48 protein-coding genes (1 of these 48 running past the window's edge) are annotated in these 57,671 nt (G+C 41.8%); 45 read left to right on the forward strand and 3 right to left on the reverse strand.

From position 1 onward, the window contains the following. The 4 genes from HCJ54_RS11290 to HCJ54_RS11305 form a co-directional block, all read left to right on the forward strand. A partial coding sequence (locus HCJ54_RS11290) for an immunoglobulin-like domain-containing protein (RefSeq protein WP_187137702.1) occupies window positions 1-1,554 on the forward strand: 1,554 nt, incomplete at its 5' end. Window positions 1,555-1,597: 43 nt separating this feature from the next. Continuing rightward, window positions 1,598-2,239 (forward strand): hypothetical protein, encoded by a 642-nt coding sequence (locus HCJ54_RS11295; RefSeq protein WP_036066094.1) that lies wholly within the window; start codon window positions 1,598-1,600, stop codon window positions 2,237-2,239. A 15-nt stretch (window positions 2,240-2,254) separates the two neighbouring features. Next, the gene (locus HCJ54_RS11300) at window positions 2,255-2,890 is read left to right on the forward strand and encodes a hypothetical protein (RefSeq protein ID WP_185411072.1); all 636 of its coding nucleotides are present in this window, start codon (window positions 2,255-2,257) and stop codon (window positions 2,888-2,890) included. Between the two features lie 302 nt (window positions 2,891-3,192). Next, window positions 3,193-5,646 carry a SpaA isopeptide-forming pilin-related protein gene (locus tag HCJ54_RS11305; protein ID WP_187137703.1) on the forward strand — a complete coding sequence of 818 codons (2,454 nt, stop codon included), beginning with the start codon at window positions 3,193-3,195 and terminating at the stop codon, window positions 5,644-5,646. A gap of 111 nt (window positions 5,647-5,757) precedes the next feature. On the opposite strand, the gene HCJ54_RS11310 is transcribed toward HCJ54_RS11305, so the two are convergent. Continuing rightward, complete coding sequence (locus HCJ54_RS11310) at window positions 5,758-7,227, reverse strand: AcpB/EbpR/MafR family transcriptional regulator (protein ID WP_187137704.1); 1,470 nt, start codon at window positions 7,225-7,227, stop codon at window positions 5,758-5,760. Between the two features lie 371 nt (window positions 7,228-7,598). Here HCJ54_RS11310 and HCJ54_RS11315 point away from each other — a divergent pair, with 371 nt between their 5' ends. From HCJ54_RS11315 to HCJ54_RS11390, 16 genes are all read left to right on the forward strand, one after another. After that, on the forward strand, window positions 7,599-8,732 hold the full coding sequence (locus tag HCJ54_RS11315; RefSeq protein ID WP_187137705.1) for a glycosyltransferase: 1,134 nt from the start codon (window positions 7,599-7,601) through the stop codon (window positions 8,730-8,732). Window positions 8,733-8,752: 20 nt separating this feature from the next. Further along, window positions 8,753-9,439, forward strand: coding sequence for a YveK family protein (locus HCJ54_RS11320; RefSeq protein ID WP_187137706.1), 687 nt, complete (start codon window positions 8,753-8,755; stop codon window positions 9,437-9,439). Then, the gene (locus HCJ54_RS11325; protein WP_185526119.1) at window positions 9,420-10,109 is read left to right on the forward strand and encodes a CpsD/CapB family tyrosine-protein kinase; all 690 of its coding nucleotides are present in this window, start codon (window positions 9,420-9,422) and stop codon (window positions 10,107-10,109) included. Before HCJ54_RS11320 ends, HCJ54_RS11325 begins: the two co-directional genes overlap by 20 nt. A gap of 18 nt (window positions 10,110-10,127) precedes the next feature. Continuing rightward, entirely contained in the window at window positions 10,128-11,516 is a 1,389-nt protein-coding gene (locus HCJ54_RS15635) for an O-antigen ligase family protein (protein WP_187137707.1), read from the forward strand. Continuing rightward, window positions 11,504-12,394 (forward strand): hypothetical protein, encoded by an 891-nt coding sequence (locus HCJ54_RS11335; RefSeq protein WP_187137708.1) that lies wholly within the window; start codon window positions 11,504-11,506, stop codon window positions 12,392-12,394. Before HCJ54_RS15635 ends, HCJ54_RS11335 begins: the two co-directional genes overlap by 13 nt. Beyond that, complete coding sequence (locus tag HCJ54_RS11340; RefSeq protein WP_244966945.1) at window positions 12,369-13,136, forward strand: glycosyltransferase family 2 protein; 768 nt, start codon at window positions 12,369-12,371, stop codon at window positions 13,134-13,136. The genes HCJ54_RS11335 and HCJ54_RS11340 overlap by 26 nt, the downstream gene beginning before the upstream one ends. 16 nt (window positions 13,137-13,152) lie before the next feature. Beyond that, window positions 13,153-14,496, forward strand: coding sequence for a UDP-glucose dehydrogenase family protein (locus tag HCJ54_RS11345; RefSeq protein ID WP_187137709.1), 1,344 nt, complete (start codon window positions 13,153-13,155; stop codon window positions 14,494-14,496). Between the two features lie 16 nt (window positions 14,497-14,512). Next, window positions 14,513-15,160 (forward strand): sugar transferase, encoded by a 648-nt coding sequence (locus tag HCJ54_RS11350; RefSeq protein ID WP_187137710.1) that lies wholly within the window; start codon window positions 14,513-14,515, stop codon window positions 15,158-15,160. Next, window positions 15,160-16,332: a glycosyltransferase family 4 protein gene (locus tag HCJ54_RS11355; protein ID WP_187137711.1), complete on the forward strand. Its 1,173-nt coding sequence runs from the start codon at window positions 15,160-15,162 to the stop codon at window positions 16,330-16,332. The genes HCJ54_RS11350 and HCJ54_RS11355 overlap by 1 nt, the downstream gene beginning before the upstream one ends. A 1-nt stretch (window position 16,333) precedes the next feature. Then, entirely contained in the window at window positions 16,334-17,827 is a 1,494-nt protein-coding gene (locus tag HCJ54_RS11360; RefSeq protein ID WP_185411050.1) for an oligosaccharide flippase family protein, read from the forward strand. 260 nt (window positions 17,828-18,087) lie between these two features. After that, the gene (locus tag HCJ54_RS11365; RefSeq protein WP_187137712.1) at window positions 18,088-19,020 is read left to right on the forward strand and encodes an NAD-dependent epimerase/dehydratase family protein; all 933 of its coding nucleotides are present in this window, start codon (window positions 18,088-18,090) and stop codon (window positions 19,018-19,020) included. A gap of 39 nt (window positions 19,021-19,059) precedes the next feature. Next, window positions 19,060-19,461: a hypothetical protein gene (locus HCJ54_RS11370; protein ID WP_187137713.1), complete on the forward strand. Its 402-nt coding sequence runs from the start codon at window positions 19,060-19,062 to the stop codon at window positions 19,459-19,461. Between the two features lie 221 nt (window positions 19,462-19,682). Further along, window positions 19,683-22,415, forward strand: coding sequence for an immunoglobulin-like domain-containing protein (locus tag HCJ54_RS11375; RefSeq protein ID WP_187137714.1), 2,733 nt, complete (start codon window positions 19,683-19,685; stop codon window positions 22,413-22,415). A 64-nt stretch (window positions 22,416-22,479) separates the two neighbouring features. Further along, window positions 22,480-23,025, forward strand: coding sequence for a DUF4352 domain-containing protein (locus HCJ54_RS11380; protein ID WP_187137715.1), 546 nt, complete (start codon window positions 22,480-22,482; stop codon window positions 23,023-23,025). A gap of 351 nt (window positions 23,026-23,376) precedes the next feature. Then, window positions 23,377-24,459, forward strand: coding sequence for a glycosyltransferase family 2 protein (locus HCJ54_RS11385; RefSeq protein WP_187137716.1), 1,083 nt, complete (start codon window positions 23,377-23,379; stop codon window positions 24,457-24,459). A 136-nt stretch (window positions 24,460-24,595) separates the two neighbouring features. Continuing rightward, window positions 24,596-27,145 (forward strand): immunoglobulin-like domain-containing protein, encoded by a 2,550-nt coding sequence (locus HCJ54_RS11390; RefSeq protein ID WP_187137717.1) that lies wholly within the window; start codon window positions 24,596-24,598, stop codon window positions 27,143-27,145. Window positions 27,146-27,221: 76 nt separating this feature from the next. Here the strand turns inward: HCJ54_RS11390 and HCJ54_RS11395 are convergent, their stop codons facing one another. Beyond that, window positions 27,222-28,334, reverse strand: a complete 1,113-nt coding sequence (locus tag HCJ54_RS11395; RefSeq protein ID WP_187137718.1) for an ABC transporter ATP-binding protein — start codon at window positions 28,332-28,334, stop codon at window positions 27,222-27,224. A gap of 118 nt (window positions 28,335-28,452) precedes the next feature. Next, window positions 28,453-28,857 (reverse strand): putative immunity protein, encoded by a 405-nt coding sequence (locus HCJ54_RS11400; protein ID WP_187137719.1) that lies wholly within the window; start codon window positions 28,855-28,857, stop codon window positions 28,453-28,455. A gap of 418 nt (window positions 28,858-29,275) precedes the next feature. On the opposite strand from HCJ54_RS11400, the gene HCJ54_RS11405 reads away from it, so the two are divergent. The 25 genes from HCJ54_RS11405 to HCJ54_RS11525 all read left to right on the forward strand — a co-directional run. Then, complete coding sequence (locus HCJ54_RS11405; protein WP_187137720.1) at window positions 29,276-30,994, forward strand: toxin Cry1Ac domain D-VI-related protein; 1,719 nt, start codon at window positions 29,276-29,278, stop codon at window positions 30,992-30,994. Window positions 30,995-31,131: 137 nt separating this feature from the next. Continuing rightward, window positions 31,132-31,872, forward strand: a complete 741-nt coding sequence (locus tag HCJ54_RS11410; RefSeq protein ID WP_036066072.1) for a WxL domain-containing protein — start codon at window positions 31,132-31,134, stop codon at window positions 31,870-31,872. A gap of 162 nt (window positions 31,873-32,034) precedes the next feature. Next, a complete protein-coding gene (locus HCJ54_RS11415) occupies window positions 32,035-32,652 on the forward strand; it encodes an acetyltransferase (RefSeq protein WP_187137721.1) in 618 nt (205 codons plus the stop codon). Window positions 32,653-33,091: 439 nt separating this feature from the next. After that, window positions 33,092-34,555, forward strand: coding sequence for an FAD-binding oxidoreductase (locus HCJ54_RS11420; RefSeq protein ID WP_187137722.1), 1,464 nt, complete (start codon window positions 33,092-33,094; stop codon window positions 34,553-34,555). A gap of 70 nt (window positions 34,556-34,625) precedes the next feature. Then, complete coding sequence (locus HCJ54_RS11425; RefSeq protein ID WP_036066068.1) at window positions 34,626-35,195, forward strand: glycerol-3-phosphate responsive antiterminator; 570 nt, start codon at window positions 34,626-34,628, stop codon at window positions 35,193-35,195. An 80-nt stretch (window positions 35,196-35,275) separates the two neighbouring features. After that, on the forward strand, window positions 35,276-36,559 hold the full coding sequence (locus HCJ54_RS11430) for an MFS transporter (protein WP_187137723.1): 1,284 nt from the start codon (window positions 35,276-35,278) through the stop codon (window positions 36,557-36,559). Window positions 36,560-36,573: 14 nt separating this feature from the next. Beyond that, window positions 36,574-37,350, forward strand: coding sequence for an SDR family oxidoreductase (locus tag HCJ54_RS11435; protein WP_187137724.1), 777 nt, complete (start codon window positions 36,574-36,576; stop codon window positions 37,348-37,350). A 32-nt stretch (window positions 37,351-37,382) separates the two neighbouring features. Next, window positions 37,383-38,813 (forward strand): FGGY-family carbohydrate kinase, encoded by a 1,431-nt coding sequence (locus HCJ54_RS11440; RefSeq protein ID WP_187137725.1) that lies wholly within the window; start codon window positions 37,383-37,385, stop codon window positions 38,811-38,813. 222 nt (window positions 38,814-39,035) lie between these two features. Continuing rightward, window positions 39,036-40,715, forward strand: coding sequence for an alpha/beta hydrolase (locus HCJ54_RS11445; RefSeq protein ID WP_187137726.1), 1,680 nt, complete (start codon window positions 39,036-39,038; stop codon window positions 40,713-40,715). A gap of 379 nt (window positions 40,716-41,094) precedes the next feature. Then, entirely contained in the window at window positions 41,095-41,553 is a 459-nt protein-coding gene (locus HCJ54_RS11450; protein WP_187137727.1) for a DUF4352 domain-containing protein, read from the forward strand. A gap of 93 nt (window positions 41,554-41,646) precedes the next feature. Further along, window positions 41,647-42,918, forward strand: a complete 1,272-nt coding sequence (locus HCJ54_RS11455) for a nucleotide sugar dehydrogenase (protein ID WP_187137728.1) — start codon at window positions 41,647-41,649, stop codon at window positions 42,916-42,918. 20 nt (window positions 42,919-42,938) lie between these two features. Continuing rightward, on the forward strand, window positions 42,939-43,619 hold the full coding sequence (locus HCJ54_RS11460; protein ID WP_187137729.1) for a sugar transferase: 681 nt from the start codon (window positions 42,939-42,941) through the stop codon (window positions 43,617-43,619). A 114-nt stretch (window positions 43,620-43,733) separates the two neighbouring features. Beyond that, window positions 43,734-44,483, forward strand: coding sequence for a WecB/TagA/CpsF family glycosyltransferase (locus HCJ54_RS11465; RefSeq protein ID WP_185411021.1), 750 nt, complete (start codon window positions 43,734-43,736; stop codon window positions 44,481-44,483). Between the two features lie 14 nt (window positions 44,484-44,497). Continuing rightward, a complete protein-coding gene (locus HCJ54_RS11470; RefSeq protein ID WP_187137730.1) occupies window positions 44,498-45,202 on the forward strand; it encodes a YveK family protein in 705 nt (234 codons plus the stop codon). After that, a complete protein-coding gene (locus tag HCJ54_RS11475) occupies window positions 45,203-45,919 on the forward strand; it encodes a CpsD/CapB family tyrosine-protein kinase (RefSeq protein ID WP_185411017.1) in 717 nt (238 codons plus the stop codon). Further along, complete coding sequence (locus HCJ54_RS11480; protein WP_187137731.1) at window positions 45,909-46,763, forward strand: LicD family protein; 855 nt, start codon at window positions 45,909-45,911, stop codon at window positions 46,761-46,763. Before HCJ54_RS11475 ends, HCJ54_RS11480 begins: the two co-directional genes overlap by 11 nt. Further along, window positions 46,763-47,206, forward strand: coding sequence for an FAD synthase family protein (locus HCJ54_RS11485; RefSeq protein WP_036066056.1), 444 nt, complete (start codon window positions 46,763-46,765; stop codon window positions 47,204-47,206). Before HCJ54_RS11480 ends, HCJ54_RS11485 begins: the two co-directional genes overlap by 1 nt. A gap of 110 nt (window positions 47,207-47,316) precedes the next feature. Continuing rightward, the gene (locus HCJ54_RS11490) at window positions 47,317-48,864 is read left to right on the forward strand and encodes a lipopolysaccharide biosynthesis protein (protein ID WP_187137732.1); all 1,548 of its coding nucleotides are present in this window, start codon (window positions 47,317-47,319) and stop codon (window positions 48,862-48,864) included. A 24-nt stretch (window positions 48,865-48,888) separates the two neighbouring features. After that, window positions 48,889-49,929, forward strand: coding sequence for a glycosyltransferase family 4 protein (locus tag HCJ54_RS11495; protein ID WP_187137733.1), 1,041 nt, complete (start codon window positions 48,889-48,891; stop codon window positions 49,927-49,929). 21 nt (window positions 49,930-49,950) lie between these two features. Next, window positions 49,951-51,171: a hypothetical protein gene (locus tag HCJ54_RS11500; RefSeq protein WP_051998458.1), complete on the forward strand. Its 1,221-nt coding sequence runs from the start codon at window positions 49,951-49,953 to the stop codon at window positions 51,169-51,171. A 20-nt stretch (window positions 51,172-51,191) separates the two neighbouring features. Next, window positions 51,192-52,151, forward strand: a complete 960-nt coding sequence (locus HCJ54_RS11505) for an SDR family NAD(P)-dependent oxidoreductase (protein WP_187137734.1) — start codon at window positions 51,192-51,194, stop codon at window positions 52,149-52,151. Window positions 52,152-52,160: 9 nt separating this feature from the next. After that, window positions 52,161-52,388 (forward strand): helix-turn-helix domain-containing protein, encoded by a 228-nt coding sequence (locus HCJ54_RS11510; protein WP_187137735.1) that lies wholly within the window; start codon window positions 52,161-52,163, stop codon window positions 52,386-52,388. A 263-nt stretch (window positions 52,389-52,651) separates the two neighbouring features. After that, window positions 52,652-54,802 carry an anaerobic ribonucleoside-triphosphate reductase gene (gene nrdD / locus HCJ54_RS11515; RefSeq protein WP_187137736.1) on the forward strand — a complete coding sequence of 717 codons (2,151 nt, stop codon included), beginning with the start codon at window positions 52,652-52,654 and terminating at the stop codon, window positions 54,800-54,802. Continuing rightward, window positions 54,795-55,349 carry an anaerobic ribonucleoside-triphosphate reductase activating protein gene (gene nrdG, locus HCJ54_RS11520; RefSeq protein WP_187137737.1) on the forward strand — a complete coding sequence of 185 codons (555 nt, stop codon included), beginning with the start codon at window positions 54,795-54,797 and terminating at the stop codon, window positions 55,347-55,349. Before nrdD ends, nrdG begins: the two co-directional genes overlap by 8 nt. Before the next feature lie 393 nt (window positions 55,350-55,742). Then, window positions 55,743-57,671, forward strand: partial view of a metallophosphoesterase gene (locus HCJ54_RS11525; protein ID WP_187137738.1) — the 5' portion only. It continues 483 nt past the right edge of the window; 1,929 of the gene's 2,412 nt are visible here — the first part of the coding sequence; its start codon is at window positions 55,743-55,745; the stop codon falls past the right edge of the window.

Raw genomic sequence — 57,671 nt, forward strand, 5'->3', positions numbered from 1 at the left:
TCGGTGACGGACTCAGATGGTAACACCACGAAGAAGACGATCAAAGTGACGGTGACGTCGAATGAGAAGCCGGTAATCCATGCGGAAGACAAGACGATCAAAGCTGGCGCAACGTTCGATCCGATGGAAGGCGTGACGGCGGACGACGCAGAGGATGGAGACTTGACGGCGGACATCAAGATTGTGCGAAACGAAGTTAATCCGAATGTGCCGGGCGTCTATGAAGTGGAATACTCGGTGACGGACTCAGATGGCAACACCACGAAGAAGACGATCAAAGTGACGGTGACGTCGAATGAGAAACCAGTTATTAATGCGGAAGATAAAACCATCGAAGTTGGTGATACGTTTGATCCGAAGGCAGGTGTGACGGCACAAGACGCAGAAGATGGCGATATAACCAAAGACATCAAGATTCTCAAGAATGAGGTTAATCCGAACGTACCGGGTGTATATGAAGTGGAATATTCCGTTACAGATTCAGACGGCAACACCACGACGAAAATCATCAAGGTCACAGTGATTCAAAAGGAAGTATACCTTTTAACCGCGGATGAATACGAAATGTACGAAGACTACATTACGGGAACAAACTCTGCCAACATTGTAAAAGTACAGCTAGTTGTGGACGGCGTAGTTCAAAATACCACAGGAACAAGCGGTGAAAACTACACGATTTGGGCCGGTGAATTCATTACAGATCCGAATCAAAAAGTCGAGATTTACGGCCTTGATGCATCTGGCAAAGTAGTTGCTAAAACAGACGTAATCATCAAGAAAATTGAGACAATACTAACCGCAAATGACTATAATTTTGACAATCATGATGAGTATGTTTTTGGTAAACATTCACAAGATATCGTGAAAGTAAAAGTATTCGTGAATGGCCGAGATCGCATGACAGCATCAACGAACAATGCAGGTAGAGGAAAATATAAAATTTATGCGCGTCAGTACATTACTGATTTTGGTGACGAAGTTGTTATTAAGGGGTTGGACAGGAACGGCAAAGTAATCGCAGAGGCGAAAGTGAACATCGTGAAATCGAAGACAGAGCTAACGGCTAGCACATTTATTATGACGCTTGATGAAAGTATTACAGGAACGGCAAGTAGTGATGTAAAACAAGTCAAATTAAAAGTAAATGGCAAGATTGTCAATCAAATCAACACGAAAGACGGCGAATATTCTCTTTATGCGCAAGGTTTAATTACAAGTGAAAAAGATGTCGTGTCCGTTTGTGCCTACAACGAAGAAGGTGTACTCATTAAAGAAGTTCAAGTAGACGTTAAATACATCATGGATGGGACGGAACTAACCACAGAACCTTATCAAATTGGTGAAGAACTACTCACAGGGACTGCAACGGGTGGCGCGAATAAAGTGAATTTAGTCGTTAACGGTGAAACGGTGAACCATGCGTTCGTAAAAGACGGCAAATATTCCGTTTATGCACTTGGTTTTATCAAAAACAGTAGCGATAAAGTAGAAGTCGTTTCATTTTCAAAATTGGGGTTCGAACTTATGCGAACAACAGTAGACATTACAAAATAAATAAAAAGAAAGTCCGCTAGAGGGCTCAGGAAAGAGGAGACAGATGAAGAAGTATGTATTAGGATTAGGAACATTAGCGATGGTAGGATCATTATTTTTAACACACCCAGGGGAAGTTTCAGCACAAGAAAACCATGCTCCAAGAAGTGAAGTGGGAACGTATGGTATGAGCTTGCTCGCGAGCGGGGAGTTGGAGGGAAGAATGACTCCATACATTCAAGGTGTTCCAAAATCTGGTAATATAGCTCAGCACTACACAGCTAAGTCGACAGTAGCTATCGGCTTATTCGATAAATCAAACCTTGTTGTTAAATTACCAGATGAATTCAAGTATGTAGCATTGCAAGATGAGTTCAAACGAGCAATCAAAGGAAGCATCACTTACCCAACAGGAATGGGCGCGGCAACGCATGAGTATACGGCAGGAGATATTACGATTTATGCTGACCGTATTGTCTTAAAAAATCCGCGAGCAAGCTATATTTTTGGTGCTAAATTTACAGCAGACTTATCTATCGATTACGGTGCGATCTTGGACAAATATCCTAATATTCCAATCGATGAAAATCCTTCAGGTTACTCATTTGTAGCGGTTCTTACAGAAGATGCAATGATTGATTGCAACTTGATTGGTTCAAAAGAAGGTAGATGGATAAGTGAAGAAACAGCAGCGATTAGAAAATAAGGAGAGTGGAAAAGGATGGGCAAACGTCACGTTGTAGCGGCAGGCTTAGCAGCAATGCTCGGACTCGGCGCATTACAAGTAGATGGTATTGTAGCATCGGCACAAGCAGCAAACACAGGTAGTTCCACAGATGTAGTGCATATTTTGGCGGAGAGTTCCTTAGAAGGTTCACTTGCTAAATATATTCCCGGTGTGAATAATTCCGGTAAAGCGACACTGCATTACGAAGGGAAAAGCTTAGGTGTTGAGGATTTTGACAATGCCAATCTATTAATTAAAATGCCGAGCCAATTTAAGCATATCACCCTACACGATGAGTTTTTAGCTGCGGTTTCAGGTGAAATTTCCACGCCATACGGTACGAAAAAAATAACACCCAATGATTTAAAAATCTATTCAGACCGTATTGTCGTTTCGTTTCCGCAGTCTTTCTTTACGACGCAAGGCAAGTACAGAGCAGATATTGTGCTTGATTTTGGTAAAATTTTAAAAAAATACCCGAACATCCAGATTGATGGTGCAGCTTCTGGCTATCAGTTCTCCAGTACGTTAGTTTTTGCTTCATCACTATGGGATATTATTGAAGATCCCATTTTCGGTTCGCTATCAGGTGATTACACAACAAACGAAATAGAAGCCGTTGTTAAGTAATAATTTATAGGTCAGGAGGGAGTTGATAAGATGATTTGGTATGTATTAAATCTGTCTTATTGGCTCTCATTATGGAACAATAAGTGAGTGAAGAACAATGAATCTAGGAAATTTTATACTTTATGGTGTAAAGGTTTATAGAAAAATTGGTTACCTAGATACTTTGGAAATATCATTTAAATATGAAAATAGAGTTAGTAGCGTTCATATAGTTGATTTGCTAAACTATTTACCAGTTCTAGCGTAAGCTGAATTTTTCGATTAAGCCGGGGCACCCTTTACTAAGGAGCGGTAAATACAAGATGAAAAGATTAATTAGTTTAATGACAGTGTTAGTTCTGTTTGGAAGTATGTTACTTCCAGGAGTTGTAGGACAAGCAAGCGTGGATCAAGGAAATTTTGATATTGCGCTTAAGGCGTATGAAGACCCGATCATCAGTAACGGTCAGGTCAATTTGAAAGTGACGCTTAGTGCGGATGCGAATACGATTGCAGATGAGAATGGTCTCGTCAAAGTAACCATTCCTCGAGAGATTTTCTCGTCAGGAGACCTTTCTAACATTCATTCGGACGCTTTTATATTTGATCATATGGAAAACCCAGCAACAGATGATCCTGATAGTATTGCGGTTTTTGTAAAGCCTGATTCTAGCTATAACGAAGGTGCTGCATGGTCTGCTTCTTTTCAATTAGCATTTCAAGCACCGTTATTGCGACCAGGAACGGAAATAAAACCAGAACAAACATTTAATGTCGCGTATAATGGAAAGTCAGACTCGCAGACGTTGCGTGTGAAAGTCGAAGAAGGTGGAAATCCTGCACCCTTTGAGAAATGGTGGAAGTCTGCTGTTGACTCGAATGGGATTGGTATTTTGGAAGAAGATGATTCCAAATATAATATATTTCATTTAGCGGTGAATGCAGATCGTAGTTTTGAGTTAGGCGATGTGACGATAACTGATCAGATTCCTGATGGTTTATCGGTGGAGCAAGACCCGGTCGAGACGCCAAATATTGAAGCAACCGATGCTACAACTGTGAAGGGCATCCGTATTGTGGAAGTAGCGGCAGATGGTTCGCGGAAGTATGTCACGAGCCAGTATCGTGATGCTATTTTCTTTGATGAGACAACGCAACGACTGGAAGTGAATTTTAAAAATTTAACGAAGACAGATAGTTTCTTGATTGAATATCGTGTGAACATGGAGACCAATAAAGAGGTTTACAAAAACACAGCAACGATGACGAGTACAGACGTTGGTGAAGTTTCAGACAGCGTATTGGTACGCCCAGATAGCAATACAAACTTCAATAAAGCATTGACAAAGTCAGTGAATAAGGAGTTATTAATTGGTGATGACACGACGCTTGCATATACGCTGACGCTAAGATCGATTATAGGAACGATCAAAGCAGGGCAGGTATTTACGGACACCTTGGATAGTCGCCTGAAATACAGCAAGATGATATCAGGCATGGAATTATTTGATGTGAGACAAGAAGGGCAGACGCTTATCTTTACCGCCAAAAAAGATATGGAATTAGGTACCAAGGGTGAGGTCGTGTTTGAAGTAGATGCGTCTGGTGTGGCTGTAGGCGACACAGTGACAAATAAAAGTGAGATCGAACTAGATAATGAGCAGTATGATTCGAATACGGTCGCGACCAAACGGGTCAGCAATGCCATTTTGATTCAAAAAGTAGATCAAGATGATGCGAATAAGTTGTTGGCTGGGGCAACATTCCAACTGCTAAATAAGGACGGAGAAGTTGTTCGTGAAGGCGTAACGGACGCGTCTGGGCAACTGATTTTTAAAGATGTAGTTCCGGGAGCGTATGAAGCAGTTGAAACCGCGGCGCCAGAAGGCTATATACTGGATAAGACACCGATTCCAGTTGTGGTTGAAGCAGATAATGAAGATACCATTTCATTAGTCGTCAAAAATAAGCGCAATAATACTGGCGTTATTCAAGTCGAAAAACGTGATGCTGAGTCCAAAGAAAAACTCGCTAACGCGAAATTCACCCTCACGTCGGAAAACGGTGTACAATCTGGGACAACAGATGCAACGGGCAACTTACGTTTTGAGCATTTAACTCCTGGTGAGTATACGTTAGAAGAAGTAGAAGCACCAGAAGGCTATGTCATAGATAACGCGAAACGAGTGATCCAAATTGTTAGCGGAGAGGAAAAAACGATCACCGTTACTTTTGAAAATAGTCGAATGAAAGGCTCTGTCGTGCTAACTAAAAAAGATAGCAAAACAAAAGAAGCTCTAGAAGGTGTGGAATTCCAACTACTAGATAAGCAAGGTCACGTGGTTGAAGATCACCTAGTTACCGATGAAAAAGGACAGATATTAGTCGGTGATTTGGACTGGGGAGAGTATATGTTCAAAGAAATCAAGGCACAAGAGGGTTATCGTATAGACGAAGACGAGCTTGCCTTTGAAGTTAACCAAGAAAATGTTGCCCAAATGATTGAGTTGACCAAATATAATGAACGAATAGAGCCGAATATACCGGAGGAACCAATCACACCATTAGAACCGAGTGTACCGGAAGAACCAAGTAAGCCAGAAAAACCGAGTATACCGAAAGAGCCAAATACACCAGGAGGAACAAATACATCAGAAAAGCCGAGTAAACAGCCAGCGTTACCGACAACAGGAGATAGCGGTATGCAATGGTTTATGATGATAGGAATTATTCTATCAACCTTTGGAATGCGAGCCTATTTACAAACTAGAAAATAAGCCGAGTTTGGGAGATAGCCAAAATAAAGCAAAAATCGTCTTACCCAATATAATGGGCGAGGCGATTTTTGCTTTATTTATAGTTTCTTCGCAGACTTGGCTGGCCTTGTTTTATTTATTAGAAGTACTGGTGATTTTGTCATAGCAGTTGTGTAAGTTTTTAATATCCAGTGGTGTTGGGAACATCGAGATGCAGACGACCATTGGAGAATTTTTGAAAGAAAGTCCAGGGATGTTTGTGACGATAACGTCATAAATAGAAGCTTTTTTCTTGAAGGCGGAGAGGGTGAATTCTTCGGTGATAGAAAGGTTGAATTTATTGCTAAATCGGGCGTGAAGTTCATCGCGGATAAGTGCCATATGCTCGATATCCGTGTCTAAAAGAATGCCAACATCAATGCTAGGAGTCCTTGTTTGTAGATGTATGGCAAGATTGCGCCAATGTGTGAGTAACATATAGGCAAGCGAATCTAATTTATTAGTAGTGTATTTGGAATTCTTGAAAACCTGTTTGATCGTCTCATTTAATGTATCTATAAAATAGGGATGTTGATTTGTGATTCGGTCGACTAGAGCGCGATGTGTATTGTATAGAATATAGCTCTCACTCTCAAGGTTAGTAGCAAGGACAGCGATATTATAAATATTAATGAGAATGTGTTCTTTATTCTCAATCGGAATCTCGAGCTTGGTGGCTAGGGCCTCAAGCAATTGTAAATTTCGCTCTGCCAGCACCCTGACAGAATCATCGTGAGCTATTAATTCTTCGAGGTGTTCATAGTTAAATGCGAACTTATTTTTAATAAACATACCGAATAAACTATAGGCGACTTCTTCAGTCAATTCAATTTTAAAAACAGATTTAAACAGTCCGGTTAACACTTTATTTTTGAGTAGTGAGGTGTCTACATCTGCTGGGAAATTAGCTTCAGTTGTTTGGATATGGCCATTCCTGACTCGTGTGAGAATGATCATGATCCAAAGTCTCAGTCGGTTTAATTCGCAAAAATCCATTCTTTGCTTATTGGCTTTTGCGACCCAAGTAAGGATTTTATCGAGTGCACCAACTTGTATTTTAGGAAAAGGGATGTCGGCGATTCCATACTTTTCTTCGATGAGATGAATCATCAGGCTACAAATTTCGGATTCATCGCCCACCAATATGAGTGGCTGGGAGTTGACTTTGATTTTCTTTTTTTTCAGCACTTTATTTAAATGAGAGATGGTTCTGCGGAGTGTAGAACTACTGATAAATAGTTTTTCGGATAGCGAGTCAATAGAATGATTTTCATTAAAGAAAATTTCTTCGATAAGTGAAAATTCAGTACTGTCTTTCAGGATCGAGGCATATATATGATCAATATTGTAGTTCATCGGGATGTATAGATAAAACCCGTTTTTAGAGGATAGGATCTCAATTGGTGCGGCATAGCTGTTAATTTGCTCGATGTCTTTGCGTAAGGTTCGGCTATTAAAACCTAGCGTATAACTTATCTTATCTAATGTCATGTTTTTATTTTCATGGAGTAAGTTGATGATTTTGAGTTGGCGCAAGTGCTGTTTGGATAGGCAGTTTTTCATTCAAATGTTCCTCCTTTTTCTATATGAAGAATGCTAAAGACAATGATGTACTTATGTTAGTTAGCTGTGACTTGAAATGATTTACAGATACGTAATGTATAGTATCTTACTACATGTTTTCCAAAAAATACAGAGTGAGGTTCCTGTTTTGGAATATGTATAGACTTATTAAGCACTGTGATTAACCTATTTGCAGATGCTGATCAAGTCTTTTATCAAAAACTGCATTTCGGCCTTCTTTTTTTGAACAGATTGAGATTCTAGATTATATTACACTAACTCATGTAAGATTTATTCCCCATTTTTGGTACGAAAAATCTATAGAATTCGAGTGTGTAGCACGTCGTAATTATGAAAGAGGAAGGATAATCATGAATGTAGAAAATGTGTTTTTATGCAGCAGTGTCCATCATTGGAATGGAACCAGATTATACCATAAAACGGCCAAATCTTTAGCATATAATAATTTTAAAGTAGAGTTAATAGCGATTGAGCAAGGTGGAAATACAGATGCGCTTGCCAATATACAGTTACAAACGTTGCCTAAGAAAAATAGATATTTGAGACCACTTAATTGGTGGACGGTTTATAAGATGGCAGCAAATTCGAAAGCGGACTACTTTCATTTCAATGATCCGGAGTTGTTATTTGTCGCTATGTTGCTGCGTCGGCGAAAAAAAGATGCGATTTTTATTTTTGACATGTATGAAAATTTTCCAAAAGCGATTCAATCGAAGCCATGGATTTGGCAAAGAGCTAGAATGCCACTTTCTAAACTCATCAGAAATTTGGAGAGGCGTCTTTTAACGCGCATGGATGCTGTTATTTTTGCGGAGAGTTCTTATAAAGTAGATTATCCTTTTCTTGATTGTCCGCAGATTGATACCTATAATTTTCCGACATACCAGCCGGCACAAGGAGCAACGGAGGGAGATTTGAAAAAATTGGTATACGTTGGTGACATCACAGAAGCTCGTGGATTGATGGAAATGCTTCATTTGGCGAATTACTTAAAACAACACTGGAATGATCCATTCGAATTGGTGCTCATTGGAAATATGTCGGAGGGGTTATCGGCGAAAATGGCGCAATTCATCCATCTTAATCAGTTAGAGGAACAGGTTATCTGGAAAGGTTTGATTCCATATGACATGATGTGGCAGGAATTGCATACAGCGGATATTGGTTTGTGCTTGCTTCATCCGTTGCCTAATTATCTAAATTCACTCGCAACGAAGTTATATGAATACATGGCAGCCAATACGGCGGTGCTTGCTTCTGATTTCCCTGATTGGCAAGCGTTGATAAATGAGACGAATGCAGGCGTTTGTGTGAACCCGCTAAATCCTGAGGAGGTTGGGAAAGCAACGTTACGATTATTAGAGAATCCGCGTGAAGTGAGACAGATGGGCCAAAACGGACGTTATTATTTTGAGCATAAGTATAATTGGGGCCATGAGGAGAAGAAACTTATTCAACTGTACCAGGACATAGGGAAAAAATAAATAAGGAAAGGTGCTTTTTCATGCACACATTAAGTTTTAAAGATATTTGGAGCGTTGCTAAAAAGAATATTCTGTGGATTATTGCCATTCCATTCGCATTATTATTGGCTGTTTTTGTTTTGTACTCCTATTTTATACCGAAGCAATATACGTCGGACGTTCAGCTTTTTGTCACGGTAAATGCCAATGGGGCGGCTTCACAAACCTATGAATCGTTATTGATGACGCAAGGTTTGACAGACACTTACGCGAAGCTGATCCAAAGTCCCAAAGTAATGAGAAATGTCGCAAAAGAAACGAAGTCGAAGGAAGCCATTGACACTATTCGGAACAAAACAACGGTGAATGTGGACGAAAAATCATTGGTTTACAGCATTAGCTATAAGTCCGGAAATCCGAAAGAAAGCGCGCTAGTGGTGAATACGATTGCCAAATATGCGTCGGAGGAACTAAAAGCTTTGGTGAAGGGAACAAAGGTTACAACGATCATGTCTGGTGAGCTTGGAGTTGCGATTTCAAATGTCAGTAAGTATATTATCGCGTTTATTATTGGGGTTATTTTAAGTATTAGTTTCCTCATTATAGCAATACTTCTTGACACAATCGTGACGAAAGAAGAGCAGCTAAGTGAAATGGGAGTCGATGTGCTTGGTGATATTCCGCATGTTAGGGAAGGAGGAAAAGGACATGAGACGACTAAAAAGTAATGAGCAGAATGGGCTGGAATGGGACAAGTTACCGGTGACGGAAGTACGATCTGTCTTTTTTGAAAAGTTGAATTCGATTCAGTCGAGCATTCAGTTTTCCAATAATAAGGCGCAAGTTATTACAGTGACCTCGGCGCATAAAGGAGAAGGAAAGACGTTTACATCGATGAATTTGGCGGCGGTTTATGCGATGCAGGGCAAGCGGGTATTGATTATTGATGCGGATATGCACAATCCTCGGCTTAGTAAGTCATTTCAGCAAACCAATAAGCAGGGATTTAGTTCGGTGTTAGCAGGTGCTGTTCCCTATCAGGAAGTGCTTCAAACGACGGGGATCGAGAATCTTTCTTTTCTACCTGTTGGGCCATTGCCACCAGCACCCACGAAATTACTGAATTCGGTTCATTTTCAAACTTTTGTGGAGGATGTGCGTGCGGAATACGATTTGATTTTATTTGATACCCCACCGATTTTACTGATTTCGGATTCGCGAACCATTGGTGCTGCAAGTGATGGCGTGATTTTGGTTATTAAGGCGGCGAATACGAAAAAAGCCGATATTATGCGCGCGATTCAATTGATTGAGTCAAGACATGAGAAGTTTTTGGGCGCTATTTATAACGATAAAAAGTTAAGCAAACGAGAGATGTCAACGTATAGCTATTATTAGAAGAGAAGAGCGTGGACTGTGGTTAAGTATTGGAAAATGATTGTTTTTATTGTGATGCTTGGTTTAGGTATCGCCGCGGCAATGTTGAATAGTATAGGAATTTTGATGGCGGTTTGTATCATGCTGATCCCGCTAATATTCTTACTTGATTTGGAAAAAATAGAGTACATGTTATGGATTGGTATTGTGATTACCTCCTTCTTTGGCTCGTATTTAGGGCTTTCAGGTAACAGTAGTATCTTCTTGTTTCGGATTTTATTGTTGCTGCATGTGCCGCTGTTTCTATGGAGCGTTTCACGAAACCGGCTGGGATATAGCAAAATCGAGAAGGTTATTGTGATTTTAATCGTGCTTTGGCTTTTTGGTAATGTGGCTTCGATGCTTTGGGCAAGTTATATTAGCGCGACGTTTCGCTATTTGTATTTTGTTTTTGAAGCGGGATATTTGATGATGATTACGTTATACCATGTTCGTTCGAAAAAGGACTTAGCAATCGTGACCTATTTTATTAGTGCCGTCTATGGTTTTTGTTTGGTCATTGGCATGATTGAGGTTTTGACGGGTTGGCATATGAGTTTATCTGGAAATGTATTGGAATATACGCAAGAACGGCATAAATATCGGCCGGCGGGATTGCAATACAATTACAATGATTTTGGAGCATTTTTAGTGATGTTTTTGCCGCTAGTTGTGTGGGGAATTCATACGTGGCGCTGGCGCGGGAAGTACTTGTTCATCGCTGCGGTAATTGGAATAAGCGGGTTTCTAGTCATTAATACGTTTTCGCGTGTGTCGATGATTATGCTTATTGTCGAGGTTGTGCTGTTACTAGTTCTTTGGTTCCGCGTGTGGGGCGTGATTGCTTCGGTTGTCGGTTTGCTCGTGGTTGTATCGATCAACGTGTTACAGCTTGGAGCCGCAAATAGTAGTCTGTTCACGGATGTTATTTCGGCTTTTACGGAAAAAGGAAATTCGACAAGTGAGCGGATGATGATGTATCAGAAAACGATGCAGATTATCAGTGATTCGCATTTCTTAGGTATTGGTGTTGGTAATGTGCCCATTGCGCTGAATAATTCGATTATGGGGCATGGAACACTTAGCAATGCATATCGGGCACCGCATAACTTTATCTTGGAGTCGGTAGGTAATATTGGTTTATGGTCGTCCTTTTTATTCGCGGTCGTGGTGATTGCCCTGATTTTGAGTGTGAAATACCTGTGGGTGCATATGAAAAATGGCTTTTTCGCTGTTATTCCTGTTTTGGTTGTGGCTGAATTTTTAAGTGCATCGGTGGGTATTAGTACGATTATCGAGATTCGGTTTTTATGGATTGCGTTAGGATTGGTGCTAGCGATTGTATGTAATCAAGCTTTTTGGAGGAGGGACGGTAAATGGGAATTCTAATTGGAGCATTTGTGTTAGGTGTGGTTTGCTATGGTGTGATTGCGTTATACAGTCGGTTTTATCAATCACGCCGGATCGAGATTTTACGGCAAATGCTGATGGCAAAGCAGACGTATGCGAATGGTATTACGGAAAATAAAATTGTGATCGCAGGCGGTAGTGAGGTTCTATACAGCTTTGATACGGATTTTTTGAGTGAACATCTAGGGACTCCAGCGGTTAACTTAGGTTCTAATATTGGTTTTGGCGCAGCATTTATTATGGATCGAGCCAAAGAGTGTTTGAGAAGTGGTGACACACTCGTATTGTCTCTGGCATATGGTTTGTACGCCCGGCCAATGTATGATGTTTTTGCGTATGAGTACTTCCGGATGTATGACCGCGAGCAGCTTCGTCGGTTCTCTTGGAAAGAGCGGGCCTATTACATGATGAAAAACGTTGTATTAAATAGGCGTTTTGAGGAGAAGTTTTTTGATATGAGTCCGTCGGGGTTTTATCGGAATGTGATGGGGAGCGAGCTTCCGCCGCATAAAAATGTGCCGTTGCAGTTTGCGGATTTCGCAGAGGGTGAGGTCACGGCGTATTTGTTGGCTTTGAAAAAGTATTGTGAGTTTCATGACATTAAACTGTACATTACATATCCTGATACCGTGTATTTTGCAGCGTACGAGACGGAGCCGTTTTTTGAGCATCTGGAAGGGTTTTTAAAGCAGAATTTTAGTGTGATTGGTAACGCTAGTTCGTATATGTATGATTCGGAATATTTTTATAACTCTGTGTATCATGTGAATAAAAATGGGCAACAGAAGCGAACGAATGATTTATTGAAAGCGTTGAGGAAGGAGCAAGGCATTGGAAACAAAGCGGTGGAAGGATGATTTAGTCAGTGTGATTATGCCTTGTTATAACGCGGAAGTACATCTCCAAGAAGCGATTGACAGTGTATTACAGCAAACTTACGAGGATTGGGAGCTGATTATCATTGATGATGGTTCCAAGGATGGAAGTCGCGAAATTATTGATAAAAATGTCAGGCGTGATGGCAGGATTTTGGCAATGGCATCTCTAGGAAATGAAGGTGCTGCGATGGCGAGAAACCGGGGTTTGGAAGCGGCACGTGGACAATATATTGCTTTTTTAGATAGTGATGATTTTTGGGATAGAGGCAAGCTTAGTATGCAAGTTTCGTATATGGCAGAGCGGAGTGTCGGCTTTACGTTTACGGCGTATCAGAGTGTGGATGAATCGGGCAACATGAGGAAAGTTATTCGAGTGCCAGAGACGATTACCTATCATGCATTACTGCGAAATACGATTATCGGTTGTCTCACGGTGCTACTCGATCGGCATGTTATTGGTGATGTAAGGATGCCAAAACTAAAATCGAGACAAGATACGGCAACATGGTTAGGCATTTTGAAACAAGGGCATGTCGCGCACGGCATTCCAGTGACGTCTGCCTTTTATCGGAGTACTTCAGGATCGTTATCAAGTAATAAATGGAAAATGATACGCGCCAATTGGCGAATGTACCGAGAAGCAATGAGCCTACCGGTATGGTATGCGACTTACTGCATGATTGGCTACATGATGAACGCGACGAAAAAGCGAATTTTTTAGGAAAGGGTGTAAAGCAATGGAAAAAATAGTGATGGCCGGCGTTGGATACGTTGGTTTAGTGACTGGGACGAGCCTAGCGCAGACTGGAAAAACGGTTGTATGTGCGGATATTAGCGAATCCAAAATCACGCAATTAAAAGAAGGCGTCTCACCGATTTACGAGCCAGGTTTGGAGGCGATGATACAGCAAAACATCGACCGCGGAACGCTACATTTTACAACGGATATGACACGGGCGTACCGAGAAGCAGATGTGATTTTTATTTGTGTGGGGACGCCAGAACAGGCGGATGGTTCTGCGAGTTTAACATACATTTATGAGGTGGCAGAAGATATTGCGAACTATGCCAAAAAAGATACGCTGATCGTAATGAAATCAACGGTGCCAGTGGGGACCAACCAACAAGTCAAGGCCTTTATAAATGACCGCCGTGATGTGGAAAATGCATTGGAGATTGTTTCGGCACCTGAGTTTTTGTCACAAGGGACGGCGGTCAATGATACGCTACATGGTGCTCGGATTGTGCTTGGTGTCGAGACAAAACAGGCGGAGATGAGAATGCGTGCGATCTATTCTGGGTTTAAGCAACCAGTTGTGGTGACCGATTTGGTTAGCGCTGAAATGATCAAGTACGCTTCGAATGACTTCCTAGCATTAAAAATTTCGTTTATTAATGATATCGCCAATCTATGCGAAAAACTAGGCGCGAATATTGATGGTGTAACACAAGGCATGGGGCTTGATCCGCGGATTGGGAAGCAGTTTTTGAATGCCGGTGTGGGTTATGGCGGTTCTTGTTTTCCTAAGGATACTAAAGCGCTGTACCGTTTGGCGGAAGATGTTGGCTATGATTTACGAACCGTGAAAGCAACGATTGATGTGAATCAAGACCAAATTTATAAGTTGCTTCATCAGGCGAAACAGGATTTTGGTAGCTTGGTAGGGAGACGGGTATCCGTACTTGGGTTGACGTTTAAACCGGGAACAGATGATTTGCGTGAGTCGCCGGCGATTTGGAATATTTTTGAGCTGATAAAAGCGGGCGCAGATGTGACGGTATACGATCCAGTTGGAATGGAAAATGCCCGATCCATTTTTCAAGATCGAGTAGCTTACGCAGATTCGGCGTTAGCAGCGATATCAGATGCAGAAATCTGTTTTATTTTTACAGAGTGGCCAGAAATCATGTCAGTGGCGCCAAGTGACTTTAGCGAAAAGATGAGGTCTGTGCACATTTATGATGGACGTAATTGCTTTGATGTGGCCGAAATGGCGGCGCTAGAAGAGGTACATTATGTTTCGATTGGCCGTCCGAAAGTGCAGCGATATCAAGAAGAATTAGTAGGATTATCTAAGTGAAGGGAGAGGAACTATTATGCTAAATGCAATATCAAGTAGGCTAGCAAGAGATAGTTATTATGGTAGTAAACGTGCGGTGGATATGATTGTGTCATTGATTGCAATCGTGCTCCTCTCGCCGATATTTTTGCTAGTAGCTATTGCGATTAAATTAGAAGACGGGGGAGCAATTATTTTTAAACAAGAACGTAGTGGTGAAAATGATGTGCCGTTTACGATTTATAAATTTAGGTCGATGGGAATGAGCACGGCGAGCACTACGGCGCATGATTACGTTTGGGATAACGGTGTTCCTGATACATTTGTGTTTAAAAATACGGGGGAGCAAGATGCGCGTGTGACGAAAGTAGGAAATTTTATTCGTAAATTTAGTATTGACGAGTTGCCACAATTTGTGAATGTGCTACTTGGGAATATGTCATTGATTGGTCCGCGTCCAGAGATTGTGCCAATTACGTCGTGTTATTCAAAAGAGCAGAAGAAGCGTCTGATGGTGAAGCCGGGTATTACTGGTTGGGCGCAAATTAATGGCAGAAGCGATATTAATAATGGTGAAAAAATACGGTTGGATTTAGAATACATTGAAAAAAAGACAGCGATGCTAGACGTTGTGATTTTCTTTAAGACGGTTTGGCTGGTTATAGCGGGGAAAGGATCGGTTTAATGATGACGACTCAAAAACAACGAATTTTAATGCTATCGAGTGATTTTTTACCGAATATTGGAGGTGTTGCCGCGTATGTGTATGAGCTTAGTAAGCAACTTTTAAAAGAAGGACATGAGGTGATCGTGCTTACAAAATATGATGGATTTGGTGTGCAAACCAAGGAAGAAACACTGGATGGCTTGCGCGTGATTCGAGTGCCATTTTCGCCGATTAAGAAGGTTCAGGATTTGGAATATGTAAGGCGGACGCGGAGAATTATCAAGCAGTTGATAGCGATTGAGGCGATTGACATCATTCACTGGCACACGCTGAACAAAGATTCCAAGGTGATGCGAAATATCCAATTTCCAAGTGGCGCGATTGTCCACACGAACCATTTTGTCTGGTTTCGTGAAATGTATCGAGCCGGACAGTTTGCTAAATTACAAAAGATGATTCCTTACACGGACCACATCATTTCCCCAAGCTATGAAATCGAAGAAATGAGTCGTGCTGTTTTTCCTGAAACCGGCGTGACAAGGATTCCAAATGGCGTTGATCCAGCAAGTTTTTATCCCGATCAAGAGCTTAGGCAAAAGACCAGGCTAGAATATGGTATTCCGAATGATCATACAGTTGTCGTAACAACAAACCGGATGTCTGAGGAGAAGGGGATGGGTTATTTAATCGATGCCATTCCTGACTTGCTTCAAAAACATGATAAACTGAGCTTTTTTTTAGCAGGCGATGGACCAGAACTGCAGTATTTTGAGAAAAAAATTGGTGCTAGTACTGGATATAATCCAAGAGTTCATTTTCTCGGTAGGATTAAAAATACGGATATTCTTTCCGTCGTAAACACGGGCGATATTTTTCTGCAAACGTCTTTGGAAGAGGGCTGCAGCATTTCTGTGTTAGAGGCAATGGCATGTGAAAAACCTATTGTCGCGACAGAAATCGGAGGTAATCCGGATATAGTAAGGAACGGTATCACAGGCATTACCATTTTGCCGAAATCAAGTGAGGCAGTTGCAGAAGGCTTGGAACAGCTACTTTCGGACCCTGCGAAACGAGCATTATACGGCGCCAATGGAAAAAAAGACATCGAGGATCAACTAAACTGGGAGTCGCTCGCGAAGCAAGTTCTGACGGTTTATGAGAAGTCGCTCGTGAAGAAGCTTGGTCAGTAAAATGAGTAAGCAAAAAATAAATTATATTTTCATGATGCTTTATCAGTTTTTCATGGTCATCACACCATTGCTGACAACACCTTATGTAGTTCGAGTTTTGGGACCAGAAAAAATTGGGGAAGATGCTTATGCGAATTCTTTTGTACAAATGTTTTTAGTGTTTGTCATGCTGGGAATAGCAAGCTACGGCAAGAAGGTCATTGCTTCTGTGGACAGTCAATTTCAAGCGGAATCGAATCGTAATGATACTAAGGCACATAAAAAAGCGCTTAAAAGTGAATTTGGTGGTGTTTTTGGAATCCAGTTTATTGCGATGGTGACGATGCTATTGCTGTATTTATTGCTCGTTACGCTTTTTTTCGAGGGTAGTAGTGTGTTTTATACGTATGGATTTATGATTATCGCCTATGGATTCGACATCTCCTGGTATTTTATTGCACGAGGTGAGCTGAGGAAAATAATGGTGCGTACGATTTTAATCCGAATGGTGACAATATCTAGTATTTTCCTGTTCGTGAAATCAGAGGAAGACCTTTGGCTCTATGTATTTATGAATTGTTTTTTATTATTGCTAGGGCAAGTCTATATTTGGTTCTTTCTCATTCGTGAATTAGGCGGGTTTAGTGTACAAAAAGCAAGCTTGAAAAAACATCTGAGACCTATTTTGATATTGGCGGTGATTCCGGTTTCGACCATGGTTTATATATCTGTGAATCGTGTTGTGCTCGGGGCAGTGCAAGGGGAGGTGGAGGTCGGATATTATAATCAGGCGTATAAGTTATATACGATTGGTTTGTTGTTTGTCCAAGCCTTGTCTGCTGTTTTAATGCCTCGACTCGTCCACTATTATGAGGTCGGCGATAGGGAGCAGTTTCGTAGTATGCTTACGTTTTTCTTTCGCTATATTTGCGCCTCGGTGTTACCAGTATGTTTGGGCGTTGTAGCTGTTTCTGATGCGCTTATCCATGTTTTCTTAGGTATTGATTTTATGCCGGTGGTGCCAGTTATTATTGTGCTGATCCTGTCGTTATTTTTAGCCGCGATGAGTGATTTATTTGGAACGCAGATTATGGTGATTCGCGGTCAAAATAAAGCGTACGCTTATTCGGGAATCATCGGTTCCGCGATGAGTTTTGGTTTTAATTTGTACATTGTGACTGTACTAGCCAGCGAAGGAACCGCATTATCCTTTTTAGTAGGGAATTTAGTTATTGTTAGCATCCAAATATATTTTATAAGAGATTTACTCCATGTGAAGCAGATGATCCTTATCATGATGCCATATGTAACCTATAGTTTTATCATGATGGCATGTATTTTTGCCGTACCGTATGTATACTCTGGGCCAGCGTTTTACACGTTAGTGATCCAGTGTTTCGTAGGTATAGGGAGCTATATAGCGCTCCTGCTCATGAGAAATGATGAGATTTTATATTATATTATCCGTAGTTTTCGAAAAAAACCGTCAAAAGATAAAAGGATGGAAGAGACGTGAAGGCTAATTTATCGAAGGAAGTAAAATTACAATTTCTTGATGACTATTTTGTATCAACCACAGAAGCGATTAATATACTACAAATATCGAAGCAAAGTTTTTACTCGCTTGTTAATCGCAATAAAATTCAACGCATAAACAAGTCAGGTGTAGTGCTTTATTTTAGAGATGAAATCATCGAACGATCAAATTCTCAAAAGGATCTGAGGTATAAGTACCGTCCTTTTGATTACAGAAAATAATGAAAGAGGTAACTAATCATGTCAACGGTTTTAATAACAGGGGGGCTAGGCTTTATCGGCTCCCATTTAGCCCACAGAATAGCTGCAGAAAGTAAAGTTGTTATTGTGGACAATCTATCTACAGGGAGGAGAGAGAATGTTCAGCCACATAGCGATATTACGGTTTACGAAGGCGATATCACGGATAACGAAATGTTAACCTACCTCTTTACAACATATGAATTTGATTATATTTATCATTTAGCAGCTATTGCGAGTGTTGCAGAGTCAGTTGAAAGGCCGCATGAAACATTAGAAACGAACTTTAAGGCAACGGTCTCCTTGCTAGAACATGCTAGAAATCAAAAGCACCCAGTGAAAAGATTTGTATTTGCGTCTTCGGCAGCGGTGTTTGGAGATGAAAAAACATTGCCGAAAACGGAATTTTCACCAGTGAAGCCCTTGACACCTTACGCGATTGATAAATTAGCATCTGAGCAATACGTGTTGGCATACAATGCGTTGTATGGTTTAAATACGAGTGCCGTTCGTTTTTTCAATGTATACGGTATGCGGCAAAACCCAGAGTCGCCGTATTCAGGTGTCATTTCGATTTTGACAAAAGCATTTTCAACAGAGGAGCAGGGAAGATTTACTGTGTACGGGAATGGCAATCAGACACGCGACTTTGTTTTTATTAAAGATGTCATTGATGCTTTAGTATTGATCGCTCATCATGAAAAGTCGAAAGGCGAGGTTTATAACATTGGAACAGGGCAGGAAACCTCATTAAACGAGTTAATTGATCAATATCAAGATATTACTGGCAATACGATAGAAACAATGTACGAAGAGGCGAGGCAGGGTGATATTCATGCATCTGTGGCAGGAATTGAGAAATTAAGGCAGCTTGGATTCGAGCCAAGGTATAACGTTTATGAAGGATTAACAGCATACTGGAAAAATTATTGAGAATAACGGCTTATTTTTAGGATATGCGAGGTGGGTTAATTGGAAAAATTAGTTCAGTTTTTAACGGAAGATCACTATCTGAAAAGTATGTACACAAAAATGGAGCATTGGAAGCAAGGGGAAGTAGTATATTGTAATGCGAAGGATAAAGAGGTTATTGGTTGCATCATGAAAGGACAAGCGATTATGCGGTTTTGTCATGAGAATGGGGATCATAGGTTGGCATTTTTAGATCAGTACGATTTAGTGGGTGTTGAGAACTTGATAGAATGGCCAGATCCTATAAAGGCCAATGTATACGAGATCATCGCGTTAACAGATATCATGTTATTCACGGCGAGGAAAGACTATTATTTAGATCACATGTACGCCAATCCAAAATATTTTCATTGCGTATTGTCTCAACTTGCTAGGAAAAGTATCGTTGTCCAATCGGAATAAATGGCTTCAACCCATCATTTTACAGTCAATAAATGCGTAACTATCTGCATTAATTGATAGGATTGTGATTTGAATATAGTATAGACTTTTATATGTCATCAGTTTTGACAAGTCAGGAAAACAAATTGAAGAATTTTACATCAAAACAATTTGCTGTGGGCGTCTGAGCTCTCGCGAAGGATTTGATTAAAATAATAATTACACATCAAAAGGAGAAAATAATGAATCAAAGTAAGCGCGTATTTTTGAAGAAAGCTGCTGCTATGAGTGCAGTAGTAATGATGACTTTACCGACAGTTGCAAATGCAGAAGAGGTGGCAACAGGTTCGGAGCGGAAAGTTCAAGAAGCACAGGTTATTGAACCGAGCAAAAAACAAGAGGGCAATAAGCAAGTGAATGGAAAGCAAGCTGCAACGCCGTATATCAGTGGTGGAACAGGATTTTCTAATAAATTCGAGGCTTTGCAAGATGAGAATGGTATTGTGAATGTGAAAACAGCATCGAAGGCATTGATTGCGATGGGTCTGGGTGTTCAAACGAGAACAACGATTAAAATTGACCCAGAGATTGCACTACCATTTTTCTCAACACCTAACTGGAAAGACTACATTTCGGGGACTGTTGATCGAGTGGGAATATTAGGAAATGACCAAATCACAATGAAGAAACTACTTGAAAAGGATACAGGTTTATTCCCTGGTTATGATGAAGCGTATTACGACGAGAAAAAGCAAGAATTCATCATTTTGACACCAACATATGCAATATCAGTGACCCAATATCAAAATGTAAATATGTATATCGATCTAGGAAAATGGAGTAAGGAAACAGGTCGTCTAGTAGAAAATAAGCAAAACTACAAGTTTAACATGGTCAGCAGACCGAACGACTTAGCGATAAACTGGTCATGGGGCGATGCAAGCTCGATATTACTAGGAATTCCAGAAGACAGCTGGGCAGAAAACAAAGTCGACCCAACGACACTAGAAACATCAGACAACCACAAATTCAAAGGTAAAACCGTGCAAAATATGGATAACCGTCATGACGCCGATTTCTCTATTGCACTAACTGTGAATGGCGTGGATTACAAAAACGATGTACAACTGAAAGAAGACGGAAGCTGGGAATATGATTTCGGAAGCTACCTAAAAGATGGTGATGTTGTCGGTGCTACTGTTATCGCTACGGAAAAAGAAGCACACGAGAATGCACTCATGGATATTAATAAATCAAAAGAAACGAAGTTCACAGTCGGTGAAGATAGTACACCTTGGCAAGATTGGACTGTCGTAGAGCCAACAATTTCTGATGCTTATGACGGTGAAACAATGATTACAGGTATTATTCCTGAGCAGAACTACCAAAATGGACGCACATATAGCCTAGCAGTTAAAGTAAATGGCAAAGAAGTTTACACACAAGATGATGTCGAAAAAGGCGTTTACAATGCCCCGATTTTCGGAGCCAACCTAACAAAAGGCGACAAAGTAGAGGCATATATCATTGGTCACGAGGCAAATGAGGAAGATAAATCAAGTCAACAAGCGGCAACTATTGTAAAAGAAAACAAAGACGAGCAAGCCGATTGGAACAAATGGGAAGTCAAACCAGCCATCCTAAACGATGTGACACACGGAGACCGCGAAATCTCAGGACTTGTACCAGCCCAAAATAAATTTAACGGTAGAAACTATGAAGTAAACGTAACAGTAAATGGCCAAGAAGTCGGTAAAAAAGCCTTCTCCTTTGACGGCGGCGAATACCGTATCGTTTTAGACAAGGACCTAGTGTTTGGCGATGAAGTAAAAGCAACTGTCATCGGTCATGAGGACAAAGAAGAAGATAAATCAAGCGAAGAAACAGCTAAAATCGTATCCGACAAAACAGGTTGGGAAGATTGGAAAGTAGAAAACCCAACTATCTCTACGTTAACAGAAGGCGAGCTAAAAGTAACTGGCCAAGTACCAGCACAAGATGAAGAATTCGGACGTAACTACACAATAGACCTGTACATCAATGACCAAAAAGTAGCTACAAACGAAGCAAAAGCAAAGAGCGACTACGAGTTTACACTAAAAACACCACTTGAAAAAACAGACAAAGTAGCTGTTGAAATCACAGGACACCAAAAGAATTACGAAGACAAAACAAGCGAGCGTATCACAGCAAATGTAGAAGCAGTCGTGACAGAACTAACAGGGAATGACTATAATTTTGACGCCCATGACGAATATGTTACCGGCACACATTCTCGCGACATCAAAAAAATCAAAGTCTTTGTCAACGATCATGACTACCAAACGATAGATGCTAACAACGATGGTGAAGGCAAGTATAAAATCTACGCACGTCAATACATCAAGAACTTCACCGACAAAATCGTTGTGAAAGGTCTAGATACTGATGGAAAAGTCATCAAAGAAACACCTGTCAATAACGTAAAAACACCAACAAGCTTAGAAGCAAATGCATTCACAATCAATCAAGATGAATTGATTTCAGGAACAGTAAGTGATGACGTGAAGAAAATCAAACTTCAAGTGAACGGCAAAACTGTGAACCAAGTAGCACCGAAAGACGGCAAATATGAAATTTACACAAATAGTTACGTGCAATCAGTAGAGGACGACGTGAAAATTATCGCATTCAATGACGAAGACGTAGTATTAAAAGAAGTTTCCGTTACACTAGATGACGCCTCAAAAAACTCAGAACTAACATACAACCCTTACAAATTAGGTGATGATTTACTAACAGGAACAGTATCAGAGGACATTGAAAAAGTTAAATTAGTAGTAGATGGCGAATTACTAAATAATGTTATGGTAAAAGACGGCGAATTTTCTATGTATGCATTAGGTTTTGTAAATGCCAACAGCAAAAAAGTCGAATTAGTCGGCTACTCTAAAGCTGGATTTGAACTAAAACGCATAACAGTAGAAGTACAATAAGACGAATGACAAATAATCCACCTAGACAAGCGCTGGGTGGATTGCTTTTAGAAAGGAATTTTTAATGATGAAAAAAATGATAGTAACACTGTCTCTACTCGCGACAACATTAGGTTTAGCAGGTTGTGGCTCGGCAGAAGAAAAAGCGAGTCAGGATAAAGCGGAGAACAAAGCAACTGATCAAGCACAAAAATCAGTAGAAAACACGAAAACAACAAAGTCCGAACTAAACGAAGAAAAAATCATGCAAGATATCGCTATCACTCCCCAAACCTTCGAAGCGATCCAAGATGACAGCATTAACACAGACACCAAGCAACTTGTCAAAGTAACAGTGAGCGCGAAAAACAACAGTAAAGAAGAAACAGGGATCAGCTCCGCACCATTTTTCCTAAAAAGTAAAGGCGGAAAAGAGCTCCAATTTTACGGTGAAATGAACGAATTTGGCACGATGATCGCACCAGGAAAGACAGTAAAAGGTGAGATTTACTATATTGCAGATAAAAAAGCAGCAACGTACGAGCTCATCTACAATCCGAGTGCAGTAACGAACCAAAAGGACACAAAACAACGGAAGCTGACTTGGAATTTAGGCAAAATCACAGAGTAGAAGTTGAAACACCACCCAAACAAATCGACGGCAAGCGTTGTTGGGGCTGTTCGAATGAAATGAGTTACAGCCCCAATATGCATGAGAGCGAAGCGAGCATGTAATCCATCCCGGCTGTTCGAAAAAAAGAGTTACAGCCCCAATATGCATGAGAGCAGAGCGACCATGTAATCCATAAAAGACTATACGAAAAAAGAATGATATTAATTCAGGAATAGACGTTTCTTCAAATGTGTCCAAGTAGAGGTACATAAATAGATTATTACTCACTCAAATATAATTTTGGATGGGTAATCTTTTAAACAAGATAGAGACGGTGGGCACGAACGATAGAAAGTGAGATTGCTAGTTATGATAAAAGGTAGTATCAGTTATGTTATCCCGATGTTTAATGCAGAAAAACATATTAAGCGGTGTATCGATTCGATACTTAGCTCAGATAAAAACGCGAATATAATAATCGTTGACGATGGCTCTACAGATAATGCAGATGATGTATTAGCCGAATATATAGCGCAATCGAATATTAGAATATTTAAGAAGGAAAATGGAGGACCTGCGTTAGCCAGAAATTATGGACTCCAGTTTGTCCTAACCGAATTTGTGTCCTTTATAGATGCAGATGATTATTTATTGCCAAATTACGATCCAAATAAACTAATAATGCAGTTGAAGAACACAGATTGGTTAATATTTGGCTATGAGAGTAAGTATAGTCTTGGAAAAAAAGTGAATAGCAATTTTACGAAATTAAATCATACGCAAGTTCTAGATATACGAACGTTTTTAGAGCAAATTTATGTATGGATGAATCCTAAAAATAATTTTTTTAATGCACCTTGGAATAAAATATATAAAATGAGTATCATCAAAAAGCATAAACTACAGTTTGATAAGTCATATAAGTATACCGAGGACTTATATTTTAATATTTGTTATCTTAGGCACGTGAATACAGTTACGATTATTCCGGATGTTCTATATGGTTATTGCTTAGAGAATACTATGTCCGAATCAAGAAGCGGAGATGCCTCGTGGTGGCACAATTTGAATAAGGCACATCATTATTTGGAGCAGCTAATAGTAGAGAAGAGCGATAAACAGCTAGCATCACTAAAAGAATATAGAATGTTTCACGAAAATATAGCGATTCAATATTTAAATCTTTTATTGTTCTCCACACCAAGAGATAGGATAAAAGAGGTTATTAAAAAGAAACCAGCATGTCTCCCTATTCGAAATCCTCAAAATAAGCATATCCTATACACATTAAGTGCATGTGCGATAAAAGCATTGCCACTGTCACTCTCCAGCGAGTCCATTTATTCATTGAGCAAAATAGTTAAACGAAAAGTTAAGTTATCTAAAGGAGACCCATCAAAAGCAGGAAGTGCGGATGTCACCTCGTCAAAAGGAGTCAGTAGCTACTGTTAAGGATAAGCAGGATTAAGTATAAGGACTGGCTATTCTAATTCATTGGATCACCTAGGAGACTCTGAAATGAAGGAGGTGTTTGTATGAATTGAAATAATTGGAAACACATCTAATATTAAATTATATGGGGGAAAATATGAAAAGAAACATTTTTAAACGTACACTTATTTCAGCAATTGCAGTCTCATTACTGACGACTAATTTAGCTCCGACAACAACTGCCTTTGCAAAAGAGCCTACAAAAAGCGCAACTAGTACTGCAGTTGAACAGCAATTAGAGACCTATTTTAATAAAGCGGGTATTGACATCGATGGTTCAGATTTCAATAAGAGCATGACTTCTGAACAAGTCGCTAAATTTACAAAGTTTGCACAATCTGAGGCAAAAAAATATCCAAAAGATAATGCTACTAAAGAAACACGAGCGGATGGTTTTGATAAATCGATTACGAGACTTACAGTAAAAATGAAAGACACAGATAAAGGAACTTTTATAACATCTTTCACGCCTTTTAATAACTCAAAGGACCCGTATGTGGGAAACGCAGTTGGATATGCTAAATTACCACTAGAAGGTATTATTCCATGGGGCTTAGATGTTGGTGGCGAAAAAGCGATAAAAGATTATCGCAAAGGGAATTATGGCGCTAGAATTTTAGTGAAATTTCCTGAAGGTGTCAATGCAAAAGAGGGATTTAAGATTGTTGATTGGGACAAATCTATCCTTGATACAAACCTATACGTAAAAGTGATTGGTATTCCGACACCAGTAGAACTAAAATTCCCATTAAAATTCGATCGCTCTAGTGTTCGTTTTGGTGAAAATACGAATGAGTTAAGTATGGTAATCAGAGGAATGGACAAAAGCAAAGTAAGTGAATCGGAGTGGGAATCTTATCCACAGTTTATAAACGAGGGTGCCATTCGCTTAGCTGCTACAACCAATATTGGGAAGCTATCGGGTACTGCGGAAGGTAATATGTACCTTAATGTAAGCGAGTATCCAGGAAATACAGATGATACTTCTAAAGATAAGGTTCTAACCAAGGGCAAACTTCCACCTTCTAAATCTAGAAAAATCGAAGTTCAACTGTTTGTTATTGATAGAGGCGGACTTGTTGCCGGTGGTTCAGGCGCAGGTAATATCTCGGAAGCACAAGTTATTCCAGGGAAAGAGTACATTAACAAATCAGAAAACAACCAGATCCCAACTTGGCGTGAATACATCTCTCTATGGGATAACAAAGATAAATTTAATACCGTGTTATCGGCAAACCAAGAAGTTACAGGTGAAAGCTATGAACTTCCGGGGAAAAATATTTTTGACAGAACTTTAAATGTCAATCTATTTAAAGACGGCGATTATAACCAGTTTGAAGCTAATCGATTTGATCGAATTGTGGATTATTATTCACATGAAAATGTTATAGGTGGAGGAGTAAACGATATTTCTTCTGTTTCGCTTTCACACACACCGCAAACAATTCCATATAACAAAGAAACAGAGGTAAAATATACGGGTTCTGTTACTACTATTGACGGTACTAAAACCAACTTAAGTAGTGCTGTTATGCGCACGACTGTCAATACGGAAACGCCTACTTTGAGTTTCACGGGTAGTCAACCTGATAGAATACAGACAGGTCAATCCCTAGATCTAGCAGGTAATTTTAACGGTAAAACATCAGATGCTTTTGTCATTCACTATAAAGCGGATAACCGAGATTGGGCGCAACTAGACAAATATAGTGCTATCCCAGGTGACGATGTAGCGTGGAATGCCACTATTGCTGGACTATCGAAAGGAAAACACCAAATTCAAGTGAAGGCAGTCGATTCATTTGGTAAAGACTCCAACATTTTAACACATCAAGTAACCGTTGCAGACGAGATTGACGCTAGCCTAACAGCAGACGATTACAAAATCGCACCAGGTACTCAATATGTTACAGGAACACATTCTAAAAACGTGGATAAAGTAAAGTTATTCGTTAATGGTACTGATCGTATGACAGCGGCTGGGAACAATAACGGCGAAGGACGATACAAAATCTACGCGTATGATTTTATCAAGAATGCATCCGATAACGTTGTAGTAAAAGCCTTAGATAAGAACGGTAAAGTCATCAAAGAAACAAAAGTAAATGTCGAAAAAGAAGCAGGTGTAGAAACATACCTAACAGCAAATAACTACAAAATCGCACCAAACAGCCAATATGTAAGTGGAACACATTCAACCGACGTAGACAAAATCAAACTATTTGTTAACGGTGTAGATCGTATGACAGCAGGCGCTAACAACAATGGCGCGCAAGGACAATACCGTATTTATGCTTACGATTACATCAAGAGTGCATCAGACAATGTCGTGGTAAAAGCACTGAATAAAAACGGCCAAGTAATTAAAGAAACGAAAGTTAATATTACGCAAGATACAGGCTCTATTACAGCAAATCCATTCAGAATTAGCACGGATGAGCTGATTAATGGAACATTCACTGGCAATATCGCAGTGGTTAAACTCTATGTTGACGGCGTTGCTAGAAATCAAGTGAGACCAACTGGTTCAAACTACTCTCTGTATGCAGCTGGTTATGTCACTTCTGCAAGCCAAAATGTAGTCGTTACAGGCTTTGATGCAAATGGTATTCAAGTAGCAACTCAAAAAGTTAGCGTATCTAACTAAGCATACGTATCTATCAAATCAACAAAAAGGAGTCAAAAATCTATGTCAGATTTTTGACTCCTTTTCTTATTGTATCTTAGTCACGACCATCTTCCACAATCGAAAGCTCATTATCAACATCAAAGAAATGCGATTTAGACATTTCAAATGCGTATTTGATTTTCTCGAATGGTTCGTGATTCGAGCGTGAGTCTACGCGGGCTACGAATTCATGTGTCCCAACTTTCGAATGAAGCATAAATTCTGCACCAGTTAGCTCAGCAACGATAATTTCAGCATCAAAAGTAGAACCTGGGCTTGCCTCAATAACAAGCGGCTCATCGTGAATATCTTCCGGACGAATACCGAATACGATATCTTTTCCGTCATAGCCTTTATCTTTCAAAACTTTCAATTTTCCTTCTGGAACTTCAATTGTGAAATCATCACCGACAAATTGCGTACCGCTAAGTTTCCCTTTAAAGAAGTTCATCGCTGGGCTTCCGATGAAACCGGCAACGAACATATTTACTGGGTGGTCATATACTTGTTTCGGAGAACCGACTTGTTGGATGACGCCGTCTTTCATAATAACGATACGCGTCGCCATTGTCATCGCTTCGGTTTGGTCATGGGTTACGTAGATCATCGTTGTGTTTAATTGTAAATGTAGTTTCGTGATTTCCGCACGCATTTGCACACGTAGTTTCGCATCCAGATTCGACAAAGGTTCATCCATCAAGAAGACTTTCGCGTCACGAACGATGGCGCGGCCTAAAGCTACACGTTGGCGTTGTCCACCAGATAGCGCGCTTGGTTTACGTTTTAAGTACTCCGTCAAACCTAAGATATTTGCGGCGTGCTCCACGCGTTTCTTGATCTCATCTTTCGGCATTTTACGAAGCTTAAGACCGAATGCCATGTTGTCGTATACTGTCATATGTGGATACAGCGCGTAGTTTTGGAAAACCATGGCGATATCGCGGTCTTTCGGTGCGACGTTATTCATGACTTTGCCGTCAATGCTTAGCTCGCCTTTTGAAATTTCTTCAAGTCCAGCGATCATGCGTAGTGTTGTTGACTTACCGCAACCAGAAGGTCCAACGAAGACGATGAACTCCTTATCCGCGATCTCCAAGTTGAAATCCTCTACTGCGGTTACTTTGTTATCATATATTTTATAAATGTGCTCGAGTGATAGTTGTGCCATTGCTTTCCATTCCCCCATTAATAAGATTTGACTCTATTGTATATGAAAACGCTTTACAAAAACTATGTCAGATTGCACAAAGAATGAAAAGAGGCGTTGGGCAGGTTGCATAAAATGGCTACTGTCTAAGCAGACGCTTCAGTTCCGCATATTGCCAAACACGTTCTGAAGGAAGCGCTTTGGCGGCGTATTCAGCAGCATGGACGGCGTGAGTTGCGACATGTGCCGTTGCTGCGGCATGCCCTGTGGCGCGGGCAATATGGCAAGCGACGAGGTCATCGGTGGCATTACGAGCCGCTGCGTGTGCCGCAAAAGCCGCATCGCGCGCAGCACCAACATTTATGTCACCGCGAATCCAGGCACGACTTGCTTCGATGGCTTGTCTTGGCCTCTTGTCGCTAGGGTACTTCTCTTCAAAAATAGATAATACATGCTCGGCGCAGTTCGCAGCCCAGATAGCTAAGGTACGGTGGTCGGCGGTTTCGGCAAGAGTAGCGATTTGTTGTTTGATAGTGTTATCCATATTGCACCTCCGTATTGTGATACCTACCATGGTAAAGGATGTCATGAAGCAAAGCAAGGATAAGGAACACAAAAATGCTATGTCCCATGTGGTGCTTCATCCATAGAATCCTAGTAAGTTTTTTTACATAGCATCCCGAAATTAATATTCCTCTAAAATACCAATACAGGCGAAAATATGCTCCTAAGACCCAATATTACCCAATATACAGCTAGTCTGTAATTTAACCGATTATACATAAACGATGGATATCCAAGCAATTCACTAATCAAAAAATCGCTAAAATATTGTTCTAAAGCAACAAACCTATCTAAAACGATTTTCTACAGCAATGATCCGTCTAGAAATCATTTTTTCAAATAGGTATATACTAGGTTTATTCCAAGAGGAACGAAATAGCAAAAAAGAAGGTGATGTCATGAAAAAGAAAATAGTCGCATTTGCAGTTATACTTTCTATGTTTGTCAGTCCAACTAGCCTCTATGTTCATGCTTCAGAAGGGACACCACAAGCGGGAGGTCACTTATTAGGTAGTAGTACTACAGATGCCGTGACAATGGTGAATAATTTATTTGTCGATAGTGATCCAACGAAGGGCATTAAAGCAACGACAAACCAAGCTGCTATCGATGCCGCACAATTAGAAGTAGACGCGGTAAGCGATGAAACAGAGAGAGCCGCGCTACAAAAAAACCTACAAAGAGCTAAAGACTTACTAGAACTAGAAAACGGGAAAGCTGGCTTTTACGGATTCACTCTATGGCCAGACGCCGCTGGATGGAGCGCGACAATAGACGTGAGTCAAAGAGCAAAATCATATACTGTCTATATTAATGGATACTACGCAGGTGAGTATAGCAATGGTCGCGGTTATTATTTAGGTGTGAATGGGGGGGCAGAAGTCATTACTCTAAGTCAAGGAACGGCGTTGAAAGATGGCGATGTACTCAGCGTGAGATACAACATGAATGGAAAAGGTTACGAAATAGACCGTCTAATCATTACAGACAAATATGATACTGCAAAAGCTGCTACCGATGCCTTATTTCTTGATAACACCTCAACAAACGAAATCAAACCAACTACTAACCAACCAGCGATTGATGCAGCACAAGCCAAGGTTGACAAGGTAACAAACCCAACAAAAAACGCAGAACTTAATGCAGAAATCGCAAAAGCAAAAGCACAATTAGACATGTTAAACGGTGATAAAGAAGCACCAACGGCAGATACTGTTACACAAACACTGGATAAAGGTGCCGCCATTCCCGAAGCAAGCACATTCCTAACAAACATCCATGATAACGCAGATGGAATTTTACCAAATAATATTGCTATCAGCTATGTCACACCACCAACTACATCGAGTATCGGTGTAAGGACAGTGCAAATTGCTATCAAAGACAGAGCTGGTAATACGGCAATCAAAGACGTAACCTACATTGTCAAAGATGATACAGTAGCAATCGATGGCGACTATGTGATTCACAGCGCCGATGCGCAACTCCAAACGAGTGATTTAGAAGGAAAAAATGCAGAACAAATCACCGAACTTCTTCGTCAAAAAACAGATGTCCTAGGCTGGAATAGCGCGACAGGACAGAATATCACGAGCCAAATCACCTTAGAATCTCCAGTGCCACAAACGAAAGGCACTTATGAACTCGTCTACAAACTGGGAACAGCTACGATGACCTCTCATGTTGTGATTACAGATAACACGACTTTTACTTTCACGGAAACACCAGCTGAATTAGGTTTTGAAAGCACAGAAATTACGTCGAGTGAAACAACGATAGCTCGTGCTGATACAGACTGGAATATTGGTGTGAAAGATCTCAGAAATAACGGAACAGCTTGGTCGGTAACGGCGACAGTAAACGGTCCTTTTCAAACAGCAGAGGCCGATGCTAAGAAATTACCAGATGCGCTCACATTCACACAAGCAGGAACAGAGACGAGAATAAAAGATAACCAAGCGTTTACGATTTATAACGGCCAATCTGATGCACAAACAGAAAAAAATATTTCTTGGGCAAAAGATCAAGGTATTCGTATGAAAATCAATCCAACAGGTGTGAAAGCGGATGCCGAGTACCAAACAAGCGTCACGTGGACACTAAACGATACGCCATGAGCTTTTAAAATAACCTTAAAGGATGTGATGCTAAGAGAATCTGAGGATATTTCTTAACATGACAAAACAATCAAGCAAGACCAAGTGATCTCGGGATAGCATCATCAAATCCTGGCACTTCAAAGGAGAACTTTAACATGACATTCAAAAAATTCGCGGTAGTCGGTTTAGTAACAGTTTCAGCTGTAGCAGCAACTTTAGGTTTTGGAAATCACGCATCAGCAGCAGAAGTCGGTTCGCTAACTACAGATAGCAAAGTGAAATTCACGAAACAAGCCGAAGATACAGTTATTCCGCCAGTAAACCCAATCGATCCAGATCAACCACTTGATCCAGATGCAGAAGTAACACCAGGTACAGGCGGACCACTTAGCATTGGTTACGTATCAGAATTCGACTTTGGAACACAAGAAATTTCTGGTGAAACAAAAACATACAACGCGAAATTAGATAAAGTAAAAGTTGGCGGCGAATACGTAGAAGTACCAAATAACGTACAAGTATCCGATAACCGTGGTAATAACGCAGGTTGGAGCTTAACGGTCGCACAAAATGGTCAATTAAAAGACGGTTCAGCACGTAATCTAGAAGGTGCAGAAATCGCGATTACAAAAGGTACAGCAGTAACGAAAACAGGTACTGGCGTAACAGCACCAACCGTGAACCAACAAATTAAATTGAATCCAAATGGTACAGCAGCAACGGTAATGAACGCGACTGCTAACCAAGGTATGGGTCAATGGGTTGATAAATTTGGAGCAGACAACACAGCTGCTGCAGACGCAGTAACTCTAACAGTTCCAGGTAAATCAGCGAAATATGCCGATTCAGACTATGCAACAACACTAACTTGGACACTATCTGATACACCACAATAATTTAAAAAGTAGGAAATGCGTATCAAAAATCTAGTTTTAGATTTTTGGTACGCATTTTTCTATGTTAGGCGCACGGAAACGAAGGCTAATCTGAACAATCTGCGTATACATACATCTCGTGGTATACTAAATAACAAATGTATCAGTTAAAGGAGAATCGAGATGGCAGACGTAATCATAGTTGGAGATGGCGGTCATAGTAAAGTTGTTCGGGAATGTTTGGAGCAGCAAGGTATCGATACTATCATCGGTACTTTAGACAATAAATACACAAGTTACGAAAAAAATGGGGCACAATTCCAAGCTCCATTTGACGATTTTGAGCGGTATAAAAAGGATGCAACATTATGGTTCATCGCTATTGGAGATAATAAAGCACGTGCGGAGATTGCCGCCAAATTAGGCGATGTGGCATATGCAACGATTATACATCCGACAGCAATTGTTTCAAAAACTGCTACCATTGAGCCGGGGAGCGTCATCATGCCATTAGCAGTTATCCAACCAGATAGCGTTATTGGTGCGCATACTATCATTAATACAGGCGCGATTATCGAACACGACGTCATCATTTCAGAAGCGGCTCACGTCTCTCCAAGAGCCACTGTAACAGGTGGAGTTAAAATTGGTAGGGGTGTCCACGTGGGTGCTGCAGCGGTTGTGAATCCGGGTTTGGATTTAGGCGCATATTCTGTTATTGGTTCGGGCGCAGTTGTTGTTGGCGATACAGAGGCAGGAATGACGTATGTAGGAGTACCAGCTCGGAAGTTGGATAGGTGATTGTACATGCGGAAACGCTTCGATTTTTGACGTAGCATCGTTTTCAGATCTAGCTTTTGTTGTGGCTCTTACAAAGCCTACTTTGCTGCGTTAGAGCCTCCATATGCATGAGAACGTAGTGAGCATGTAATCCATGTGTTGCATCGTGTCCTGCGCCTTCGGATCCAGCTTCAACGGCCAACTCCTCGAAAACTTCACGCCCTTCATAAAAATCAAAAGAGGATTTTTACTGCGGCCGCTCCAGTTTTTTTCGGAGCTGAACTGGCCGTTTCAGCTTTTTGCTCTTGACTTTAATGTAAGCGTTCTATATACTGTAGTTAGTTGCTAGAGAATTGAGATAAGCGACTCCTTATTTGTAGGAGTGCGCTTTTTTTGTGCTCTAAATACAGAAAAATTTACCATTTTGGTGAAGAAGCAGATTGAAAGGGGTTATTTTAACATGGTTTTATCGACAGTTTTATCACGTGAGGAAGTTGTGTCGGCAATGGAGAAGTTGGTTGGGGTAGTGAATGTCGTGACGGAAGAACAGGAATTGAAACATAGTAGTATTGATCGTTATCGTAAGTATGAGGATATTTCGGGGGTATTTACGCAACCGATTCCGGCGGCAATTGTGAAGGCGCGAAATACGGATGATATCGCGAATGTACTGAAGTTTTGTAACGATAATGGTGTCAATTGTATTCCACGGACGGGGAATTCGGCGCTTGAGAGTATGCTGGAATCGCGGAAGCTAAATCATATCGTGTTAGACGGCTCGGGGCTGGATAAGGTGATAGAGATTGATGAATATAATATGCAAGTGACATGCCAAGCGGGTGTCGTGCTGGAGGATATCGAGAATCAGCTACGTGCGAAAGGGTTGACGACGGGACATTCGCCACAGTCTAAACCACTTGCGCAAATGGGTGGCTTGGTCGCAACGCGCAGTACGGGACAGTTTTCGACGCTGTACGGCGGGATCGAGGACATGATCGTAGGACTTGAAGCCGTTTTTCCAAATGGAGAAGTGACACGGATTAAAAATGTACCGAGACGTGCGGCAGGGCCTGATATTCGTCACGTTGTTGTCGGGAACGAAGGCGCGCTTTGTTACATCACGGAAGTCACGGTGAAAATTTTCAAATACCAGCCGGAGAATCATCGTTTTTACGGCTACACGCTAGATGATATGCAAGTTGGCTTTGAAATTTTGCGTGAGGTAATGGTGGCGGGATACAAGCCGTCGATTGCGAGACTCTATGATGTGGCAGACGCGGCGGGACATTTTTCACATTTCCAAAAGGACAAATGCGTGCTGATTTTTATGGCAGAAGGTCCTGCGGGGATTACTGCGGCGACGGGTGCTGGGATTGAGGAGATCGTTGCCAAATATGGACAATGTGAGCAGGTCAAGAGTCAGCTGATTTCAGACTGGTTTGATAACTTGAATTGGTTCCCAGAGCAGGTGGCAGAGGAACGCGAGGAGATTGTCGCTACGAAAAACATGGGATTCACGACTGAAATCGCGGCGAACTGGGGCCAAATTAATGCGATTTATGAGTCAGCATGTGCGCGTGTCAAAGCGGAAATACCTGATGTGACATGGGTTGGCGGACATTCTTCACATAGTTATATGAACGGGACGAACCTGTATTTCGTCTATTATTATGATCTTGTGGACTGTAAACCAGAAGAAGAGATTAATAAATATCACAACCCGATTAACCAGATTATCGTGGAGGAATCGTTGAAGCATGGCGGTACGATGGTGCATCATCATGGGGTTGGGAAAGCGCGCGCGCCGTGGATCAAGGACGAGTATGGTTCTTCCTTCTATATTCTGAAGACGCTAAAACAAGCGTTTGATCCGAATAATGTGATGAATGCTGGAAATATTATTCCGCTTGAGTTCATGGACTAGTAAAGGTAAGATGGTGTATCAATCTCTTGTCATAAGGGGTTGATACATTAGTGAAAGTAGGGGATTTATAGTGAGAGAGAACATGCTAGATTTATTGGCGGATAACCCGATTATCGCCGCAATTAAGGATGAGACAGGGCTTGAAAAAGTGGTGCAATCCAACTGTCATCTTGTGTTTATTTTATACGGAAACATTTGTAATATTAGTCAAATTGTAGAGCGTGTGAAGGCGGCTGGAAAAATTGCTTTCGTGGATATCGATTTGGTAGAAGGTACATCCAATCGCGAAATTGTCGTTGATTTCATGCGTAAAAATACGGAAACAGATGGCATCATTAGTTCGAAACCAGCGATTGTTCGCGCGGCTAAAATGAAAGGTTTTTACACGATTCATCGCTTTTTCTTGATTGATTCGATGTCATATCATAATTTACCAAAACAAGTAGCGGCATCAAAAACGGATTGTGTAGAAATTTTGCCTGGATGTATGCCAAAAGTGCTCGGTTGGGTGCAGGAGGCGATCAGTCAGCCGGTGATTGCGAGTGGTCTGGTGTGTGATAAAGAGGATGTTTTGACAGCGCTAAAAGCAGGAGCTGTCGCGATTTCTTCGACGAGTCCGGATGTGTGGGACAATATTTAAATTTTAAAAAATGCGGATCAGAAAAAATCATTTTAACCAAATAATGTAAGCGGTTTCTATGGAACTAAGGGGGGCAAACTATGAAGAAAGCAAAATATAGTCGTTGGTTTATCATTGCCATCATTGGTATGACAGGCGGTATGAGCTTTGAGCTGCCATATTTGAAATATAATTATCAGGTGCCGATGGAGTCGCTGATGGGGCTGAGTGCGACACAGGTTGGATTTATTATGAGTGTTTATGGAACCGCGGCGATGGTACTTTATGCACCAAGTGGGGTTATCGCGGATAAGTTCTCCCATAAAAAATTGATTACGTTCTCGATGCTGGTGACGGGTGGACTCGCGTTTGTGATGGCGCTTTATCCGCCGTATTGGATGTTACTGGTGATTCAAGTGTTACTGGCGATTACAACGGTACTGTTCATGTGGTCGGCGACAGTGAAGGCAGTTGCGATACTTGGAACGGCAGAGGAACAAGGAAGTTTGCTCGGTTTTGCAGAAGGGATGCGGGGCTTTGGGGCACTTGTGACGGCGTTTTTGACGTTGTGGATGTTCCAATTGTTTGGCGCGGATCAGAACCCGAATAGCTTAAAAGCTGTGATGGTAACGTACGGGATTTTTTATCTGGTGTTTGGGATTTTATGTTGGTTTGTTGTCCCTGAGGAGTCAAAAGAGGCGCGGGCGAGCCTTCCGAAATCAGAGAAGACGACGGCTAAGGACATTTTACTCGTTTTGAAAAGGCGGACGACGTGGTATTGTAGCCTGATTATTATGGGTGTGTATACGATTTTTGCAGTGCTCAGTTATACGACGAGTTATTTGATCGATATTTTTGCGATGCCGGTTGTGATGGCGACGTTTATCGGGATGATTAGAAATCAGGTTTTCCGGACGATTAGTGGGCCAGTGGGTGCGATTGTTTCTGCGAAGACGCGTTTGAAATCGCCGACGAAGATTATATTTATTGGTGGGATTGCGACGTTTGCTGGACTGATTTGTTTGATTGTGATTCCGGCGAGTAAGAGTATTATTTTGGTGATGATCGGGCTTGTGTTGCTGCTTGCGTTCTTCAATTATGTGTCGCGCGGCATGTATTTCGCGACGATTGGGGAGGCTGGAACGCCGAATAAGACGATGGGAACGACGATTGGTGTGGCATCTTTGATTGGATTTTTGCCGGACGTGTTCATTTATCCGCTCATCGGGAATTGGCAGGATACGCTTGAGGCGACGGTGGCGTACCGCAATATGTGGATTCTCGGGCTTGTGGCGACGGGGATGGCACTGGTTTTCTGTATGTTATTAATGCGCGATATCAAGAAGAAAAAAGCGGCCGTGATGGCTGCAGTGGAAACGATTTGAAGGAGGAATTAGAGATGAATATTCAAGATTTTCAAATGGACTTTTTTTCATTAAAAGGTAAAAATGCGATTGTGACTGGTGGGAACTCTGGACTTGGGCAGGCTTTTGCGTTGGCGTTGGCTAAGGCGGGGGCGAACCTTTTTATTCCGAGTATTGTGGCGGATGATGGGACGACGGAGCGGCTGATTTCGGAAGTCGGTGGAAAAATGGTGTTCATGCAAGCGGATATCACGAAGGAGGGCGTGCCAAAACAGGTTATTGATGGGTGCGTGGAGGCGCTTGGAAGCGTGGATATTTTAGTGAACTCGGCTGGGATTTGTAAAATTGCGGAGGTGCAGGAGTTTGGGCGTAAGGAATGGGATCCGATGATTCAGCTGAATTTGACGGCGGCTTTTGAGCTGAGTTATGAGGCTTCGAAACGGATGATTCCGCAACGTAGCGGGAAAATTATCAACATCTGCTCGCTGTTCTCGTTCCTTGGTGGGCAGTGGTCACCAGCGTATGCGGCGACGAAACACGGGATTGCGGGCTTGACGAAGGCGTATTGTGACGAGTTAGCGCAGTATAATATTCAGGTGAACGGGATTGCGCCTGGGTATTACGCGACGGAAATTACGACGGCGACGAGGAGCAATCCGGAAACGAATCAGCGCGTGCTGGATCACATTCCAGCGAACCGTTGGGGTGAGACGCAGGATTTGATGGGAACAACGGTCTTTCTTGCGAGTCGTGCTTCGGATTATGTGAATGGGCACTTGCTCGTTGTGGACGGTGGCTATTTGGTACGCTAAAAATTTGATAGGAAAGAAAGGTCTAGATACTTATGATGAAGAAATATATTATTGGGATTGATGGTGGTTCGCAAAGCTCGAAAGTGGTCATTTTTGATTTGGAGGGTGTCATTGTGTCGGAAGGCAAGTGTGAGCTGCAACCGATGCATTTAGCGGAAAACGGTGTGGTAGAACATCCTGACGACGATTTGTGGGACTCACTAGTTGTGGCAAGCCGAGCGGCGATGGATAATTTCCCGGGAAATAAAGCGGATATTATTGGACTTGGCTTATGTACAATCCGATTCTGTCGGGCATTGTTGAAGCGGGACGGGAGTTTGGCCTCGCCAGTGATGAGCTGGATGGATGCGCGGGTGTCAAAACCTTACGAACATGCAAACGAAGAGGTTGCGTATGTGACGACGACTTCGGGATACATGACGCACCGTCTGACGGGGAACTTCGTGGATACGGCGGCGAACTATCAAGGACAGTGGCCGATTGATACCGATGCTTGGACGTGGAGTGCAGACGAGACGGTGATCAGTCAGTTTGGGATTCCGCGCAGGATGCTGTTCGATTTGCAGATGCCGGGCACAAAGCTTGGCACAGTAACAGAACAGGCGGCAAACACATTAGGTATTCCAGCAGACATTCCGGTCATCGCAACGGCAAACGATAAAGCGGTAGAAGCACTCGGCGCCGGGTTACTCACTGAAAATACCGCGCTGATCTCGCTTGGTACCTATATCGCGGCAATGATTCCAGGCCCAACCAATCCAAAAGGCACGACGGCGTTTTGGACAAATTTTGCATCGACACCGCATCAATATCTCTATGAAAGCAACGGAATCAGACGTGGCATGTGGACGGTGAGCTGGTTTAAAGAACTTTTAGGCGATGATATCATGCTAAAAGCGCACCAAGACGGCCATTCAGTGGAGGAATTCCTAAACCGCGAGGCACAACATATCCCTGCTGGTTCAGAAGGTTTAATGACGATCCTTGATTGGCTAGCCCCCTCGGATGCACCGTACCGCAAAGGCATGATGATCGGATTCGACGCGAGGCATACACGCGCGCATATCTATCGCTCCATCTTAGAAGCCATTACTTTGACGATGAAAAATCGAGTCGATGAGATGTGTGCCGAGCTTGGAATCACATTGGACAATATCATCATTTCTGGAGGTGGCTCTAATAGTACCTTACTGATGCAAATATTCGCAGACGTATTTGGAATCCCGGCGACACGAAATGAAGTCAATGGTTCCGCAAGCCTAGGCGCCGCAATATGTGTCGCTGTAGCGCTAGAAGTTTACCCAAATTACAATACCGCAACTAAAAAAATGGTCAGAATACGCGATCAATTCGAAGCCACACTAAAAAACAACACCTTATATAGTAGAATAAATCAAGAAGTATACAGAGACATCACAGCAACCACCGATACCATCTTGAAAAAAGCAGCGATGATTTTCTGAAAAATAAAAAGTGTTAAGCGTCCTTTCAGAGGATCGTTTGACACTTTTTTTCATGATTTACAAATGATTATGACAAAAAACTTTATTTATCGTAATATTTGTATTATAATTGAAACATAAGTAATCTAACGGTAGTGGGAGGAGGATGAACTAGTCTAGCATAGTTTACTTTTACGATCGAAGAGACCAAGGCTAAATAACAGAAACAACAAGGAGGACACAATGAAAAACAAAAAAAGCATCTCATTATTAGGTATTTTAGCAGTCGTCGCCATCGGGATTAGCGTTATTTATTTAGTACCCGTCATAACAGAAGGGCCAAAGGTGACAGTACTAGCAACGACGAACCAACAATCCAAGCCAGCCAAAGCAACGGAGGTTGAGACAGTTAACTACAATTTAGGCAAAGGCATATTAAAAACACCAGGAAAAGTAGACATGCCTTACATGAAACAAGGCGTGCTTTCGATTCCCAAAGGAAAAGGAGGACCATATCCGCTTGTTGTCATTATACATGGGCGCCATGCTATTCGTAACTACGAAAAGATAACAGAAGCAGAGAATTACTATAAAGGATTTACTTATCTAGCTGAGTCACTAGCAAGAGAAAAATATGCTGTCATAAGCATTGACGTCAATGCCGAACAATTCGAAGTATACAAAGAATTAGTAGCGGCAGGAGGCATTGATTACGGTAATTCTAAAAATTTTGAGCGCTTGATTACAATCTACAAAGCCCACATGAGTGCATTATCCAAAGCAGTTAACGGTGAGGCTTCCAATTTTAAATTAGATTTGAAAAATAAAATCAATCTAAATGATGTGACACTTATAGGACATTCCAGAGGTGGACAAGGTATTGATTTTCTTGCTGCAAACTTGAAAAAAGAGGGTAATAATTCGATCAAAGGCATGATTTCGCTAGCACCATCAAAAAACTTAGCTAATGCGCCATACACGGATGTTCCTCATGGCTTTATTATTCCAGAATACGATTTCGACGTAGCAAATCTGGAAGGTCAAGTATCCTTCGACGAGCTAAAAGCCAAGAAAGGGCGTAAGTCATGGGCAAATGATGTTTTTCTAAGAGGTGCCAACCACTATTACTTCAGCAGAAAATTAGATCTTAGTTTCACGCCTAACGTACCGATTGACAACGTTTTAGAAAAGAATACAATCAACAGAAAGCAGCACGAAACATTCCTTACCAATTATGCAACGGAGTTTTTAGGCATCATTCATGGCAAGGTAAAGCCGACAAACAATTTCAACCCGAACAATATAGCACCACAAAAAATGTACGGACTCAAAGTAATGACGACCATGTACACACCAAAAACAGAGCTATTATTCTCTGCAGATGCTAAGAAAAAGGTCAAAGAATCAGGCGCCAAAGCAAAATACGTTGTAGAATCTGTAGATGAGAAGTGGAATACAGCAGGCTACTTTAGGCATCCAATCGAATCGGAGTTTAACACGAATGGCCCCAATCTAAATCTATTAAATGTAACTTGGAAGAATAAAAAAGATAAAATAGAATTACCATTAAATACAGCAGATTTTTCGAAATTCTCAACAATACGGCTACTAATCGCACAAGACAGCACACAAAAAATAAATAAAGGTAGAGATCAAGCTTTTACTATCATATTTACAGATAAGAAAGGGAAGCAATCCGAAGTGTTAGTGGATAAAAATACACCAGCACTTAGTTATCTTTACGGAGTAGAAGTGAAATCATTCTCGAAACCGTTTTGGCTGGGTTACACGCCGCTGAGTGATTTAAGAATTCCTTTAACACTACTAGGAAACATCAATAAGAAAGAAATTAAAAGCATTTCTTTCGCATTTAACCAAACCGATACAGGCGCAATCATGTTACGAGAGATGGTATTACAATAGAAAGCAGGATACACACTAGCCCATAAGACGGGAGGTGCGTATCCTGCTTTTTTCGTTGCGAAAAAATATGTACATAACACACGGGCAAAAAAGTTCGCAAAGTAGTAACAATATGGGTCGTTGAATTCTAATACGCTAGAATATTAAAGTCGACATTGCTGTTAGAATGAGTACTATCAGCTAATAAGAAGACATGAACACGTATCTAATCAACACCCGCAAGTCTACTAATTTAACCGAAAATAGATACATGATTTTAAATAATAGACAAAAAAAATCAATTATACGGAATCTAGCGTTTCTTGCAATTTTAGGTGATAAGCTATTAGTAGATCCAGAAGAACAAACCCCCTAAAAAAGAAAGGAAGAACGTAATATTATGAAAAAGAAGAAAAGCCTCCTTACACTATTTACCGTGAGTTTAGCAGTTGTTATGATCCTCGCTGGATGTGGCAATGCCGCGGTAAGCGATGATATCGGTAAAACAAGAACAGTAAACGATCTCGAAATCACTGTAACAAATGTAGAGATGAAAGATAGTAACAACAACGACAAACAAATGGCTAAGATCGATTTCTCCGTTAAGAACGTTGGAAAAGAAGAATCAGGTGCAGGTGCAGGCGATTTCGCTATCCAAACGAAAGATGGGAAAAAACATCAAGTTTACGGACTAAATGCCAATAACTTTGGAGATGCAATCGCGGCAGGTAAGACACTGAAAGGCTCAGGTTACTATGAAATTCCGGCAGATCAAAAAGAATTCACCATTTTATATGAGCCAAACATTGACGAAGTAACAGAAAAAATCAAATGGACGATCACCGTACCTTCCAAATAATCGTGCTAAAAGTAGAAAGACCAATAATGCTCAAGGCTGAGCGAGAAGCGCCAGCCTTGTGTCGTTAAAAAATCGAAAGGTGGAAATATATTGATGAATATTACAGTAGTAGGGCTTGGATATATAGGGTTACCAACAGCAATCCTATTTGCTAAATACGGAAATACAGTGACAGGTGTTGACTTGTCTCCTGTAATGACAGCAAATTTGAACGCTGGTCAGCTTCACATCGAAGAAGCAGGCTTAGCTGAGGATTTGCAGGAGGCCCTCGAACTTGGTAAATTTCATGCTAGCACAACACCAGTCAGCGCAGATGCTTATATCGTTGCTGTTCCAACTCCTAACAAAGATGATTTATATAAATCCTGCGACACAAGCTACATTGAGTCAGCCCTAACCAGCATTCTTCCCTCTTTGAAGAAAAACGATACGATCATTATTGAATCCACGATTGCCCCACGAACGATGGCTGATGTAGTACAACCAATGATTGAAAATGCCGGTTTCACGGTCGGTGAAGACATTTATCTAGCCCATTGCCCAGAACGTGTTTTGCCAGGAAATATCATGCACGAATTAGTCCACAATCCGCGAATTATCGGCGGTATCACGGAAGCATGTACCGAAAAAGCAGCCGCAGTGTATAGCTCTTTTGTCGAAGGTGAAATCATCAAGGCCCAAGCAGGTGAAGCAGAACTAAGCAAATTGATGGAAAATACCTATCGTGATGTGAATATCGCGCTAGCAAATGAGCTTGCTAAGATCAGTAACCACTTAGAAATCGATGCCCTACGTGTTATCGAAATGGCCAATAAGCATCCACGTGTAAACTTACACCAACCAGGACCAGGTGTTGGCGGACACTGTCTAGCGGTAGACCCGTACTTCGTTATTGCCGCAGCACCAGAGCAATCCCCACTAATGCAAACAGCACGTGAAGTCAACAACAGCATGCCGTCCTATATCGTTGAGCAAGTGGAACAACTGATGGCAGATCAAGAAGGAAACCGCGTGACTCTATTTGGTCTAACATATAAAGGAAACATCGATGACATCCGCGAAAGCCCCGCTATGGAAGTAAAAGAATTGCTCCTAGAATCAGGATTTGACGTCCAAACATTCGATCCACACGTAGCAACAGAAATTTTGACAGGCGAGGAAGCTTGTAAAGATAGTTCTCTCATTATAGTCTTAAGCGATCACAGTGAGTTTTGCGATATACCTGAAAGTTACACGAACCAAATGCGCGAAGCCGTTCTATTCGATACGAAAAATATAGTTCAAACTTTAGGTAACGACGTGAGCTATTTCAACCATGGTAATTTACACCAAGCTAAAACAAAGAAAAGAGCGCTAACAATCTAAATGAAAGGATGTGAACGAAGATGGAAAAAGCAGATTTCCAAATAACCCAGACAACGACACCATTTTCGAAAAGTACACGTAAATCACACGAAAAACCATTACATGACAGAGTATGGCGGCTATTTGATTTTATTGCCGCCATCTTCGCGCTCATCATTTCAGCTCCAATCCTCTTTCTTATAGCCACGAGTATTAAACTCGAAAATTGGAAAGCCCCCGTATTCTTCAAACAAAAACGCGTTGGTAAAGGTGGACAAACGTTTTATATGTACAAATTCCGCTCGATGTATGTCGATGCAGAGGCGCAATTGGCCAAATTGCAAGCTCAGAACGAAATGGAAGGCCACATGTTCAAAATGAAAGACGATCCGAGAATTACGAAAGTCGGCAAATGGATTCGTAAAACAAGCCTCGACGAATTTCCCCAATTCATCAACATTTTAAAAGGTGACATGTCATTCGTCGGGCCGCGTCCACCACTAATAAGCGAATACGAAAACTACACAAACTATGAAAAGAAACGCCTACTTGTTACACCAGGATGCACTGGTTTATGGCAAGTAAGCGGTCGAAATAATGTAAGCTTCCAGCAAATGGTCGAATTAGATCTGGCATATATTAAAAAAAGGTCGATTCCTCTCAATATTAAGATTTTACTCCTGACATTCAAAGAATTTACCGGTAAAGGAAGCGGAATGTAGCCTGTCCGTCCGAACTATTGACAAAAAGTATCAATTATCTGGAATATACCAAATGTAAACACTTTTGCTGTTACACTTGTAGTACAAGAAAGAACAAGAAAGGACGAACGCCAAATGAGAACCCAATTGCTAGGCAGTAACTTAGATTGCTTAACCTTATCCGAAACATTAATCAAGATCGAAACAATAATCAAAAAAAGAGTTCCAACACAGCATGTTGTTATCAACGCAAATAAGATCAACCTGATGTACGAAGACGCAAAACTAAGAGACATTGTCAACGCATCTCCACTCATCAACGCGGACGGCTCCTCCATTGTTCTAGCGGGTAAACTCCTCGGACACGACATTCCAGAGCGTGTCACAGGCATTGACTTATTCGAACAACTACTCGAAATCTGTAACGATAAAGGATATCGTCCCTATTTTCTCGGAGCAACCCAAGAAGTTATCGAAAAAATAGAATCACACTACAAACAAAAATATCCTAACATGTCCTTCGCAGGCTTCCGAAATGGTTATTTCCAAGCCGAAGAATCAGCCGACATCGCCGACACGATCCGTGAAAGCAAAGCAGACGTCCTATTTCTCGCCTTCTCCAGTCCACAAAAAGAATACTGGGCAAGCGAGCACTTAGAACGATTAGACGTTCCATTTGTGATGGGAGTCGGTGGCAGCTTTGATGTTATCGCCGGTAAAACAACACGCGCCCCACAATGGATGCAAAAAGCCGGATTAGAATGGTTTTACCGCTTTATTCAAGAGCCACGTCGGATGTTCCGTCGCTATTTCCTAGGTAACCTACAATTTTTAAATCATATCAAAAATGAAAAAATGAATCTTCGGAAAGCCAATCGCCAATAAGGAAGGAGAAACAAATGAAAGAAACTCTTAGTATCAAATCCATTTTTCAAATAATCAAGCGACACTTGTTGCTTCTTATAAGCACAGCCGTTATCGGAGCCCTTACTGCAGGTGTAGCACTGATGTTCCTGATCACACCGATGTACGAAGCTAAAACGCAAATTCTTGTGACACAATCTGTACAAGACGCAGGTGTAAACAACCTCCAAACTTCTGAGGTACAAGCTAACATCCAACTTGTGAACACATATACAGCCCTACTAACAAGCCCCCGAATCCTCGATGATGTGGCTAAAAATTTAGGTGGTAACTACACAGCAGGAAAACTGATGGGTAAAATCACGGTTGGTAGCCAACATAATTCCCAAGTTATCAACGTCAGCGTACAAGACGAGGACCAAGCTCAGGCCGCTTTGATAGCCAATGCAGTCGCGGAATCTTTCGCCAAAATTACCCCCGACGTGATGAACGTGAACAATATTGACATCTTAGCGAAAGCAGATGTTGCAGCTAATCCAAGACCAGTCAGCCCAAGCCCAGTAATACTTATCGGAGGCGGAGCTATTGGTGGTATGATGATCGGTTTTGTAATCATGGTTATCCGCGTTGTCTTTAATACAAAATTCAAAGATGAAACAGAAGTAATCGACGAGCTAGGCATTCCATTACTTGGTAATATCGCCAAAATTCCAGAAACTCATGGGGAAGGATTGAAATAAATGAGAAAAGCGAAAAATAAAAAGAAGGTTGAATCTCGCCATAGGCGCAAGAAATCCACCGAGCCGCAAAAATTAGTCGCTAAAATAAGCCCAAAGTCACCACATTCTGAGTTGTTTCGTTCGATTCGTACAAATATCGAGTTCTCAAGCGTCGATAAAATCATGAAATCGATTCTTATTACATCCTCCGAGCCTGATTCTGGTAAATCACTTATCTGTGCTAATTTAGCCGTCGTATTCGCCCAACAAGGCAAAAAAACACTCCTCATCGATGGCGATTTACGTAAACCAACCGTGAAAAAAATCTTCCCAGAAGCAATGTCACATGGCCTAACAGGAATTTTAACAAGTAAAATCACGATCAACGAAGCAATCTGCGGCACTGATGTCGAGAACTTATACGTATTACCAGCAGGAATTGTACCACCAAATCCATCGGAGCTTTTAGGTTCTGAGAAAATGAAACAAGTATATGCCGAGCTTTATGAGATATTTGATCAAATCATCTTTGACACACCACCAATCCAACTAGTCGTTGATGCCCAACTGCTTTGTTCGCTAGTAGACGGTTCGATCTTACTTGTTCGTAGCGACCATTCCTCCAGAGAAAACAGTAAAAAAGCCCTTCAAAAATTACAGAGCGGGAGCGCACACGTGATTGGTAGCATTTTCAACAACCAAAAAATGAAAATGGAAGGATACTACTATGCCGAATAAGGTAAATAATGGCGACCATTTAACAACAGGTCTATTCGAACAATTAAAACAAGTCGAATTAAGCATCTTGCTGGATGTGGCAACGCTTTGTGAGAAACACAACCTCACATATTACCTGATCGGCGGGACTCTGCTTGGAGCCATCAGACACGACGGCTTTATCCCATGGGATGACGATATAGATATCGCGATGCCCCGTAAAGACTTCGAAGCTTTCCAAAAAATCGCCAAGACTGAACTACCAGAATCACTATTTTTACATTATGGCACAACTGATGCGGAATACTATTTACCAATCATCAAAATCAGGAAAAATGGCACGATTTTCGAGGAAGAAAGCGCCTCACCTAGCATTAAACATAAAGGTATCTTCATCGATATTTTCCCGCTAGACAACGCTAAAAAGAACAGCGGTTTCCTTTTCCATATGAAAGGACGCTTCTTAAAACAACTAAAGAGCCTCCTGTTCCTAAAAATTAACGAAAAAACAACGCTCCACCAGATAGCACCCTGGAAAAAAGCCGTACTAAAACTCATCAAACCAGTCCCAACAAGCTTTTTATTCCGAGTATTAACGAACTACATGCAAAGCGGTGCCGATGATAGCGCGCCATACTATGTCAATCACGGCAGCCAATACGGCTACAAAAAACAAACGATGCCAAAAACAATGTACGACACGGCAGCAACGACAGTGTTTGAAGGACATAACTTCCGAATCCCAGCCCAAACTGAGCAACTTTTAGAGCGGATCTATGGTAAAAAATACATGGAACTGCCACCCGTCGAAAAACGCATCACCCACAAACCAAAACGAATCCAGTTGAAAGAGGAGATAATCTGATGAAAAAATATAGTGTAGGCCTAACGACAGGCGTATTTGATTTATTCCATGTCGGCCATTTGAACATCCTGAAAAACGCCAAATCCCAATGTGATATCCTGATCGTTGGTGTCAGTACAGATGAATTCGTTCAAGCATACAAAAATAAGACGCCAGTTATCCCATTTGCCGATCGTAAAGCGATTGTCGAAGCCCTGCAATACGTTGATCTAGTCGTTCCGCAAACGAGCCACGAGAGCAAGCTGAACATGATTGACAACCATAATATCGACGTGATGTTTCACGGTAGCGACTGGAAAGGTAGCCCAACTTTCAACAAATTAGAAGCAGAATTCAAGCGTCGTGCCGTTGAAATTGTTTATTTTGACTATACAGCGGGTGTTTCCTCCACAAAACTTGTCGAAACGATCCAACAAGAAACCATATTAGTAGCGGGAGCATAACTGTTTACAAATTGTTGACAAAAGCTATCAAAAATCTGGAAAAACCCTGATTTCATGAGGCTCCATGATAAACTTAGAGTAACAAATCAAAGAAAGGAAGTGTGGCCCGATTGGCTAAAACAAAAACGGCATTCGTCGCAAAAAACCTCCTGATTGGCAGCGGGACACAAGTCATTTTCTTAATCTTAAGTTTCATTAACAGAACGGTGTTCATCTACTTTCTAGGAAAAGAATACCTCGGCCTCGATGCCTTATTCACCAACATCTTGATGGTCCTATCCTTCGCAGAACTTGGCATCGGCAACGCAATCATTTTCAGCCTTTACAAAAGCATGGTAGACAAAAATAAGGCCCGAATCAAAGCGATCATGGCACTTTACGCCAAAGCATACCGCATCATCGGGCTTACCGTTTTCATCGTTGGACTACTCTTAATGCCCTTTTTAAACCTATTTATCAAAAATCCACCGAACATTCCTGAAAACATCTATATGATCTACTTCCTATTTCTACTCAATACGGCGATTTCCTACATGTTCTCCTACAAAAAAGCCATTTTCTCCGCCGATCAAAAAGAATACGTCATTAACGTGAGTCAACAAATTTTCTTCCTCATTCAATCGGTAGTACAACTCACGTATCTATATATCACAAGAGACTACATCGGGTTCATCGTTATCCAAGTCGTCTGTACGCTTGGCCTCAACATTTTCCTAGCAGTTTACGCCAACAAGAAATATAGCTTCCTCAAAGGAAAAACAACCGAAAAACTCGATAAAGCAGAAGTTAAAACAATTTTCCAAAACGTTAAAGCACTGGCTATGTATAAATTTGGTTCCATCATCATGAACGGCACAGACAGCATCATTATTGCTGCTTTCCTTGGCCTCAGCGTGGTAGGAATTTACTCGAATTACCTGCTTATTATCGCCGCAGTTGTTACCGTCTTGTCTCGTGCACTAAACTCGATTACCGGAAGTATTGGACATCTCAATAACGCAGACGATGACGCCAAAAAAGAACAAGTTTTCAAGCAACTATTTTTCATCGTCGCGTGGATTTACTTCTTGCTCTCGATCATCCTGTTTAACGTCATCAACCCGTTCATTACGCTTTGGATCGGTGAAAGTTTTGTACTTGGAACAGGTACCGTGCTCGCTATCGTCGCAAGCTTTTACATCAACGGTATGCAATTTCCTGGGTACACTTACCGTACCACAATGGGATTATTCCGCCAAGGTCGCTACGTTCCAATCGCGATGGCTGTACTAAACATCATCCTGTCGATCATCTTTGCCACACATTTTGGACTCGTTGGTGTTATCGTCGCAACAATCATTTCGCGCCTCGTAACCACGACCCTGATCGATCCGTACCTCGTCTACCGTTTCGGCTTTAAAAAGAAAGTCGGGAGCTACTTCAAAATGTACCTCGGATACGCTATCATCACATCCATTGCCTTTGCCGCCTCGATTCCGGTCATGAACTGGATTTACCAAGGTACATGGTTCACACTCATCCTCGGCGCAGGGAGCCTATTTATTCTCCTAAACGCAGTCTTCTTCCTAGTTTTCTACAAGAAGTCAGAGTGCCAAGCAATCATTCGCCGTATCAAAAGCATGATCAAACGTAAAAAAACAAGCATAACACCCCAATAAAACGAAGAGAGGAAGACCAGCCAAATGAAGCAAGTAATCATGATCGGCCCCGCATCTGTATCAAAAGGCGGTATCGCAACCGTCATCGCCAACTTTGAAAAAACATTTGCAAGTGAAACTGTCAACATTCACTATATCGCTAGTTGGAAAGAAGGTAGCGCACTATTCAAGCTCTGGATGTTTATACGCGCCATCATGCAACTCTGCTACGTGGCAATCACACAAAAAATCGACATCGTGCACATTCACACCTCTCAAAAAGGTAGCTTCTATCGCAAAATGATCTTCATCAACATCGCCAAACTTTTCAGAAGCAAAGTCATTTTACACATGCATGGCTCAAGATTTGGCATTTTTTACGACCAGCAAACAAGCTTTATACAAAAACGCATCGTGAATCATCTGAACCGTCTTGATCACATTATTGTCCTCAGCGAAGCGTGGAAAACGTACTATGAAAATATGTGTGACACCCCGGTTAGCGTTATGGAAAACGCCGTCGAGGTTCCGCGCACGAACCCATATAATAACACCAGCAAAACAATTGTCACATTTGGAAATGTCAGCCAAGAAAAAGGAAGCTACGACCTACTCCGCGCCATCCAATCACTCGGCGCCACCTATCAAGAATACGAGTTCATTTTCTACGGCATCGGCGATATCGAAACAGCCCAAACCCAAATCAATCAAAACAAGCTAACGAACGTCACACTTGGCGGTTGGGTCGAAAGCCACCAAAAACAAACAATCTTAGAAAGCGCGCTACTGCACATCTTGCCATCCTACCATGAAGCGCTTCCAATGGCTATTCTAGAAACAATGGCACACGGCATTCCAAACATTAGTACAAACGTCGGAGGCATTCCTCAAATCATCCACGATAAACAAAACGGTTTGCTTATTGAACCCGGAGATATCACAGAACTACACGAGGCCATCGCAGACTTACTCGATAATCAAGAAGCCCGTGAGCTAATGAGTACAAAAGCCCATCATGCCGTCCAAGACCAGTTTTCGATGGATGCATGTAATAACAAGTGGGAACAATTTTACGAAAACCTCTAAAAAAACGAAGGAGTGTGAAACATGGTTGCTTTTTTAATCGCCTTGCTACTGTCATTATTCGCAAGTCTTATCCAACAAATCATCCCACAAATCGATGCGATCGATAAGATCATCGCTGTGATCTTCGCAGTTAGCGCGATTGCTAAACTAACTTATTTGGAAACAAAGCAACGTTTCACACTCCGTCCAAGCGACATCGGATTGTTCGCGATTAGTATTATTTTCATCATCTACTGTTTCATCCCAAACGCATTCCACCAACCGAGCAACACGATGTTCCTTCAAATCTACTCGATGTTCTCCATTTTAAAATTCGTCATCGTCTTTTGGAGCGGCCTGTTCTTGTTTCGTAACACAAAATTCCGGACAAGCACACTGTTTTTCCGTAGGATGTCTACGATACTCACCACGATCTTCCTTGTCATCGGCGTTCTCAATATCCCGCTACACTTCCTAGAACCATTTGACATTCGCTTTGGCATCGAAACAGTATCGTTTGGTTTCCGCCACCCAGCTCAATTTGCAGCCACGATCATCGTTATCACTATCGTCCATATCTTTATTTCATGGTCCGAACAAGGAAAAATGCCGTACTATATCATCTTCGCAAACTTCATCCTTGTCTTTTTAGCAGGAAGAACAACATCGATCGGCTTCTATCTTTGTCTGATACTATTGATTCTCATCTTCCCTTACATCAAGCGAATTCCGATTTATGTATACGCGCTAATCGGCGGTGTTTTCTACTGGTTAGGAAGCGACAGGATTAGCAACCAGTTCCTAGGAACAGATGGAGAAGCACGCGGGGTACTACTTGACACAAGCTTAACGATCGCAAGTGAAAATGCTCCGTTTGGCGCCGGCCTTGGTATGTTCGGTTCCAACGCCTCACGCCTGAACTACTCGCCGCTTTACGAACAATATGGCATTTCCCGTGTGTGGGGTCTTACGCAAGAAAATCCCAACTTTGTGACGGACTCTTACTGGGCGATGATTATCGGTGAGCTTGGATTCCTCGGTATGTTTTTCATCATCGTCATTATCGGTTACGTGCTTTGGTTACTGTACAAAGAAATCGTTGGTAGCACGTACCAAATCAAGTTCCTAATTTTCCTGCCAATCGTCTATGCCCTACTCACAAGCCCAATTGATACTGTATTAGTATCCAACACAAGTATCTTTCTCGTACTCGCGACAATCTACATGGTCGCTTTAAACAATGAATACCGCAGTCAAAAATAGAAATTCAGGAGGCAAAAATAATGGAAAAAACTATTTTTATAACAGGTGGCGCAGGTTTTATCGGTTCTCATCTTTGTGAAATGTATATTAGCGAAGGTTATAACGTCGTCTGTATCGACAACTTAGTATCAGGAAATTTAAATAATCTATCTGAAATCATTAAACATCCAGCATTCACATTCGTTCAAGGAGATATCCGCGATCGTGATCTGATGATGCAACTTTTCGAGACACATAAACCAAGCCATGTAAACCACCACGCTGCACAAAAATCCGTTGCTTATTCTGTTGAAAACCCAAGCTATGATTTAGACGTTAACCTTGTCGGTCTGATGACTATTCTTGATTGCGTAAAGGCGCACCCAATTGAAAACTTTATCTATGTTTCTTCTGGTGGAGCGCTCAGTAAAAAAATCGAAGGCACGGAGAAGTCATCTGAGGCAGACACGCCCCAACTTATTTCCCCGTATGCTTTAACTAAATTTACAGGTGAAAAATATATTGAAATGTACGCCGCGCAATACGGTTATGAATTCACGGTAGTACGTTATGCTAATATTTATGGCCCAAGGCAAGTTCCAGATGGCGAATGTGGTGTCATCCCGATTTTCCTAAACAATATTTTGGCAGAAAAGCCATCCGTGTTGATGACCTACCCAGACATGCCAAACGGCTGTACGCGTGATTACGTCTACGTTGCGGATGTTGTTGAAATCAACAAACTAGCTAGCGAAAAGCCAGTCAATACAATCGTTAATGTCGGTACTGGAGAAGAGATCGCGATTTTAGATATCTACAAAGAAATTTTAGAAGTTTTCGAGAGAAATGTAGCGATCTTTATTGAAGCACCACGAGCTGGAGATGTTAGGCGCTCTGTTTTAGACGCCGGGCGCGCAGCAGATTTACTAGGTTGGGAAAGCAAAGTTGGACTACACGAAGGTTTAACGAAACTAAAAAAACATTTGGAAATAAAAAAGTAGGGGGACCACATGGAAAATAAAAAACTTTTAGAAATGCTGGATGAGTACTTCCTATCTACGAAAGAGGCCGTTGAATACCTTGACGTGTCCCGCCAATGCTTTTTCTCACTCGTGTCTCGCGGCAAGATCAACAAGATCAAAAAAGGCTCAGTCGTGCTGTATTATCGACATGAGATCGAAAACCGTAAATTAGACGCAGAATTATTGCGAAAGCAGTATAATTATACAGTTGAATAAAAACGAGTACCTCGAAATCTGTACGCTGGATTTTGAGGTTTTTTTGAATAAATAAGCCATTAGCCTCTTCATTATGTAGTCATTATTATCTGGTGAGGTGACATTGTTGGTATAATCACATTCGTGTTTGGTAAGATTTTTTTGAAAGTTGCTCCTAATAGCCTATTTTCTGATGGAATTCGATTATTGTTAGAAAAACCATGTATATTGTGTCATAATGAGGATGCGGATACAATATATAGTGTTTGAAGGGAAGCGGAGATATGTACGTGGAGAAGGAAACGGAACAATTAGTGATTAAAAGAGATGGTCGGAAGGTCGGATTTGACCTGATTAAGATCAGGAATGCAGTGCAGGCTTCGATGGTGAGCTGTGGTGTCGATGATGCGGCTTATTTGGAAGCAGTTTTAGTCGATATTGTGAAAAGTTTACCAAATGATATGGCGGTAACGATTGATGAGATTCAGCACGTGGTCGAGGATCATTTGATGAAGTCTACATACCCGGATGTGGCGCGAGCTTATATTGAGTATCGGCATGATCGGGATTCGTATCGTGCGAGTATGACGGATTTGACGGTGAGTGTGCAGAAGTTGCTGGATCGGGATAAAACGGTTGTGAATGAGAATGCGAACAAGGATGCAACGGTCTTTAATACACAACGGGACTTGACGGCGGGCGCGGTGGCGAAGAGCTATGCGCTGAAATATATGTTGCCAAAACATGTGGCGAATGCGCATCTGAAAGGGGACATTCATTTTCATGACCTCGATTATAGTCCGTATCACGCGATGACGAATTGTTGTTTGATCGATATTGCGGGCATGCTGGCGAATGGTTTTACGATTGGGAACGCGAATGTGGAAAGTCCGAAGTCAATTCAGACGGCGACCGCTCAGATAGCGCAGATTATCGCGAATGTGGCGAGCTCGCAGTACGGTGGGTGTTCGGTGGATCGGATTGATGAAGTTTTGGCGACGTATGCGAAACGGAATTATGAGAAACATGAGGAAGAGGCGGAAAAATGGGTTTTGGCGGAGCGCCGGGTGGAATTTGCGCGAGAACGGACGCGAAAAGATGTTTATGACGCGATGCAGAGTTTGGAGTACGAGATCAATACGTTGTACACGAGTAATGGGCAGACGCCATTCGTGACGCTAGGCTTTGGGCTTGGCGAGGACTGGTTTGCACGCGAGATTCAGATGGCGATTTTGAGAGTGCGACTTGGCGGGATTGGGAAGGATAAGCAGACGGCGATTTTTCCGAAGTTGGTATTCTCGATCAAACGGGGAACGAATTTGGAAGCGGTGGATCCGAACTACGATATTAAGCAGTTGGCGCTGGAGTGCTCGGCGAAACGGATGTACCCGGATGTGCTGAACTATGATTCGTTGGTGCGCTTGGCGGGGGATTTCAAGGTGCCGATGGGGTGCCGATCGTTCTTGCCTGCTTGGCGTGATGAGAATGGTAATTTTGTGAATGCGGGACGGAATAATTTGGGCGTTGTGACGCTGAATGTGCCGCGGATTGCGATTCAAAGCGGGGGAAACCGAGAAAGATTCTGGGAAATTTTCACGGAACGAATGCAGACAGTGAAGGATGCGCTACTTTTCAGATTGGAGCGGGTTCGCGCAGCAAAACCGGAGAATGCACCGATTTTGTATAAGTACGGGGCGTTCGGAAAACGGCTTGATGATGGGCAGGATGTGGATCAGCTTTTTAACAAAGAGCGGTCGACGATTTCAATTGGTTACATTGGCTTGTATGAGGCTGCGACGATGTTTTATGGTGGCGAATGGGAGACGAATCCAGAAGCCAAGGCGTTCACGATTGAGATTGTGAAAAAGCTGAAGGAATACGCGGATGCTTGGAAGGCAGAGTACGGCTATTGGTTCAGCGTGTATTCGACGCCGAGCGAGAGTTTGACGGATCGCTTTAACCGCCTAGACCGCGAGAAATACGGCGATATCAAGGATATTACCGACAAAGAATATTACCAAAACTCGTTCCATTACGATGTCCGCAAAAAAGTGACGCCGTTTGAAAAACTCGATTTTGAGATGGAATATCCAGAATATTGTTCGGGTGGTTTTATTCATTATTGTGAGTATCCAAAGCTGACGCATAATTTGAAGGCACTCGAGGCTGTTTGGGATTATGCTTATGATCGCGTGGCTTATTTAGGAACAAATACGCCGATTGATCGTTGCTATGAGTGTGGTTTTGAAGGGGAGTTTGCGCCGACTGCGGAAGGGTTTAAGTGCCCAGAGTGTGGCAATACGAATCCAGAAACGGCGGATGTCGTGAAGCGGACGTGTGGTTACCTGGGAAATCCGATGAAACGGCCAATGGTGCATGGCCGCCATGAAGAGATTACGCAACGGGTGAAGCATCTGGAGTCCTCAAATGAATAATCCAAAACCGCAAGAATGGCGTGCAGAGAAGCTTTCGGCGAATTATATTGCGGATTATAAACCGTTTAATTTTGTGGATGGTGAAGGTGTGCGGTGTAGTTTGTACGTTTCTGGTTGTCCTTTTCATTGTGAAGGATGCTACAATGAGGCAGCGCAGTCATTTCGATATGGAACGCCGTATACAGACGAGCTTGAGGACAAAATCATCGCTGACTTGTGGCATGAAAGTGTGCAGGGATTGACGTTACTTGGCGGAGAACCATTTCTGAATACGGTAGTGTGTTTGCGGCTTGTGAAGCGAATTCGGGCACTATTTGAGGATACGAAAGATGTTTGGTCGTGGACGGGCTATACGTGGGAAGAATTGATGCAGGAAACATCGGATAAATTGGAGCTACTTTCTTATGTAGATGTGTTGGTGGATGGGCGTTTTGAACAGGATTTATTTGATCCTAACTTAGCGTTTAAGGGCTCGAGTAATCAACGGATTATTGATGTGAAAGCCTCGTTACGATTTAATCAAGTGGTACTTTACGAAGCGAATTAAAAGTGTATATACATGCATAAACCCCGATTATATAGACTCGGGTACTATTGAGCGCTATAATCGGGGTTTTTGGTGACATTTATTAGCTATCACGGTTAACTTCCTTTGCCATTTTTGCTGGGTTTACGAGAGTCTCGCCGAGTGCTGCGATTACTTGCCAAGCTTTTTTCATAATGAACAGCTCCTTTCTAACTTTATTATAGCCTTAGAACATTGGAGTTTCCCGCGATCTAAATAACAATTTGCTAAGTTTATCTTACGGTTTTATCATAATTCTTGTAAGATTAAAAAATTTACATGCAAAAAACAAGATCGATACACATTCTCAAACAACGCTTAACATTGCTAAGATACACTTGGGTGGTAAGCGAAATTGAGGGGGATTGAGAAAAGGTGAAAAAGTGGAAATCAGGGTTTGTTTATTTGTTGGTGGCGCTTATTTTGGTTCAAATTGGGGTTACATATACGCCGTTTCCGAATGCTGTAAAGGCGGATAGCCAGGCGGGAGACACATTCATCGCTAAAGAATCAGAATGGAAATACTGGGATCAAGGGACTTATCCAGGAGATACGTGGCGGGACCAAACATTCAATGATACGGCTTGGAAATCAGGCAAGGGAGCGCTTGGCTACAATCCGAAAAACGCGGAAATCAAAATTAATACGACGATTTCCTACGGTGCTGTTGAGGACAAGAAATATCCTGTTTATTTTTTCAGGAAAAATTTTGAGGTGAAGGATGCGGACAAGTACTTGCGTGCGAACTTGGCGCTGAAAGCCGATGATAGTGCGGTTATTTACGTGAATGGAAATGAAGTGAAACGGGTGCGCCTTGCGGATGGGGCGATTAATTTCGGGGATTATTCGGGGCAACAGAGTGCTGATGCGGTGGAATATGAAGGCATTAAGCTCGGCGCGATTCCTTTGAAGGAAGGCACAAATACGATAGCGGTCGCGGTTTTTCAGCAAAAAGGGACGAGTTCAGATGTGACATTCGACGCGGAGTTGACGGGATTCACGACGCCGGAAGAAGTGGCGGCGGATGGAGACTATACACCATCTAAAATCGCTGTCACGTTCTTCGGAAACACACAGACACAAAAAGGCTTTACATGGCATACGAAGGCCGAAGCGGGATCAGATTTGCAATATGTGAAAGTAGCGGGAAGTGGGGCGCCGAACTTCGTGGGAGCGCAAACTGTGACGGGAACCCAAGAAGCCAATGATGCCGCAATCGGTGGTTTTTCCCATCAAGTAGCCGCGAAATACTTGGATTCAGGCACAACTTACTGGTACCGTGTTGGCGATAAGACCCGTGACACATGGAGTGAACCAGCCAAGTTCACGACGCAAAAGCGAGACACGAAGGCGTTCGATTTTCTATATGTGACCGACTCACAAGGAAGTAGCGAGGAAGAATATAGTTGGACGGATGCGACGCTGAATAAAGGTTTTGGGATGTTTCCCAACTCGGAATTCATTTTGCAAACAGGTGATTTGGTAAACACCTCATCGAGTCCTGCTGAATGGGGCTGGCTATTTGGGACCTCGCAAAAACTGCTAAGCAATACGACAATCGCCGCGGCAACCGGAAATCATGATGCGTTCAACAACTCGTTCCGCCAACATTTTTATTATGATCATCCGGCGAATGCGAACAATTTGAACAAAGGAGTTTACTATTCATTCGACTACGGTCCGGCGCATTTCATGATGTTAAACACGAATGATCAGGATTCGCGAGCGCTTGATCCAACGCAACTTGCTTGGTTGAAAGCCGATGCGAAAAAAGCACGTGAAGATGGCGCGAAATGGCTCGTTGTCGCGTTTCATAAAGGGATTTATACCGTTGCGAGCCACATGACAGACTCTGAAATTGTCACGCTACGCGACCAGCTTGCTCCAGTTTTTGATGAGCTTGGCATCGATATTGTGTTGCAAGGCCATGACCACAGTTACTTCCGCTCGCAACAAATGGACGGCAAGACGCCGATTGCAGTCGACAAAATCGGCAAAGTCGAGGAAGATGGGATTTCGCGCGATGTCGATCCGGGTGGACAAAGTTACCACGTCATCAACACGAGTGGTTACAAGTTCTACCAACCACAATCAGAAAGCAAGATGAGTGCTGCCGGTGTTTATCCCGCGAAGTACGCCCAACCGATGTTGCAAATGTTTGCGGGTATCAGTTTTACAGAAGATCGCTTCACGTATAAAGCCTACACCTATGATGCTAAATCAGCGCAAACAGCACGCGTGGCGGCAACTCCAGCGAATCTTTTCGATACGTACGGTATTTTGAAAACAGACAAAGCGAAGGCC

The sequence above is a fragment of the Listeria grandensis genome (assembly GCF_014322885.1).
Lineage (GTDB): Bacteria > Bacillota > Bacilli > Lactobacillales > Listeriaceae > Listeria_A > Listeria_A grandensis.

Coding starts and splice junctions, on each gene's coding strand:
- HCJ54_RS11310 (WP_187137704.1), bottom strand. CDS start 7,227: ATGAAAAACTGCCTATCCAAACAGCACTTGCGCCAACTCAAAATCATC.
- HCJ54_RS11485 (WP_036066056.1), top strand. CDS start 46,763: ATGAAAAAATATAGTGTAGGCCTAACGACAGGCGTATTTGATTTATTC.
- HCJ54_RS11415 (WP_187137721.1), top strand. CDS start 32,035: ATGGCAGACGTAATCATAGTTGGAGATGGCGGTCATAGTAAAGTTGTT.
- HCJ54_RS11320 (WP_187137706.1), top strand. CDS start 8,753: ATGCACACATTAAGTTTTAAAGATATTTGGAGCGTTGCTAAAAAGAAT.
- HCJ54_RS11405 (WP_187137720.1), top strand. CDS start 29,276: ATGAAAAAGAAAATAGTCGCATTTGCAGTTATACTTTCTATGTTTGTC.
- HCJ54_RS11435 (WP_187137724.1), top strand. CDS start 36,574: ATGAATATTCAAGATTTTCAAATGGACTTTTTTTCATTAAAAGGTAAA.
- HCJ54_RS11380 (WP_187137715.1), top strand. CDS start 22,480: ATGATGAAAAAAATGATAGTAACACTGTCTCTACTCGCGACAACATTA.
- HCJ54_RS11365 (WP_187137712.1), top strand. CDS start 18,088: ATGTCAACGGTTTTAATAACAGGGGGGCTAGGCTTTATCGGCTCCCAT.
- HCJ54_RS11410 (WP_036066072.1), top strand. CDS start 31,132: ATGACATTCAAAAAATTCGCGGTAGTCGGTTTAGTAACAGTTTCAGCT.
- HCJ54_RS11440 (WP_187137725.1), top strand. CDS start 37,383: ATGATGAAGAAATATATTATTGGGATTGATGGTGGTTCGCAAAGCTCG.
- HCJ54_RS11385 (WP_187137716.1), top strand. CDS start 23,377: ATGATAAAAGGTAGTATCAGTTATGTTATCCCGATGTTTAATGCAGAA.
- HCJ54_RS11420 (WP_187137722.1), top strand. CDS start 33,092: ATGGTTTTATCGACAGTTTTATCACGTGAGGAAGTTGTGTCGGCAATG.
- HCJ54_RS11325 (WP_185526119.1), top strand. CDS start 9,420: ATGAGACGACTAAAAAGTAATGAGCAGAATGGGCTGGAATGGGACAAG.
- HCJ54_RS11300 (WP_185411072.1), top strand. CDS start 2,255: ATGGGCAAACGTCACGTTGTAGCGGCAGGCTTAGCAGCAATGCTCGGA.
- HCJ54_RS11355 (WP_187137711.1), top strand. CDS start 15,160: ATGATGACGACTCAAAAACAACGAATTTTAATGCTATCGAGTGATTTT.
- HCJ54_RS11360 (WP_185411050.1), top strand. CDS start 16,334: ATGAGTAAGCAAAAAATAAATTATATTTTCATGATGCTTTATCAGTTT.
- HCJ54_RS11470 (WP_187137730.1), top strand. CDS start 44,498: ATGAAAGAAACTCTTAGTATCAAATCCATTTTTCAAATAATCAAGCGA.
- HCJ54_RS11460 (WP_187137729.1), top strand. CDS start 42,939: ATGGAAAAAGCAGATTTCCAAATAACCCAGACAACGACACCATTTTCG.
- HCJ54_RS11315 (WP_187137705.1), top strand. CDS start 7,599: ATGAATGTAGAAAATGTGTTTTTATGCAGCAGTGTCCATCATTGGAAT.
- HCJ54_RS11430 (WP_187137723.1), top strand. CDS start 35,276: ATGAAGAAAGCAAAATATAGTCGTTGGTTTATCATTGCCATCATTGGT.
- HCJ54_RS11400 (WP_187137719.1), bottom strand. CDS start 28,857: ATGGATAACACTATCAAACAACAAATCGCTACTCTTGCCGAAACCGCC.
- HCJ54_RS11295 (WP_036066094.1), top strand. CDS start 1,598: ATGAAGAAGTATGTATTAGGATTAGGAACATTAGCGATGGTAGGATCA.
- HCJ54_RS11495 (WP_187137733.1), top strand. CDS start 48,889: ATGAAGCAAGTAATCATGATCGGCCCCGCATCTGTATCAAAAGGCGGT.
- HCJ54_RS11390 (WP_187137717.1), top strand. CDS start 24,596: ATGAAAAGAAACATTTTTAAACGTACACTTATTTCAGCAATTGCAGTC.
- nrdD (WP_187137736.1), top strand. CDS start 52,652: ATGTACGTGGAGAAGGAAACGGAACAATTAGTGATTAAAAGAGATGGT.
- HCJ54_RS11455 (WP_187137728.1), top strand. CDS start 41,647: ATGAATATTACAGTAGTAGGGCTTGGATATATAGGGTTACCAACAGCA.
- HCJ54_RS11450 (WP_187137727.1), top strand. CDS start 41,095: ATGAAAAAGAAGAAAAGCCTCCTTACACTATTTACCGTGAGTTTAGCA.
- HCJ54_RS11505 (WP_187137734.1), top strand. CDS start 51,192: ATGGAAAAAACTATTTTTATAACAGGTGGCGCAGGTTTTATCGGTTCT.
- HCJ54_RS11335 (WP_187137708.1), top strand. CDS start 11,504: ATGGGAATTCTAATTGGAGCATTTGTGTTAGGTGTGGTTTGCTATGGT.
- HCJ54_RS11375 (WP_187137714.1), top strand. CDS start 19,683: ATGAATCAAAGTAAGCGCGTATTTTTGAAGAAAGCTGCTGCTATGAGT.
- HCJ54_RS11305 (WP_187137703.1), top strand. CDS start 3,193: ATGAAAAGATTAATTAGTTTAATGACAGTGTTAGTTCTGTTTGGAAGT.
- HCJ54_RS11510 (WP_187137735.1), top strand. CDS start 52,161: ATGGAAAATAAAAAACTTTTAGAAATGCTGGATGAGTACTTCCTATCT.
- HCJ54_RS11465 (WP_185411021.1), top strand. CDS start 43,734: ATGAGAACCCAATTGCTAGGCAGTAACTTAGATTGCTTAACCTTATCC.
- HCJ54_RS11500 (WP_051998458.1), top strand. CDS start 49,951: ATGGTTGCTTTTTTAATCGCCTTGCTACTGTCATTATTCGCAAGTCTT.
- HCJ54_RS11345 (WP_187137709.1), top strand. CDS start 13,153: ATGGAAAAAATAGTGATGGCCGGCGTTGGATACGTTGGTTTAGTGACT.
- HCJ54_RS11350 (WP_187137710.1), top strand. CDS start 14,513: ATGCTAAATGCAATATCAAGTAGGCTAGCAAGAGATAGTTATTATGGT.
- HCJ54_RS11445 (WP_187137726.1), top strand. CDS start 39,036: ATGAAAAACAAAAAAAGCATCTCATTATTAGGTATTTTAGCAGTCGTC.
- HCJ54_RS11475 (WP_185411017.1), top strand. CDS start 45,203: ATGAGAAAAGCGAAAAATAAAAAGAAGGTTGAATCTCGCCATAGGCGC.
- HCJ54_RS11480 (WP_187137731.1), top strand. CDS start 45,909: ATGCCGAATAAGGTAAATAATGGCGACCATTTAACAACAGGTCTATTC.
- nrdG (WP_187137737.1), top strand. CDS start 54,795: ATGAATAATCCAAAACCGCAAGAATGGCGTGCAGAGAAGCTTTCGGCG.
- HCJ54_RS11395 (WP_187137718.1), bottom strand. CDS start 28,334: ATGGCACAACTATCACTCGAGCACATTTATAAAATATATGATAACAAA.